We start from the raw sequence: 57,379 nt of genomic DNA on the forward strand, positions 1-57,379 counted from the left end.
GGCCGGGCCGGGCCGGGCCGGGCCGGGCCGGGCCGGGCCGGGCCGGGCCGGGCCGGGCCGGGCCGGGCCGGGCCGGGCCGGGCCGGGCCGGGCCGGGCCGGACGTACCGATCCGGACGTACCGATCCGGTCATCGCGCCCGAGACACCCCGCGCCGCGAACCGCTCAGGTCGCGATGGCCTACCAGCGCGGCACGGCCGGCGTGACCCACCCCGGCTCGGCGACCCGCATCGCCGCCACGTCGTCCCGCTCGCGCAGCGAACCGTCGTCGTCCAGCCAGCGCCGGTGGAGGAACCGAAGCCGGTCCCGGTCGAGTTCGACGCCCAGGCCGGGTGCGTCCGAAACGGTGACCTTGCCGCCGTCGAAGGTGAGGCGCTCGGTCAGGACGTCCTCCGACTGCCAGGGGTAGTGGGAGTCGCAGGCGTGGTGGAGGCCCGGGACGGTGGACGCGACGTGGGTCATCGCGGCCAGCGAGATCCCCAGGTGGGTGTTGGAGTGCATGGACACCCCGACTCCGAACGTGCGGCAGATGGCGGCGAGTTGCTGGGTGTTGCGCAGCCCGCCCCAGTAGTGGTGGTCGGAGAGCACCACCTGGACCGCATCGCGGGTGAACGCCTCCTTGATCTCGGCGAAGGTCGTCACGCACATGTTGGTGGCGAGGGGAACATCCGTCCGGGCGGCGACCTCGGCCATGGCCGGTGTACCGAGCGCCGGGTCCTCCAGGTACTCGAGGACGTCCCCGAGTTCCTTCGCCACCTTCAGCGAGGTCGCAACGCTCCACGCCCCGTTGGGGTCGAGGCGCAGCGGATGTCCGGGGAAGGCCTCGGCCAGCGCGCGTACGGCCGCGATCTCCTCGTCGGGCGGGAAGACACCGCCCTTGAGCTTGAAGGAGGTGAAGCCGTAGCGCTCGGTGAACTTGCGGGCCTGCTCCACGACCCCGGCCGGGTCGACGGCAACGCCCCAGTCGTCCTTCTCGGCCGGCACACCCTCCGGATGGTCCGCCCACTTGTAGAAGAGGTACGCGCTGTACTCCACCGCGTCCCGCAGCTTGCCGCCCAGCAGGGCGTGCACGGGCAGGCCGAGCGCCTTGCCCAGGGCGTCCAGGCAGGCCACCTCGAAGGCGGACACGACGGACAGCCGCAGCTTGTCGGCGGTCTGGACGCCGCGCAGCCCGCCGACGTCGACCTGGCCCAAGACGCGGGAGCGGTCGACGGCCAGCTCGTCGGCGAGGACGAACAGCCCGTTCAGATCGCCCACCTGGCGTCCGACCAGCCTCTGGGCGAAGGGCCGGGCCAGCTCCAGGTACTTGGTGTCGCCGTACGTCTCGCCGACGCCGGTGATCCCGTCGGCCGTGACCACCTCCACGATCAGCCGGGGCGTGTACGGCTGGTGCACGCCCTGCGTGTTCAGCAGCGGCGGGTCGGCGACCAGGATCGGCGTCAGCCGGACGTCCGTGATGGAGAGGTTCACAGGGCGGCTCCTACGAGGTCGAGTCCGGCGGTCAGCAGCAGTTCGAGGTCGGCCAGGTCTGCGGCCGAGGGGTCGGTGAGCGGGGCGCGCACGGGTCCCACCGGACGGCCGCGCAGCCGGGCCGCCGCCTTCGCGCCACGGCGTCCGTGTCGGGACTCACCGCTTCATCTCCCTATGTAGATGCCATCCACGTATGGAGATGAAGGTTAGATAGGCGAACGAGTCCCGTCAATGCCCCGGTCGCCTCCGGGCACCCCGCTTACGATCGACGCATGTCAGAGACAGGGGGCGTCCGCGAGGTGAAGTCGGCCGCGCGCACGGTCGAGCTGCTGGAGCTGCTCGCCGCGCGGGGCGACCGTCCGGCGCGGCTGCAGGAGCTCGCCGACGAGCTGGGCGTGCCGCGCAGCTCGATGTACGCGCTGCTGCAGACCCTGATCTCGCGTGGCTGGGTCCGCACGGACGTCACCGGCTCCCTGTACGGCATCGGCATCCATGCCCTGCTCACCGGCACCAGCTACCTCGACTCCGACCCGCGCGTGCGCGTCGTACGGCCGTATCTCGACGAGGCGTCCCAGGCGCTCGGCGAGACGATCCACATGGGGCGCCTGGACGGCCGGGGCGTGGCGTATCTGGCGACGCGCGAGTCACACGAGTACCTGCGGACCATCAGCCGGGTGGGGCGCCGGCTGCCGGCCCACGTCGGCGCGCTGGGCAAGGCGCTGCTGGCCGAGCGGGACGACGCCGAGCTGCCCGAGGGGCCGTACGAAGCCCTCACCCCGAACTCGCACACCAGCCGGGAGTCACTGGCTGCGGACCTCGCCGAGGTGCGGGCGCGGGGGTATTCGATCGACCGCGAGGAAGGCGTCCTCGGCATCGTCGGCTTCGGTTTCGCCCTGCGCTACGACTCCCCCGCCCAGGACGCCGTCAGCTGCTCGGTGCCGGTGGCCCGGCTGACGCCGGGTCACGAGGAGCGGATCGTCGCGGTGATGCGGGAGATCAGGGGCAAGATCGAGGCGACGGCGCCGGGCACGGGGGGCGCGCCGCACTGGCGTTAGGGCTTGGAAAAAGAGCTTCGTTTACCCGACCACACACACCCCAAACGCAACGTGCCCCACATCACACCCCCCGCGTTTCTTTCTCGAACCGCGTGCTTGATACAAATTGGCCGCGCGTTCCTGTCCGTCGACGGTCGTCGCCCATCCCCCTTTTTTGAGCCGCTTCTTTCGCATGCCCTGGGAACGCCCGTGTTCGCCCGCACCACCACGCCCTGGCCCCTCGTCGCCCTTTTCGCGGCCGGGTATCTCGCCCCGTACCTCCTCCCGACCACCGTCGGCAGGCTCGACTCGGGACTTCCGCTGTCCGCCACGCAGGCGGGAGCCATCGGCAGTGCTCTGCTGCTGAGTTCGGCGTCGGCGGGCTTCCTGTTCGCCTCCCGCGTCGAGCGGATCGGCGCCCGGACGCTGGCCCGCGCCGGACTGGCGCTGGCCGTCCTCGGCTACGGCACCGCCGCCCTCACCACCTGCGTCCCGGCCGTGGTCGCGGGCGCGCTGCTCGGCGGCTTCGGCTCCGGTACGGCCACCACGGTCGCCGCCACCGGGATCGCCGCACAGCCCGACCCGCACCGCACGACCACACTGGGCCTGCTGAGCGTCTCCGCGCTCGCGGGCACGGTCTATCTGACGGTCCCGCGCCTCGGCCCCGCCCACGGGCTGCCGCTTGCCGCGATCGTCCTGACCGCGGCGGCCGTCTGGCCTCTGACGAGCCGCCTCCCGGCACGTACGGCCGCCACCCGGCAGGCCCGCCGGAGCCATGACCCGCTGCCCCATCTGCGCGCCGGTGCCGTCCTCGCCACCGCCATGCTGTTCTGGTCGCTCGCCCAGAACTCCCTGTGGGGCGTCAGCGGCCGGATCGGCCTCGCGCAGGCCCGACTGACGGAGGCGACCGTCGGCGTCGTCTTCGCCGTGGCGCTGGGCGCCGGGCTCCTTGGGGTCGTCGGCGCGGGCGCGCTCGGGCCCCGCCTCGGCCGGGCACTGCCCGTCGGCGCGGGCACCGTCCTCATCGCCGGCTGCATCGCGCTCAGCGCGTCCGCGACCGACCTGGCGACCTTCGCGAGCGGCGAGATCGCCTGGAACACGCTCTACCCGATCGTCCTGTCGTACGTCATCGGCCTGGCCGCCTCCCTCGACCCGCGCGGCCGTTGGGCGGTGCTCGTCGGCTCGGCGTCCTCGCTCGGCACGGCGGCCGGCCCGCTCACCGGCAGTCTGCTGTCCGCCGAGGCCGGCTTCCCGGCCATGGGCGCGCTCCTGGCCCTCGGACTTCTGATCGTCACCCTCCCGATGACCGCCGTGGCCCTGCACACCGGCGGACGCCCCCTGCTCACCGGCGCGGTGCGCCACCGGAGCGGCACCCCGGCCGCCGTGGTCGCCGCCTCGACCGGCACCCCGGCCGACGCGCTCCCGCAGGCAGGCGTCCTGGAGCAGCCGGTCGTGGAGATCCAGATCGACGCCCCGGCCACGCCCGCCCAAGGGTCCTACGACACGGCGGGACCCCGGCAGGCGGCAGCCACACCGGGGTCCTGACCGACCGACGTCCTACCGTCCTACGTCCTACCGGAAGTCGTACGCCTCCACCTCGGCCAGATACCGCGCCCGCCGCTCCTCGTCGTGCTCCAGGAAGGACGCGACGAAGGAGTTGCGGGCCAGCTCGCGCAGCCGGTCCTCGCCGAGGCCCAGCGCCTGGCGTACGGCGTCGAAGTTGTCGCCCGCGTACCCGCCGAAGTAGGCCGGGTCGTCGGAGTTGACCGTGCACAGCAACCCGGCCTCCAGCATCGCGGGCAGCGGGTGCTCGGCGAGGAGGTCGACGGTACGCAGCCGGACGTTGGAGAGGGGGCAGAGGGTCAGCGGGATCCGGTCCCGGACGAGCCGCTCGACCAGTTCGGGGGACTCCATGCAGCGCAGCCCGTGGTCGATCCGCTCGACGCCGAGCACGTCCAGGGCCTCGGTGATGTACTCCGGCGGCCCCTCCTCACCGGCGTGCGCCACCCGCCGGAGGCCGAGGGCGGCGGCGCGCTCGTACACCTCGCGGAACTTCACCGGCGGGTGTCCGACCTCGGCCGAGTCGAGCCCGATGCCGACGATCCGGTCGAGGTACGGCCGCGCCGCCTCCAGGGTCTCCAGCGCCGACTCGGCGGACTCGTCACGCAGGAAGCACATGATCAGCTGCGTGGAGACGCCGTGCGCGGACTCGCTGCTCCCCAGCGCCCGCCACAGCCCCTCGACGACCGTCCCCATGCCGACGCCCCGCGCGATGTGGGCCTGCGGGTCGAAGAAGATCTCCGCGTGCCGCACGCCCTGCGCGGCGGCGCGGGCGAGATAGGCGTTCGCGAGGTCCGCGAAGTCCTGCTCGGTGCGGAGCACGGCCATGAGCTCGTAATACAGGTTCAGGAAGGACTGGAGGTCCTCGAACTGGTACGCCTTGCGCAGCTCGTCCGTGTCGGCGTACGGCATCTCGACGCCGTTGCGCGCGGCCAGCTCGAAGGCCAGCTCCGGCTCCAGGGTGCCTTCGATATGGAGGTGCAGTTCAGCTTTGGGGAGGGGCATCGAAAAATCGTACGGCGTTTCACCGACGCTTCGGAACCGGCACTCTCAGCAGATCGTGCGCCACGGTCAGCTCGCCCTCGAACCCGGCGGCCCGCGCCTGCCGCTCGAACTCTTCCGGCTCGGAGTAGCGCTGGCTGAAGTGGGTGAGTACGAGGTGCCGTACGCCGCCGTCCCGCGCGACCCGCGCGGCTTGACCGGCCGTCAGGTGTCCGTGCTCGACCGCCAGTTGCTCGTCCTCGTCGAGGAAGGTCGACTCGATGACCAGCAGGTCGCAGCCCTCGGCCAGCGCCTGCACGCCGTCGCACAGCCGGGTGTCCATCACGAACGCGAACCGCTGCCCGCGACGCGTCTCGCTGACGTCGTCGAGCCGGACGCCACCCAGGGAACCCTCGCGCTGGAGGCGGCCGACGTCCGGGCCCTTGATGCCGTGCGCGGCGAGCCGGTCGGGCAGCATGCGGCGGCCGTCGGGCTCGGTGAGGCGGTAGCCGAAGGACTCGACGGGGTGGGAGAGCTTGCGGGCGTCCAGGGTGTAGCCGGGCGTGGTGGCGAGCACACCGTCCGCGCTCACCGGTGCCTCGACGAGCTCGACGGTCTCGCGGTAGGCGGTGGCGTACCGCAGCCGGTCGAAGAAGCGTTGCCCCGAGCGCGGATAGTGGGTGGTGACCTCGTGCGGAACCCGGTCGAGGTTGATGCGCTGGATGACTCCGGCGAGGCCCAGCGAGTGGTCGCCGTGGAAGTGCGTGACGCAGATCCGGTTGAGGTCGTGCGCGGCGACCCCGGCGCGCAGCATCTGCCGTTGCGTGCCCTCGCCGGGGTCGAACAGGATGCCCTCGCCGTCCCACCGCAGCAGATAGCCGTTGTGGTTGCGGTGCCGGGTCGGGACCTGGCTGGCTGTGCCGAGGACCACCAATTCACGTACGGACACGACGAGTTACCCGGGGGGCCACTGCAGGCCGCGGCCGCCGAGGACGTGCGCGTGGGCGTGCCAGACGGTCTGCCCGGCGCCGCTGCCGGTGTTGAAGACGACCCGGTAGCTCTCCAGCTTCTCGTCGTCGGCGACGGCCTGCGTCTCCCGCAGAATGTCGGCGGCGAGCTCCGGGGCGGCGGCGGCGAGTGCGGCCGCGTCCCTGTGGTGAGCCTTCGGGATCACCAGGACATGGGTGGGCGCCTGGGGGTTGATGTCCCGGAACGCGACGGTCGTGTCGGTCTCACGGACGATCGTCGCCGGGATCGTCCCTGCGACGATCTTGCAGAACAGACAGTCGCCCTGCGGTTCCCCTGCCATGCGTGTGCCTCCTTCACGCCGGTGATCTCTTGTCGGGGCATGCTATCGAGGTACGAGGGCAACTTTTCGTCCGACCGAGTCGGGATGGGGGTCCCCCCGCTCGAGCGAAGCCGAGAGTGGGGGAGGGTGGGCATAGGCCGGGGGGTCTGGGGGCGGAGCCCCCCAGGGACGGTCACGGCATCGCGGGCGGAACCTTCGCCGGCGCCGACTCCAACGCCTCCAGCGCCACCCGGACCGCCTCGTCCAACTGCGCGTCCCGCCCCGCCGCGTAATCCTGCGGCCGCTGCACGACCTCCACGTCCGGGTCGACGCCGTGGTTCTCCACGCCCCACTCGTACCCCTCCAACCAGAACGCGTACTTCGGCTGAGTGACCAGCGTCCCGTCCACCAGCCGGTACCGGCTGTCGATCCCGATCACCCCGCCCCACGTCCGCGTACCGACCACCGGCCCGATCCCCAGCGCCTTGATCGCCGCGTTGACGATGTCCCCGTCGGACCCGGAGAACTCGTTGGCGACGGCGACGACCGGCCCGCGGGGCGCGTCGTGCGGATAGCTGTACGGCCGCATCCCGCGCGGCACGGCCCAGCCGACGATCCGCCGGGCCAGCTTCTCGACGACGAGCTGGGAGGTGTGCCCGCCCCGGTTCTCGCGGACGTCGACGACCAGCCCCTCCCGCGCGACTTCCACCCGCAGGTCGCGGTGGATCTGGGCCCAGCCGGGCGCCTGCATGTCCGGCACGTGCAGATACCCCAGCCGGCCGCCGGACTTCTCGTGGACGTACGCCCGCCGGTCCGCGACCCACGCGTGGTAGCGCAGCGGTTCCTCGTCAGCCGTCGGCACGACCACCGCGTGCCGCACCTCGCCCCCGCCGGACGGCGAGATCGTCAGCTCGATCGGCTTGCCCGCCGTACCGACGAGGAGCGGCCCGGGCCCGGTCACCGGGTCGACCGGCATCCCGGCCACCGCGACGATCGCGTCCCCGGCGTGCACCGCGACGCCGGGCGCGGCCAGCGGGGAGCGGGCGTCGGGGTCGGAGGTCTCGGTGGGCAGGATGCGGTCGATGACCCAGGTGCCGTCCGCATGACGGGAGATGTCCGCGCCGAGCAGTCCCTGCCGGGGCCCGCCGCCGTGGCCGCCGCGCGGCATGACGTACGCGTGCGAGGTGCCGAGCTCGCCCTGGACCTCCCACAGCAGGTCGACGAGGTCGTCGTGGGTGGCGATGCGATCGAGCACGGGACGGTAGCGGTCGAGGACGCCGGGCCAGTCGACCCCGTTCATGTCCGGGCGCCAGAAGTGGTCCCGCATGACGCGGCCCGTCTCCTCGTACATCTGGCGCCACTCGGCCGCCGGGTCGACGGTCTGCCGTACGCGGGTGAGGTCGACGGTGATGTTGGTGTCGCTGTCGTCGTCGTTCGAGGCGCGCCGGTCGCTGGGTACGACCTTGAGGCGGTCGTCGGTCCAGAGCAGGACCCGCTTGCCGTCGCCGCTCACGGCGAAGTGGTCGGCGTCGACGGCGAGGTGCTCGATGCGCTGCTGGGCGAGGTCGTAGCGCTCCAGCTCGGTGTGCGGGTCCGGGTCGTCCGGGGTGGCCCGGGAGGAGCCGAGGACCCCGCGCACCGGATGCCGCAGCCACAGCACGCCGTCCTTCGCCGCGCGCAGGTTGGAGTAGCGGGCCGCCTCGACGGGGAACGGCACGATCCGGTCGGCGAGACCTTCGAGGTCGATGCGGGTGGCCGGGGTGCCCTCGCTGTCGGGCGTCTCGTCCTTGTCGGGTGCCTCGAAGGGGCGGCCGTGCCGCTGCGGGCCGAACGGCGAGGGCGTGGTCGCGGCCAGCGTGATCAGGTGCGGGCGGTCGCCGACCACGAAGGCCAGGTCGAAGACGTGCTCGTCGTAGACCGGGTCGAAGGACCGGTTGGACAGGAAGGCGAGGTGCTTGCCGTCGAGGGTGAACGCCGGGGCGTAGTCCCGGAATCGCAACGGGGTCGCCTCGGTGACCGACAGGTCGGTGGTGTTGGCGAGTCGCAGCTGGCGCAGCGGGCCGGGGCCCGGGTGGGACCAGGCGAGCCAGGCGGAGTCGGGCGAGAAGACCAGCCCGGAGACGTCTCCCTCCTCGCTGCGGTCGACCTCGCGGACCTCGCCCGTCTCGCGTTCGACGAGCAGGACGCGTCCGTCGTGCGCGGCGACCGCGGCCCGGCTGCCGTCGGGTGCCATGGCGAGTCCGAGGACGCGGCCGAGCTGTCCGGCGGAGAGCCGGCGCGGGGTGGCGCCGGGCGCGTGGCCGGTGGCGGGCGCGAACTCCAGGGCGTCGTCGCCCTCGGCGTCCGTCACCCACACCACCCACTCCTCGCCGTCGGCGCGGAAGGTGCGGGGCAGCCGGGCCCGTACGCCGGGTTCGGCGGCGAGAGCACGGGCCGGTCCGGAGCGGTGGGTCACCCAGTGCACGGCACCGCGCACGGCGACCGCGCTGCCGCGCGCGGTGTGGTCGGGTGCGGCCGACCCGAACCAGCGGGCGGCGTTCACCGTGAAGGGCTGCCGGTCGGTGTGCTGCCCGCCGAGCCGCACGTCGAGCCGGCGGGGCTCGGCGCCGTCGAGGTCGTCGAGGATCCACAGTTCACCGGCGGAGGAGTACACGACCCGGCCGCCGTCACCGGCGGCGTGCCGGGCGTAGAAGCCGTCGAGCGGGGTGTGCCGCCGCAGATCGGAGCCATCGGCGAGCGAGGAGTACAGCGCGCCGACGCCCTCGTGGTCGGACAGGAAGGCGATCCGGTCCCCCGTCCACACGGGGTACTCGATGTTCCCGTCCAGCTCTTCGTGCAGCCGTACGAACTCGCCGGCACCCTCCCCGTCGCGGACGTCCCTGTCGATCCACAGCTTGCCCGCCGTACCGCCCCGGTACCGCTTCCACCAGGCCGCCTCGCGCCCCATAGGCGCGGACAGCAGGACCGTGCCCGGGCCGCCGTGGGCGACATCGCCGACGGGGCCGTACGGCAGGGTCCTGGCCGGGCCGCCGTCGAGCGGGATGGCCCGGGCCCAGCTGCGGCGCAGGCTCGCCTGGCCGTAGGTGCTGAGCGCGAGGACCTCGCCGTCCGCGGTCCAGCCGCGCACCTGGGTGCGTGAACTGCCCCAGTGCGTCAGGCGTCTGGCGGGTCCGCCGTCGACCGGGGCGATGTGCACCTCGGGGGCGCCGTCGCGGGTGGAGGTCCAGGCGACGGTGGTGCCGTCGGGCGAGATACGGGGGTGGGTGACCGGCACGTTGTCGGCGCTGACCCGCCAGGCCCGGCCGCCGTCGAGCGGGGCGAGCCACACGTCGTCCTCGGCGGTGAAGGCGACCAACTCGCCGTGCAGGTGGGGGAACCGGAAATACGCTGAGGTTGCGGCGGTCGCTGGCTGTGTCACCCGATCACCCTATGCACGCGCGGCGACCGGTGACAGAGTTTGGGCCGACTTCGGATCACTTGCCCAACCGCTCTCGGCGATCGCTCACTTGCCCTCGGGCCAGCACTCGGGCGCCTTCTGGCAGTAGACGGTCTTCGTGACGGTCACCGTGACCGTCGGCCCGGGCTGGTCGGGGTTGTTCACGGGCGGGGTGGTCCGCGCGTTGCAGTTCCCGAGCCCCTCCACGTGGAACCACTGCTTGCCGTCGATCTTGGCGGTCAGGTCCCCGCGCACACACGCGCCGCTGACCGCGCGCGTGATCTTGCCGGTGACGGTGATGTCCTTGCCGTCGTCCGTCTCGCCCTTGCAGTCGACGTCGGCGACGGCGTTCTCGGTGGCCGTGGGCGTCGAGCCGCCGTCGCCGTACGAGGCCGTGCAGTTGAGCCAGCGCACGTCGGCGTTCTGCCGCTCCAGCTCGTCCGTCACGGTCTGGTCGGTCGTGTACGCCACGGTCGCGGAGTTCAGCCCGCTCGGATCGCAGGCGACCGTGCCACCCACGGCGAGCACGCCCAGAGCCGCCACAGCCGCCGCTCGCCGCCCGCGCGGCCGACGCCGAATCCACCTCAACGCCCCCATGCGAGGCAGCCTGCCACCGTCCCGGCCGTCGCGGTAGAGCGCATACGGCCACTCGCGCGCCTCACGACCTACCGTGGACGGATGCGCAACGAACGCAGCCTGAGAAGGCTCGTCGTGGACGAGCGGACCGTCTACCTCTGGAACGTCCGCCACCGGCACGGCGACGGCGAGCCCTGCCGCGAGACCCTGACCCTGCTGTGCGACGGCATCCGCACCCGGATCGTCTTCCGGTCCGGCGAGGGACGCGACGCCGGCGGCGGCTACCCCGGCCACTCGGGCGGCGTGAGCGACGCCCACGGCCACTACGTCAACCTGCACGAACCCGGCGTCGTACGCGCCCTGGTCGACGAGGCGTCGAGGCGCGGACTGCTGTCCCGCGGCGGTGAGGCGGACGGCTGGGAGCTGCTGCCGGCCGTGGCCGTCAGCCGCGCAGCAGCAGCCACTCCTGAAGCTCCACCAGGTTGCCCTCCGGGTCCTTGAGGTGCGCGACCCGCATCCGGTCGGTCATCGGGGCCGGACCGTGCAAGAAGGTCGCGCCGCGGGCGGTGACCTGCTCGCAGTAGGTGTCCAGGTCGTCGACGCGCAGCACCACCAGGGAGCGGTGGCCGGTGGCCGCGTCGCCCAGCTCGTCGCCGAGGATCTCGGACATCATGACCCGGTCCTGGAGGGCGATGCCCGCCGAGCCGGTGGCCGGACTGAACTTCTCGTACGGCCCTTGAGCCGTCCCCGACTGCGGCTTCAGGCCCAGGACTTCGGCATAGAAGCGATAGCAGGCGGCGAAGTCGCTGACGAGCAGGCGTACCTGGGCGAGTTCCACGAACCGTTCTCCCGGGGCAGAGGGTCAGGACCAGCGGCCGGAGCGGCCGAGGAGCAGGGCGGTCGCCGCGGTCCCGGCGGTCGACGTACGCAGCACGGTCGGCCCCAGCCGGTACGCCTTCGCGCCGGCCTCCTCAAAGAGCGCCAACTCCTCAGGGGAGACGCCGCCTTCGGGGCCGATGACGAGCACGATCTCGCCCTCGGCGGGCAGTTCGGCGGTGGCCAGGGTTTCCGTGCCGCTCTCGTGCAGGACGGCGGCGAAGTCGGCTTTGGCGAGAAGTGCCGCAACCTGCTTGCTCGTTGCCGCGTCCGCGACCTCCGGGAAGCGGACCCTGCGGGACTGCTTGCCGGCCTCGCGGGCGGTGGCACGCCACTTGCCGAGCGCCTTCAGACCGCGGTCGCCCTTCCACTGCGTGATGCAGCGGGAGGCCGCCCAGGGCACGATCGCGTCGACGCCGGTCTCGGTCATCGTCTCGACGGCCAACTCGCCGCGATCACCCTTGGGGAGGGCCTGGACGACGGCGATACGGGGAGACCCCGGGGGTTCCTCGGACACCCCCGTCATGTGGACGATGAGCCGGTCCTTGCCCTCGGTGGCGACCACGTCGCACTCGGCCCAGCGCCCGGCACCGTCGGTGAGGACGACGCTCTCCCCGGGCCGCAGCCGCTTCACGGAGACGGCGTGACGCCCCTCGGGGCCGTCGAGGACGTACTGTCCGCCGGCGCCCGCGTTGAAGTGCTCGACGACGAACACCGGCGCCGTCATCGCGATCCGCCCCGCGACAACGCTGTCCAGGCGGCGCCGATTTCGGCCGCCAGCACCTCCACCAGCTGCCCTGCGGGCAGTTCGCGGGCCATCCGGTGCCCCTGCCCCGCCCACAGCGCCATGCCCTGCGCGTCGCCCGCCTTGGCGGCCGCCTTGCGCAGCGGCGCGGTCAGGTGATGGATCTCCGGGTAGGCGGCGGGCGCGTACGGGCCGTGCTCGCGCAGGAAGCGGTTGACCAGTCCGCGGGCCGGGCGGCCGGAGAAGGCGCGGGTCAACTCGGTACGCACGAAAAGGGGGTTGGTCAGCGCCTGCTTGTGCACCGCGCTCGCGCCGGACTCCGGGGTGGCGAGAAACGCCGTGCCGAGTTGGGCGGCGCTCGCGCCCGCGGCGAGCACCGCGGCGATCTGGCTGCCGCGCATGATGCCGCCGGCGGCGACGATCGGGATGGTGACGGTCTCGCGGACCTGTGCGATCAGGGAGAGGAGGCCCATGCCCGAGCCGTCGGTCTCCGGGATGTCGCGGTGGGTGCCCTGGTGGCCGCCCGCCTCCACGCCCTGCGCGATCACCGCGTCGGCACCCGCCCGCTCCACGGCGAGGGCCTCCTCGGCGGTGGTCGCGGTGACCAGGGTGAAGGTGCCGGCCCGGCGCAGCGAGTCCAGGACGTCCCGGCTCGGCACCCCGAAGTGGAACGAGACCACCGGCACCGGGTTGTCGAGCAGCACCGCGAGCTTGGCCTCGTAGCCGTCGTCACGGCCGCTTTCCGGGTCGCCGAGCTCGGTCTCGTACCAGGCGGCCTCGCCGGACAGCTGGTGGGCGTACACGTCGACGGCGGCCGGGTCCGCGTACTCCGGCTGCGGCATGAAGAGGTTCGCGCCGAAGGGGCGGGCCGTGAGGCTCCGCAGCTGCTTGATCTCCTGATACAGGCCGTCGGCCGTCTTGTACCCGGCGGCAAGGAACCCCAGCCCGCCGGCCTCGGACACGGCCGCGGCGAGCGTCGGCACGGAGACGCCGCCCGCCATGGGGGCCTGCACGATCGGATGAGGGAAGAGATCGGTCAGTGCGGAGGACATGACGGCATGTTGTCACGTCCCCCGAACAAGTCCGAATCCAGCACCGTCCAGCCCGTCCGGCATGCATCCAGCCCGTCCGGCGTTTGAGGACGAGGCCCTCCGGGCCGAAGCGGGGGTCTGGGGGCGGCAGCCCCCAGGGACGGGACGGGAAGGGGCGGCGGGGGCGCTGCATCCATCAGCGGCTCCGCCGCGGGGCAGCCCTCCACCGCCACCCCGTCAGCGCCCGTTGAACGCGTCCTTCAACCGCGAGAACAGCCCCTGCTGTCCGGGCTGGAACTGCCCCGTAGGCCGCTCCTCACCCCGCAGCTTCGCCAGCTCACGCAGCAGTCGCTCCTGCTCGGGATCGAGCTTGTTCGGAGTCTGCACCTCGACATGGACGATGAGATCGCCGCGCCCGCCGCCCCGCAGGTGCGTGACACCACGCCCGTGCAGCGGGATCGACTGCCCGGACTGGGTGCCGGGCCGGATGTCGACCTCCTCCAGCCCGTCCAGCGTCTCCAGCGGCACCTTGGTACCGAGGGAGGCCGCGGTCATCGGGAGCGTGACCGTGCAGTGCAGGTCGTCACCCCGGCGCTGGAACTGCGAGTGCGGCAGCTCGTGGATCTCGACGTACAGGTCACCGGCGGGACCACCACCGGGCCCGACCTCACCCTCACCGGCGAGCTGGATGCGGGTGCCGTTGTCGACACCGGCGGGGATCTTGACGGTGAGGGTCCGACGGGACCGTACCCGCCCGTCGCCGGCGCACTCCGGGCACGGCGTCGGGACGACCGTGCCGAAGCCCTGGCACTGCGGGCAGGGGCGCGAGGTCATGACCTGGCCCAGGAAGGACCGCGTCACCTGCGACACCTCGCCGCGACCGCGGCACATGTCACACGTCTGCGCGGAGGTCCCCGGCGCCGCGCCTTCACCACTGCAGGTGGTGCAGACGATCGCGGTGTCGACCTGGATGTCCTTCGTGGTGCCGAAGGCCGCCTCGTCGAGCTCGATCTCCAGCCGGATCATCGCGTCCTGGCCGCGCCGGGTGCGCGAGCGCGGACCCCGCTGGGACGCCGTACCGAAGAAGGCGTCCATGATGTCCGAGAAGTTCCCGAAGCCGCCCGCGCCGAAGCCGCCCGCGCCACCGGCACCGCCGGCCTGCGAGAGCGGGTCACCGCCGAGGTCGTAGACCTGCTTCTTCTGCGGGTCCGAGAGCACCTCGTAGGCGGCGTTGATCTCCTTGAACCGCTCCTGGGTCTTCGGATCCGGGTTGACGTCCGGGTGCAGCTCGCGTGCGAGCCGCCGGAAGGCCTTCTTGATCTCTTCCTGCGACGCGTCGCGGCGCACGCCGAGAACGGCGTAGTAGTCCGTGGCCACTTACGACTCCGCCAGGATCTGTCCGACGTACCGTGCCACTGCGCGTACCGCTCCCATCGTTCCCGGGTAATCCATGCGGGTCGGTCCGACCACGCCGAGCTTGGCGACTGCCTCGTTGCCCGAACCGTAGCCGACCGACACCACCGAAGTGGAGTTGAGTCCCTCGTAGGCGTTCTCGTGACCGATGCGTACGGTCATGCCCGAATCCCCCGCCTCGCCAAGGAGCTTGAGGAGGACGACCTGCTCCTCCAAGGCTTCCAGGACGGGCCGGATGGTGAGGGGAAAGTCATGTCCGAAGCGGGTGAGATTGGCGGTGCCGCCGATCATCAGCCGCTCCTCGTTCTCCTCGACGAGCGTCTCCAGCAGGGTGGAGAGCACCGTCGAGACAGTGCCGCGGTCCTCGGCGTCGAAGCCCTCGGGCAGGTCCTCCAGCAGACGCGGCACGTCGGCGAACCGGCGACCGGCGACCCTGCTGTTGAGCCGCGCCCGCAGATCGGCCAGCGAGGCCTCACCGAACGGCGCCGGGCAGTCGATCATCCGCTGCTCGACCCGTCCCGTGTCCGTGATCAGGACGAGCATCACGCGCGCGGGGGCGAGTGACAGCAGCTCGACGTGCCGCACGGTGGACCGGGTCAGCGAGGGGTACTGCACGACGGCGACCTGCCGCGTGAGCTGGGCAAGCAGCCGAACGGTCCGAGCCACCACGTCGTCCAGATCGACGGCGCCGTCGAGGAAGTTCTGGATCGCGCGCCGCTCGGGCCCGGTCATCGGCTTGACGCCGGCCAGCTTGTCGACGAACAGCCGATAGCCCTTGTCGGTCGGGATCCGCCCCGCGCTGGTGTGCGGCTGGGCGATGAACCCCTCGTCCTCCAGGGCCGCCATGTCGTTGCGCACGGTGGCCGGGGAGACACCGAGGTTGTGCCGTTCGGTGAGCGCCTTGGAGCCGACCGGCTCCTCGGTGCCGACGTAGTCCTGGACGATGGCGCGCAGCACCTGGAGCCTGCGTTCACTCAGCATCGCGCACACCTCCAAGAAGTCGACCCCTCGGCGCCCTGACTGGCACTCGTCACATCCGAGTGCCAAAGCACCCCGGCCAGTGTACGGCCGTGGGGTACGCCCGGGGCAAGGCCGGAGCTGCGAGGTCGTGCCCGAGGAGGCTTCCCCGTTAGCGTCGCGGTATGACGGTGACTTGGGAAGAGCTGGGGTGGGAGCGGCTGGCCACCGGCGTCGGCCGGTGCCGGCTTCCGGCGTGGGACTGCACGGCGGGGCTGGTCGTCGGGGCGGGCGCGGCCCTGCTGATCGACGCCGGGTCGAGCCTGGCGGAGGGGGCGCGGTTGCGGGCGCGGGCGGAGGAGCTCGCCGGTCACCGTGTGACCCATCTCGCGCTGACGCATCCGCACTTCGACCATGTCTTCGGGGCGGCGGCGTTCGCGGGGGCGGAGGTGTTCGGCGCGGTCGGCATCGACACGGTGATCACCGCCCGGCACGGCCGCGAGGAGCTGCGCGCGGACGCGGTGCGCGAGGGGCTCGACGCGCGCCTGGCCGACGAGGCGGTCGACGCCCTCGCGCTGCCCCGCCATCACGTCTGCGGCGAGTGGACCCTCGACCTGGGCGGCGGCCGCCAGGTCCTGCTGGCGAACGTGGGCCCGGCCCACACCGCCCACGATCTCGCCGTGCTGGTCCCCGGCTCGCCGGAGGTCGTCTTCTGCGGCGACCTGGTCGAGGAGTCCGGCGAACCCCAGGCGGGCCCCGACGCCGTACCGTCGCACTGGCCGGCCGCCCTGGACCGCCTGCTGGACCTGGGCGGCGAGGACGCGCTGTACGTGCCCGGTCACGGAGCGGTGGTAGACGCGGCGTTCGTACGGGGGCAGCGAGACGCCCTGGCGGACCGCTTCGGCGTGTCGCTGTAACCGCCGCCGAGCTCCTCCTATCGTCATCCGAATGCGCCAGTACTCTCCGGACCTGACCCCGCCGTGGAAGAAGCCCAAGCCCGCCCCTGAGGTCCCGGCCGAGCCCGGCCTGGTGGTCGAGGAGCCGGGGACGGGCTTCTGCGGTGCGGTGATCCGCTGCGAGGCGGGCACGGTCACCCTGGAGGACCGCTTCGGCAAACACCGCGTGTTCCCCCTGGAGCCGCGCGGCTTCCTGCTCGAGGGCCGGGTGGTGACCCTCGTACGCCCCACCGGCCGGGCTCCGGTACGCCCCACCCGTACGGCCTCCGGGTCGGTCGCCGTCCCCGGTGCACGCGCGCGCGTGGCCCGCGCCGGGCGCATCTACGTGGAGGGCCGGCACGACGCCGAACTGGTCGAGAAGGTGTGGGGCGACGACCTGCGCATCGAGGGCGTGGTCGTGGAGTACCTGGAGGGCGTCGACGACCTCCCGTCCATCGTCGCGGACTTCGCACCGGGCCCCGATGCCCGCCTGGGCATCCTGGTGGACCACCTGGTCCCCGGGACCAAGGAGTTCCGTATCGCCGAGTCGGTCACCAGCGAACACGCGCTGGTCGTCGGCCACCCGTACATCGACATCTGGGAGGCCGTGAAGCCGTCGGCCGTCGGCATCGACGCCTGGCCCCGCGTCCCGCACGGCCAGGACTGGAAGACGGGCGTCTGCCGGGCCCTCGGCTGGCCGGACAACACGGGCGCGGTCTGGCAGGCGATCCTGAAGCGCGTGGGCTCCTACCGGGACCTTGAGCCGGAGCTGCTGGGACGAGTGGAGGAACTGATCGATTTCGTCACAGCACCGGAGTGAGCTGCCCACCAGGTTCCTCGCCCCCGCCGCCCCTTCCCGTTCCCGACCTTGGGGGCTCCGCCCTCAAACCCCCGCTCCTCAAACGCCGGAGGGGCTGATTTCAGCCCGTCTGGGGGTCCCCCCTCTGGGGGAGTTTGAGGACGAGCGCGAAGCGCGACAGGGGGGTCTGGGGGCGCAGCCCCCAGGGACGGGACGGGAAGGGGCGGCGGGGGCGGAAACCCCCTCAGTCGACCAGGTCCCGAACCACCGCATCCGCCAGCAACCGCCCCCGCAGGGTCAACACCGCACGCCCCTCCTCGTACGGCGCCCGCTGGAGAAGCCCGTCGGACAGGGCGCGGTGAGACGCCTTGAGGCCGGCCTCTCGCAACAGATCCAGCGGCACCCCCTCCCGCAGCCGCAGCTCCAGCAGGATCCGCTCCACCCGCCGGTCCTCCTCCGACAGGAGTTCCCGCCCCGCCCCCGGCGACCGCCCCGCCGCCAGCGCCCCCGCATACGCCCCCGGATGCTTCACGTTCCACCAGCGCACCCCGCCCACATGGCTGTGCGCCCCCGGCCCCGCGCCCCACCAGTCGGCACCGCGCCAGTAGAGCTCGTTGTGGAGGCAGCGGCCGGCGTCCGAAGTCGCCCAGTTCGAGACCTCGTACCAGTCGAACCCGGCCGCCGAGAGCATCTCCTCGGCGATCAGATACCGGTCCGCGTGCACGTCGTCGTCCGTCATCGGGACCTCGCCGCGCCGGATCCGACGGGCCAGTTGCGTGCCTTCCTCGACGATCAGCGCGTACGCCGACACATGGTCCGGACCGGCGCCCAGCGCCGCCTCCAGCGAGGCCCGCCAGTCGTCGTCCGACTCCCCCGGCGTGCCGTAGATCAGGTCCAGGTTGACGTGCGAGAACCCCGCCGCCCGCGCCTCCGCGACGCATGCCTCGGGGCGCCCCGGCGTGTGCGTGCGGTCCAGTACGCGCAGTACGTGCTGCTTCGCGCTCTGCATGCCGAAGGAGATCCGGTTGAAGCCGCCCTGGCGCAGAGCGGCCAGATACGCCGGATCGACCGACTCCGGGTTCGCCTCCGTAGTGACCTCCGCGTCGGCGGCGAGGCCGAACTCGTCGCGGATCGCCCCCAGCATCCGTACGAGATCCCCCGCGGCCAGCAGCGTGGGCGTACCGCCGCCGACGAAGACCGTGCGGACCTCTCGCGGGTCGTCGCCGAGGACCTTGCGGGCCAGGCGGATCTCGTCGATCACGGTGTCCGCGTAGTTGTCGCGGGAGGCGAGGACGCCGCCGGTGCCGCGCAGCTCGGTGGCCGTGTAGGTGTTGAAGTCGCAGTAGCCGCAGCGGGTCGCGCAGTAGGGGACGTGCAGATAGAACCCGAGGGGGCGGTCGGCCGCCCCGGCGAGCGCGGGCGCGGGCAGTGCGCCGTCGTCGGGGACGGGCTCGCCGTCGGGGAGTGCGGAAGGCATGCCCCCATTGTCCCGTACCGACGCCGTTACTCGGCCTGCAGCACCAGCAGGGCCAGGTCGTCCTCCGGCGGCCGCGCCCCGAACTCGTGCACGAGCCGCTTGATGCGCTCCGCGATCAGTTCGGCGTCCAGTCCCGCGCAGCCCGCCAGCGCCTGAGCCAGCCCGTCCTCGTCGTCGAACTGGCGGGAGCCGCTGCGCCGCTCGGTCACCCCGTCGGTCACGCACAGCAGGCTGTCGCCGGTCCGCAGCTCGAAGGTCTCACTGGTGTACGTGGCGTCCTCGACGACCCCGAGGAGGGTCTGCGGATGCGCGGCCGTACGGACCTCGCCGCCCGCCCCGAGCAGCAGCGGCAGCGGGTGTCCGGCTGAGGCGAGGGTGCAGCGCACCCCGCCGTCGAAGGGGGCCAGTTCGCCGTAGAGGAGGGAGAGGAAGCGGGTCTGCGGGCCGTCTCCGGGGGCCATCGGCCGGCCGCCCGCGGAGGCCAGTGCGCGGGCCGCCGCGTCCGCGGCCTCCGTCGCGTCATCCAGGAGCAGCTGGTTGAGGCGGTCCAGGACGTCGGCGACGCGGTAGCCCTCGCGGGCCAGCAGCCGCAGCCAGGGCCGGGCGAGGCCGATGACGACGGCCGCCTCGGGGCCCTTGCCCTGGACGTCACCGACGGCGAAGCACCAGCGGCCGTCGCCGGCCGGGAAGAGGTCGTAGAAGTCGCCACTGGGCCCGCCCTTGTCGCACGGCTCGTACACCAGGGCGCTGCGCACCCCCGGTATCTCGGCGACCGCGCCGGGCAGCAGTCCGCGCTGCAGTACGGCGCTGATGGTGGCCTGCCGGGCGTACTGGCGGGCCGCGCCGATGGCGAGCGCCACCCGGCGGCCGAGGTCCTCGACGAGGCCGGTGATCTCGTCGGGGAAGCTGAGCACCCCGGACCGGCCGATGACCAGGGTGCCGAGCGGGCGGCCGCCGGCCGTCAGCCGGTAGGCGAGCGCGGCGCCGTGCGTGCCGTGCGGGCCCAGCGCGTCGCCGGGCCAGGGGAAGGGGGCGGGCCCGGGCCGGTCGGCCGGGCGCGGTGGCTCCTTCTCCAGGGCCTGGCGCAGGTCCTCGATCCGGTTCTCGCTGCTGTGCCACACCCGGGCGAGGCGCGGGCCGGTCCCGCCGGTGCCGTCGGCCGCCCAGCCGCCCCGGCCCGTCAGCTCGTCCTCCCGCCATACGGCACACCAGTCGGCCAGCCGCGGCACGATGAGCTGTCCGGCGAGCGCGGCCACCAGGTTCTCGTCGAGCTGCCCGGCGAGCAGGTCGGAGGCCTCGGCGAGGAAGGAGAGGGCGCCGCGATGGAGCCATTCCCGGTCCTGCTCGACGCGCCGCGGCTCCGGGGCGAGTATCTCGGCCACCCGCAGCTCGCGCTCCCCGGCGTACGCCTGCCGCGCGTCGGCGGCCGACTCCCCCTGCGCGGGCAGCCGCGCCCACACCGTCTTGGCGCCCGTGCGGTAGGTGATGCCCCAGGACTCGGAGAGCGCGGCGACCAGCCGCAGGCCGCGCCCGTACTCCGTCGGCTCGTACGACGGTTCGGCGGCGTCGCGCGGAGCACGGGAGGGATGGTGGTCCAGAACCTCGACGACCAGGGCGCCGGTCTCCGGCTCCAGCCGGCAGATCAGCTCGACGTCGGTGCCGGCGTGCACGACGGCGTTGGTGACCAGCTCACTGACCAGGACGACCGCGTCGTCGGCCAGCCGGTCGGTGAGGTTCTCGGTGCCGGGGAGAGCGCGCTCGGCCCAGTCGGCGAGAGTGGCGCGTAACAGCGCGCGGGCGGCGCCCGGCGCGAGGGAATTGCCGGGCAGGGCGGCGTGCGCCTGCGCGCGGGGGGGCGCGTCGGCGGGTGGAAGTGCCTCGGCGCCCGGGGGCGCGTCGGCGGGTGGAAGCGCCTCGGCGACGCGTGCGGGCGCCTCCTCGTGCGCAGGCGCATCAGAGGCACGGGAAACGGTCTCCCGTTGCGTCGGAATGGCCCCCATGTACAGCTCCCCGAGCGGTTCGGACGAATACGCCTCAGTCGATGCCGACAGAGTGACAGACTGGCCACGCCCATAAGCGCCGAGTTACCGAAGTGGGCCGCCATGAGTGAGAACAGTGCTACGCCTGTGCTCGAAGAAGGGCACAAAGATGGCCTGATTCGAGCATCGGATCTACGTCCTCTGCTCGCCGCGATGACCGCGGCCCGGGACGGGGACTTCTCGAAGGTGCCGGAATCAGGCCACGGCCTGGTGGCCGAACTGACCGCCGTCTTCAACCAGATCATGGACCGCAGCACGCACTTCAATTCCGAAGCCCAGCGTGTGAAGCGGGAGTTGGTGCGGTACGGCCGGCTCGACGAGCGCCTCTCGGCCAGCCCGGGACAGGGCGCCTGGACCTCCCGGGTCAACGACGTGAACCAACTCCTCGACGCGCTGGTCGCGCCGGCCGCCAACGCGACGCGCGTACTGGACGCGGTGGCCGGCGGCGATCTGACCCAGCGGGTCGATCTGCACGACGGCAGCAGGCAGTTGCGCGGTGATCTACGGCGGCTCGGCCGGGCCGTGAACAGGATGGTCGACCAACTCTCCTTGTTCACCGGCGAGGTGACCCGGGTCGCCCGTGAGGTCGGTACCGAGGGGCGGCTCGGCGGGCGGGCCAAGGTGACCGGTCTGTCCGGGAGTTGGCGGGACGTGACCGAGGCGGTCAACACCATGGCGTCCCGGCTGACCGCCCAGGTGCGTGACATCGCCCTGGTGACGACGGCGGTGGCCCGCGGCGACCTGACCCGCACCGTCACGGTCGAGGCGACCGGCGAGCTGCTCGAACTGAAGCTGACCGTGAACACGATGGTGGACCAGCTGTCCGCCTTCGCCGACGAGGTCACGCGCGTGGCCCGCGAGGTCGGCACCGAGGGGCAGTTGGGCGGGCGCGCCCAGGTGCGAGGGGTCAGCGGGGTCTGGAAGGACCTCACCGACAACGTCAACTTCATGGCCTCGAACCTGACCTCGCAGGTCCGCAACATCGCCCAGGTCACCACCGCCGTCGCCAACGGCGACCTGAGCCAGAAGATCACCGTCGACGCCCAGGGAGAGATCCTGGAGCTGAAGTCCACCATCAACACGATGGTCGACCAGCTCTCCGCCTTCGCCGACGAAGTGACCCGCGTCGCCCGCGAGGTCGGCACCGAAGGCAACCTCGGCGGTCGGGCCCAGGTGCGGGGCGTCTCCGGCGTCTGGAAGGACCTCACCGACAACGTCAACTTCATGGCGGACAACCTGACCTCGCAGGTCCGCAACATCGCGCTCGTCTCCACCGCCGTGGCCCAGGGCGACCTCGGCAAGAAGATCACGGTCGAGGCGAAGGGCGAGATCCTGGAGCTGAAGTCGACGATCAACACGATGGTCGACCAGCTGTCCGCCTTCGCCGACGAGGTCACGCGCGTGGCTCGCGAGGTCGGCACGGAAGGCAACCTGGGCGGTCAGGCCCAGGTCAGGGGGGTCAGCGGGGTCTGGAAGGACCTTACCGACAACGTCAACTTCATGGCTCTGAACCTGACTTCACAGGTCCGCAACATCGCCCAGGTCACCACCGCCGTCGCCAACGGCGACCTGTCCAAGAAGATCACGGTCGACGCCCGCGGTGAGATCCTCGAACTCAAGGACACCGTCAACACGATGGTGGAGCAGCTGCGCGCCTTCGCCGACGAGGTGACCCGGGTGGCCCGCGAGGTCGGCACCGACGGCCGGCTCGGCGGACGCGCCCAGGTACTGGGCGTCTCCGGCGTCTGGCGGGACCTGACCGACAACGTCAACTACATGGCGGACAACCTCACTTCGCAGGTCCGCAACATCGCCCAGGTGGCGACGGCGGTCGCGCAGGGCGACCTGTCGAAGAAGATCGACGTGGACGCCCGCGGCGAGATACTCGAACTGAAGACGACCATCAACACGATGGTCGACACCCTGTCCTCCTTCTCCTCCGAAGTCACGCGTGTCGCCCGCGAGGTCGGCTCCGAGGGCCAACTCGGCGGCCAGGCCCGGGTGGAGGGCGTCTACGGCACCTGGAAGCGCCTGACGACGAACGTGAACGAACTCGCGCTCAACCTCACCACCCAGGTCCGCGCGATCGCCGAGGTCGCCTCGGCCGTTGCCCAGGGCGACATGTCCCGCTCGATCACGGTGGAGACGCAGGGCGAGGTCACCGAGCTGAAGGACAACATCAACCTGATGGTGGCCAACCTCCGCGAGACGACCCGCGCGAAGGACTGGCTGGAGTCGAACCTGGCCCGCCTGGCCGCGTTGATGCAGGGCCACCGGGACCTGATGGAGGTCGCCGACCTGATCCTGCGGGAGCTGACCCCGCTGGTGAACGCCCAGTACGGCGCATTCTTCCTGGCCGACCCCGACGAGAACGGCACGTCCCTCCACACGGCCGTTCCCGCGAAGGGGCTCGCGTTCATCGCCGGGTACGGCTCGGCGCAGAGCGCGACCGTCGACACGGGAGCCATGCCTGTGCACGGCCTCGTGCGCCAGGCCGCGCGCGAGAAGAAGCGGATCCTGGTGGAGGAGGCCCCGCCGGACTACATCAAGATCAACAGCGGGCTCGGCGAGGCCGCCCCGGCGAGCGTCGTCATCATCCCGATCCTCTTCGAGGACAAACTCCTCGGCGTGATCGAGCTGGCGTCCTTCTCCCGCTTCTCCGACGTCCACCTGGCCTTCTTCGACCAGTTCGTGAACACCATCGGCGTCGCCATCAACACCATCATCGCCAACTCCCGTACGGAGTCCCTGCTCGGCGAGTCCCAGCGCCTCGCCATGCAGCTCCAGGAACGCTCGGACGAGCTCCAGAAGCAGCAGGCGGAGTTGCAGCGCTCGAACGCCGAACTGGAGGAGAAGGCGGCCCTGTTGGCCACGTCCTCGCAGTACAAGTCGGAGTTCCTGGCGAACATGTCCCACGAACTGCGCACCCCACTCAACTCCCTGCTGATCCTGGCCCGTCTGCTGTCGGACAACCCGGACGGCCATCTCACCGACCAGGAAGTCCAGTTCGCGACGACCATCCACCGCTCCGGCTCCGACCTCCTGCAACTGATCAACGACATCCTCGACCTCTCGAAGATCGAGGCGGGCCGGATGGACGTACGCCCGAAGCGGCTGCCGTTGATCAAACTCCTCGACTACGTCCACGCCACCTTCCGCCCGCTCACCCTCGACCGGGGGCTCGCCTTCGAGGTGGCGGTCGGCGAGGACGTACCGCGCGAGATGTACTCGGACGAGCAGCGCCTCCAGCAGATCCTGCGCAACCTGCTCTCCAACGCGATCAAGTTCACCGCGAACGGCCGGGTCGAGCTCCAGGTCCACCGGGTGAAGGACCCGGAGCTGCACTACCTCCACGACAGTGATGACGTGGTCGCCTTCCAGGTCTCCGACACCGGCATCGGCATCGCCCGCGAGAAGCTCCCGGTGATCTTCGAGGCGTTCCAGCAGGCCGACGGCACGACCAACCGCAAGTACGGCGGCACCGGACTGGGTCTGTCCATCAGCCGTGAGATCGCGGGCCTGCTGGGCGGCCGTATCGTCGCCGAGAGCGAGCCCGGCAAGGGCTCCACCTTCACGCTGTACGTCCCGGTCGTCAGCCCCGGCCACTCGGCGACCGGCCCGACCCCGGAGAACCGCCCTCTGCCGGTGCCGGACGAGCTGTCGGCCGAGCCCTTTACCACCGCCCACGAGGCGGACGACTCCTGGCCGGCGCCCACCAAGCTGGAGGCCTGGAAATCGGGCCGGGCGGGCCAGGTCCTGTCCGGGCGCCGGGTGTTGATCGTCGACGACGACATCCGCAACGTCTTCGCCCTCACCCATGTCCTGGGCCGCGTCGGCATGCCGGTCCTCTATGCGGAGAACGGCCGCGAGGGCATCGAGACGCTGGAGCGCAACCCTGACGTCGAACTCGTCCTGATGGACATCATGATGCCGGAGATGGACGGTTACGAGACCATCGCCGCCATCCGCCGCACCCCCCGCTGGACAGGCCTGCCCATCGTCGCGCTCACCGCGAAGGCGATGCCGGGAGACCGCGAGAAGTCCATCGCGCGGGGCGCCAACGACTACGTACCGAAGCCGGTGGACGTCGACCAGCTGCTGACCGTCATCTGCGCACTCCTGGACCCCGAGGGCGCGGCCGACGACAAGCACGCCGAGGTCGAGGAGGCTGTGGTTCCGCCGGCTGACGACTGAATGAGGCCAGTCACATGAGCACTGAGGCAACGACCGACCAGAGCGCCGGCATCCTCCTGGTGGACGACATGGAGGACAACCTGACAGCGCTGGAGGCCGTCCTGGGGTCCCTCAACGAACCACTCGTCCGTGCCCGCTCGGGCGAGGAGGCGATGAAGGCCCTGCTCCGACATCGGTTCGCCCTCGTCCTCCTCGACGTACGGATGCCGGGCATGGACGGCTTCGAGACCGCCGCCAACATCAAACGGCTCGACCAGACCAAGCACGTCCCGATCATCTTCCTGACCGGCGCGGAGGACGACTCCCGCTACGCCTTCCGCGGCTACGCCACAGGAGCGGCCGACTACCTGACCAAGCCGTTCGACCCATGGGTCCTGCGAGCCAAGGTCACCGTGTTCCTGGACCTGCACCGCAAGAACCAGCAGTTGGAACGATTGCTGGCGCAGGAGCAGGCCGCCGACGGGGAGTTGAGCGGTCGGCTGGCGGCCCTGGAGTCCCAGCTGGCCGGAAACGACTCCCTGGACGTGCAGGCACTGCGCACACAGATCCGGCAGATACGGCAACTGGTCAGCAGGGGGCGGGGGATCTGACCCAGGGGTGCGGGGAACTGCGCGAACAAGCCGCAACGGACCGTCATCCGCCGCGCAGTCCCCGCCGCCCCTGCCCTTCCGCGCTACGCCTCCCGCGACCCCGCGTACATCTCATCGATGAGGTGCTTGTACTCCCGCTCCACAACCGGCCGCTTCAGCTTCAGACTCGGCGTGATCTCACCGTGCTCGATGTCGAGATCCCTCGGCAGCAACCGGAACTTCTTGATCGTCTGCCACCGCTGAAGCCCCTCGTTGAGCTCCTTGACGTACCCCTCGACCATCGAGACCGTCGCCGGCGCGGCGACAACCTCCGCGTACGACTTCCCCTCCAGCCCGTTCTCCTTGGCCCAGTCCATGATGGACACCTCGTCCAGGGCGATCAGCGCCGTGCAGAAGTTCCGGTCGGCACCGTGGACGAGGATGTTGGACACGTACGGGCACACCGCCTTGAACTGCCCCTCGACCTCGGCGGGCGCGATGTACTTGCCGCCGGACGTCTTGATGAGGTCCTTCTTGCGGTCGGTGATCCGCAGATACCCGTCGGGCGACAGCTCGCCGATGTCACCGGTGTGGAACCAGCCGTCCGGCTCGAGGACCTCGGTGGTCTTCTCGGGCAGCCCGTGGTAGCCCTCCATGATGCCGGGCCCGCGCAGCAGGATCTCGCCGTCGTCGGCGATGCGCACCTCCGTGCCGGGGAACGGCTTGCCGACCGTACCGGTGCGGTAGGCCTCGCCGGGGTTCACGAAGGACGCGGCCGACGACTCCGTGAGGCCGTAGCCCTCGAGGATGTGGATGCCGGCGCCGGAGAAGAAGTAGCCGATCTCGGGCGCGAGGGCCGCCGAGCCGGAGACGCAGGCGCGCAGGTTGCCGCCGAACGCCTCACGGATCTTCGCGTACACCAGCGCGTCCGCGACCTTGTGCTTGGCGGAGAGCCCGAAGGGCGCCGACGCCGTGCCGGTGCGCCGGAAGTTGTCCTGGGTGACCTTGGCGTACTCGCGGGCCACCTCGGCGGCCCACTGGAAGATCTTGTACTTGGCGCCGCCGCCCGCACGGGCCTTCGCGGCGACCCCGTTGTAGACCTTCTCGAAGATGCGCGGCACGGCAGCCATGTACGTCGGCTGCACGACCGGCAGGTTCTCGATGATCTTGTCGACACGGCCGTCCACGGCGGTGACGTGCCCGACCTCGATCTGGCCGGACGTGAGCACCTTGCCGAAGACGTGCGCGAGCGGCAGCCACAGATACTGCACGTCCTCGCTGCTGATCAGCCCGGTCGCGGCGGTCGCCTTCGCCATGTACGACCAGTTGTCGTGCGGCAGGCGGACACCCTTGGGTCGGCCGGTGGTGCCGGAGGTGTAGATCAGGGTGGCGAGCTGGTCCTTGGTGATCGCGCCGACCTTCTCCTTGATCAGGTCGGGGTTCTTCTCCAGGTACGCGGCACCGCGCTGCTCCAGCTCGGCGAGCGTGAGCACCCAGTCGCCGGTCTCGACGCCGGCCGGGTCGATGACGACGACGTGGGTGAGGTCGGGCAGCTCGGCCCGCTTCTCCCGCGCCTTGGCCAGCTGCTCGGCGTTCTCCGCGAACAGGACCCGGCTGCCGGAGTCCGACAGGATGAACGCGGACTCCTCGGCGTTGGTCTGCGGATAGATCGTGGTCGTGGCGGCGCCGGCGCACAGGATGCCCAGGTCCGCGAGGATCCACTCGACCCGCGTCGAGGAGGAGAGGGCGACCCGCTGCTCCGGCTGCACACCGAGCTCGATCAGGCCGGCCGCGATGGCGTAGACCCGCTCGGCGGTCTGCCCCCAGCTCAGCGACTTCCAGTCGTCCGGGCCCTCACCGGCCGCGGGCGGCACCGGGTAGCGGTAGGCCTCGGCGTCCGGCGTGGCCGCCACGCGGTCCAGGAAGACGACCGCCACGCTCGGCGGACGGTTCTCGATCAGTGTCTGTGTGTCGCTCACGACATCCTCCGGGGCCCGCGGCTGTGCGGCTGGCTCATTGCGGCTGTTGTTTAACTCACGAGTAACTACCGAGCAGGGATCAGAGTAAAGCGCGACCGGCCGGTGCGTAAGAGGCGGCGCCCTGTCACTTCCTACAGAGAGCGACGCTACCTACGCGTAGGGGCTCACCGCGCTGACACGCGGCAAGCCCCTATTTTCACGCTGAACGGCGGCTACTTCTTGCCCTTGCCGGAACCCGCGTTCTCGTCGCTGGACAGAACGGCGATGAACGCCTCCTGCGGAACCTCCACGGAACCCACCATCTTCATCCGCTTCTTGCCTTCCTTCTGCTTCTCCAGCAGCTTCCGCTTACGGGAGATGTCACCGCCGTAGCACTTGGCGAGGACGTCCTTGCGGATGGCGCGGATGGTCTCGCGGGCGATGACCCGGGAACCGATGGCGGCCTGGATGGGGATCTCGAAGGCCTGGCGCGGGATCAGCTCGCGCAGCTTGGCGACGAGCCGTACGCCGTACGCGTACGCGGCGTCCTTGTGAGTGACGGCGGAGAAGGCGTCGACCCGGTCACCGTGGAGCAGGATGTCGACCTTCACCAGCTGCGCGTCCTGCTCGCCGGTGGGCTCGTAGTCCAGGGAGGCGTAACCGCGGGTCTTGGACTTCAGCTGATCGAAGAAGTCGAAGACGATCTCGGCGAGGGGGAGCGTGTAGCGGATCTCGACACGGTCCTCGGAGAGGTAGTCCATGCCGAGGAGGGTGCCGCGGCGGGTCTGGCAGAGCTCCATGATCGAGCCGATGAACTCGCTGGGAGCGAGGATCGTGGCCCTCACGACCGGCTCGAAGACCTTGTCGATCTTGCCTTCGGGGAACTCGCTCGGGTTGGTGACCGTGTGCTCCTTCCCGTCCTCCATGATCACGCGGTAGACCACGTTGGGCGCGGTGGCGATGAGTTCGAGGTTGAACTCGCGCTCCAGGCGCTCACGGATGACGTCGAGGTGCAGCAGGCCGAGGAAGCCGACGCGGAAGCCGAAACCGAGGGCCGCGGAGGTCTCCGGCTCGTAGACCAGGGCGGCATCGTTGAGCTGGAGCTTGTCCAGCGCCTCGCGGAGGTCCGGGTAGTCCGAGCCGTCCAGCGGATAGAGGCCGGAGAAGACCATCGGCTTGGGGTCCTTGTACCCGCCGAGGGCCTCGGTGGCGCCCTTGTCCTTGCTGGTGATGGTGTCACCGACCTTGGACTGACGGACGTCCTTCACACCGGTGATGATGTAGCCCACCTCGCCGACACCGATGCCGTCGGCCGGCGTCATCTCAGGGGAGGAGACGCCGATCTCGAGGAGCTCGTGGGTGGCGCCGGTCGACATCATCTTGATGCGCTCGCGCTTGTTGAGCTGGCCGTCGATGACGCGGACGTAGGTGACCACGCCCCGGTACGAGTCGTAGACCGAGTCGAAGATCATCGCGCGGGCGGGGGCGTCCTTGACGCCGACCGGGGCCGGGACGTCGCGGACGACCCGGTCCAGGAGCGCGTCCACACCGACGCCGGTCTTCGCCGAGACCTTGAGCACGTCCTCGGGGTCGCAGCCGATGAGGTTGGCGAGCTCCTCGGAGAACTTCTCCGGCTGGGCGGCCGGCAGGTCGATCTTGTTCAGTACGGGGATGATCTTGAGGTCGTTCTCCATCGCCAGGTAGAGGTTGGCGAGAGTCTGGGCCTCGATGCCCTGGGCGGCGTCGACGAGGAGCACGGTCCCCTCGCAGGCCGCGAGCGACCGCGAGACCTCGTACGTGAAGTCGACGTGTCCCGGGGTGTCGATCATGTTGAGGATGTGCGTGTTCTTCTTGTCATGGGTGGGAGCCCACGGCAGACGCACGGCCTGCGACTTGATCGTGATTCCGCGCTCACGCTCGATGTCCATGCGATCGAGGTACTGAGCGCGCATCTGCCGTTGCTCGACCACACCGGTCAGCTGGAGCATCCGGTCGGCGAGCGTGGACTTGCCGTGGTCGATGTGCGCGATGATGCAGAAGTTGCGGAGCAGCGTCGGGTCGGTACGGCTCGGCTCGGGCACATGGCTGGGGATCGCGGGCACGCAGGGTCCTGATTCTTGAGGCGTCCGCAGTGTCTGCGGTCTCGGGTCGGATCGATACGTAGCCTCCATGGTCCCACGGGCGGGGACCGGCGACCGGTTTGGGCCACTCGGCGGCCCGCTGGTAGTCTGGGTGGCTGTGTCTCCTGCCCTCTCAGCACGAGGCACGTCTTTTCTGGAAACATCAGCAAATCATCGGTGCGGGACCCGTGCGGCTCCGTGCCTGAACCTGTAGAGGCTCATTCGTGGCGAACATCAAGTCCCAGATCAAGCGGAACAAGACCAACGAGAAGGCCCGGCTGCGCAACAAGGCCGTCAAGTCCTCTCTGAAGACCGCGATCCGCAAGGCCCGCGAGGCCGCTGCCGCGGGTGACGCCGAGAAGGCCACCGAGTACCAGCGCGCGGCTGCGCGTCAGCTCGACAAGGCCGTCTCCAAGGGCGTCATCCACAAGAACCAGGCCGCCAACAAGAAGTCGGCGCTGGCGTCGAAGGTCGCGCCCCTCAAGGGCTGACACTTTCTCTTGATCTGACCACCGGAGGGAATCGAGCGGGCCCTCTCTCATCCGCTCCCGTCCGGCACTCGAGTCCGTACGCGGCCTGCGTTCGCCACGCGGGTACGGGCTCATCCTCTTTGATCGAAGGCCCCGGCGCCTCGCCCTTCCCCAGGGCGGGAGCCGGGGCCTTCGGCATGCCTGCGCGGCCCGCAGGCCGTCACGACCAGAACGCGTTGCCCTTCTCGATGTCCTCGACGCACTCGTCGAGGTCGGTGATCTTGTCTCCGACGATCCGGAAGACGATGCCCCCGTTCGCGTCGATGTGCTTGTCACCCCGGTCGGCGGTGAAGCGGTGCACGGAGACGGCGTGCCCGCGGCCATCGACGAATATGTTGAGCAGCGCGACGCGGAACGACCCGTCCGTCTCCGAGAAGAGCCGGCCGTAGTACCCGTCGAAGATCGAGTCGACCCCCTTGAAGTCCCCCGAGAGCGGGTGGGAGCCGGGTACATGGTGCGTGGCGTCCCCGGTCATCAGGCCGCGCAGGGTGTCCATGTCTCCGCGCTGGAAAGCTTCGTAGCCCTTGCGGACGAGTGCTGCGTGCGGGTGTTCAGCCATGGCAACCGCCACCTTTCCTTGTCGGGCGACCTGCGGCTGATACGTCCGATTCTCCTCCCCGTGGCGAGAAGGGCTACTGGATCACGCCCGTCCCCTGGACCGCGCCGCCCGCGCAATCGCGACGACCGCCTTCTCCAGGGCGTACCCGGGATCGTCCCCGCCGCCCTTCACGCCGGCGTCGGCCTCGGCCACGGCCCGCAGCGCGTAGGCCACTCCGTCCGGCGTCCAGCCGCGCATCTGCTGACGTACGCGGTCGATCTTCCAGGGCGGCATCCCGAGCTCCCGCGCGAGATCGGCGGGACGTCCTCCTCGCGCGGAGGACAGCTTGCCGATGGCCCGCACGCCCTGTGCCAGCGCACTGGTGATCAACACCGGCGCGACCCCCGTCGCCAGCGACCACCGGAGAGCCTCCAGCGCCTCGGCGGCCCGCCCCTCCACCGCCCGGTCGGCCACGGTGAAGCTGGACGCCTCGGCCCGCCCGGTGTAGTACCGCCCGACCACGGCCTCGTCGATGGTCCCCTCGACATCGGCGACCAGCTGGGACACGGCGGACGCCAGCTCCCGCAGATCACTCCCGATCGAGTCGACCAGCGCCTGACATGCCTCGGGCGTCGCGGACCGCCCGGTCGCCCGGAACTCACCCCGCACGAACGCCAGCCGGTCGGCCGGCTTCGTCATCTTCGGGCACGCCACCTCCCGCGCCCCCACCTTGCGCGCGGCATCCAGCAGCGCCTTGCCCTTGGCCCCACCCGCGTGCAGCAGCACGAGCGTGATCTCCTCGGCGGGCGCCCCGAGATACGCCTTCACGTCCTTGACCGTGTCCGCCGACAGATCCTGCGCATTGCGCACGACGACGACCTTCCGCTCCGCGAAGAGCGACGGACTGGTCAACTCCGCGAGCGTCCCGGGCTGCAACTGCTCCGGACTCAAGTCCCGCACATCGGTATCGGCATCGGCGGCCCTGGCAGCTGCCACCACCTCCCGCACGGCACGATCCAGCAACAGCTCCTCCTGCCCGACGGCAAGCGTCACAGGAGCAAGAAGGTCGTCATCAGCAGCGTTCCTGGCCATCGCGTACAGCATGGCACGGGCCACTGACAGCGGTGGCCGGGGGCGGGGAAGGGAGGGTGCCCGGACGGCACCTGCCAGCGCCGGCCCGCCGGCCCGTCAGCCCGTCAGCCCGCGGGCAGTCGTGCCGCTGGGGCGATGGGGCCCCCGCTCGAGCGAAGCCGCACGGGAGTGGGGGGGAGGATGGGCGCGGACGGCACCCCGCGGGCACCCGGGCCGTCAGCCCGCGGGCACTCGTGCCGCTGGGCGGCACGGGTGAGCGCGGACGGCACCCCGTCGGGCCGGCCGCCTCACCCCGCAGGGCTACGGCTCCTCCCGCCACCCGTCCCACTCCGCCACGAACTCGTCCAGCTCCCGCGGATCCAACCGCGCCCCCTCGTCCCGCAGCACCACCAGCCACTGCGCATCCTCCGCATCGTCCTCCCCGGCCAACGCGTCCCGAACAAGCCGCGGCTCCTCGTCGACCCCCAGCCGCTCCCGCAGCGCTTCGGCCACCTCCTCCGCCGCATCCCGGTCGGGCAGCACCAGCACATGTCTCACATCGCTCACGCCAGCCATTGTCGGGCACCGTTCCTAACGAAAGCCGATGCCCACCACGATCACTCTGGTCGTCGTGGGGCGGTGTCGTCCGTCGCCGGATCGGGTGCCCGAGGGCGCGTCGCCCGACCGCGATGCTCGCCGCATCGTGCCGGGAAATCTTGCGAGTCGGTGTGGTCAGGGGGTTCTGCCAGTGCTGGGCGCCCCAGCGGCTGGTGTAGGCCGGGTCGACCGCGACGACGGCCACGTTCTGTTCGGCGGCCATCGACACCAGCCGGGCCCTGAGTTTCGCGGTGGGGAAGCGGGAGATGAGGCGGCGGAAGCGTTTGTTGCGGCCGTGCTTCTCGCGGCTGGTGCCGTCGGTGAAGTCGAGGTCTTCGATGGCGATCGCGGCGGTCCCGCACCGGCGGGTGTGGTGCAGCAGCCGGGTCAGCGTGTGCCGGATCTGCGCGTCCCGGTGCTCCGTGGTGCCCGACAGGTCGTAGAAGAACCGTTGTGGTTCGCCGACCGGGTTGCCGTGCAGTGGTGGCGGGTGTTCGCGAGGCGCCTGCCGCCTCGCACCACGTGCACACGGCCGACCTGCCGGTCCGCCTCCACCACCGCGAGGCGGTCCTTCAAGGTGTGCAGGCGGCGGGACTTGGCATGCCACTCGCCGCGCGAGGCATACCCGCGCACCAGCCCCTTGCGCTTGTCGGCCTTGGCACCCAGCGGCCGGGCCAGCCGCGCCTCGATCGAGGCGATCTGCCCGCGCAGCCAGCCCAGATGGGCGGCCTGGCCGCGCCGGGCCAGCGCCCACTGGTCGTGGGTGGCCTTGGTGATACTGCCCGCCCACCGCGCCGACGACCTCCCCGTCAGCGCGCGCTTGCGCACCGCCCACCCGGTGGCATCATGCGCCAGCCCCTGCCGGGACCGCTCCGCGAGATCACCCGCGGCCAGCGACCCCAGGAACACCCCGACCTCGGCGAGCACCGCCGCGTCCGCCTCCGACACCCGCAGCCGGTCCCGGATCGCCACCCCGGCCGGGCCGGGCACCACGAACGACGCTACCAACTCCCGCAGCGTGCTCACCCGTTCACCCCCGCCCGGCCGAAGATCCCCGTCACCGCAGTCAACGAGCAGCCTCCGCAAAGGTCACCCATTCGACCCACGAACTCCCGTTCCCTGCCGAAACCGCAGGCCACAGCACACCCCCGCCGGCGGACCCTCCTGGCGCGCAGATGAACCACCGTATCCAGTACAAGCGCTCACTCACGCTCACCAGAAGTCACTTCTGCTCAGAACAGCTGCAGCAGTTCCCAACCCCCGCCCGGTCCCACCCGGCCTCCCCATCCGGGGCCCACGCGGTCCTGGTCCTCGCCTCGCCCCCATCACCCCCGCCGGTCGGCACTCCGCACCACCGGCACCCGGTCGAGCTCGACACCGAACTGTTCCCGGTACACCGCCAGCACCTCTTGTGCCGAGTCCAGCTCGCGTTCCTCCCGCGTCCCGTCGGCAGCCGTCGTCTTGAAGGTGCGGCCACTGAGCGTGATCCGTCCGCCGTCCTCCGTGACGCGCGAACAGACCAGCGACTGCGTGAAATGCGACTGCGGCGAACTGCTGTGCCACCAGGCCCCGGCCACGAAGTCACCGAGGACCCGGGGCCGCGGCTCCAGGCGGTACTGAGGCCTGCCGTTCACGACGATGTCCAGATCCGCCGACCGAACCCCGGCCGCGTCCGGGCCCGCCTCGACGACCCGGAACGTGCCGCCGGGATCGTCCTGCTCCTCCCGCGCCCCGAACGCCAGCGGATAGTGACTGTGCGCCCCGAACCCGACGTCGGCCAGCCACTCATCCCCGTCCACCGTCCGCACCCGCAGTGCGAGATGGTCGTACGGAATCCCGAGCCGCCCCTCCTCCCCGTACACCCGCCCCGCGAGCAGCGTGACGTCGAATCCCAGCGCGGTGAGCAACACCCCGAACGCGCCGTTGAGTTCGTAACAGAACCCTCCCCTCCGCGCGCCCACCACCTTCTCCAGCAGCCGCTCCTCCTCGAGGACGATCTCCTCCTCGAGGTGGATCGACAGGTTCTCGAAGGGCACGGTCCGCAGATGACGCAGGTGCAGATCGCGCAGCACCTCGATGGTGGCGCTCGGGGCGCCGCCGGCGTCGGTGGGCAACCCCGACGGCTCGACTCCCAGACGACGGAGATAGGCAGCAACCTGTGCGGGTCTCATGGTCTCAGTCTCGCCCCACACGAAGCTCCCCGTCGCCCGTACCGGCCACCGCGAGCGCCCCGTCCCGGTCGGTCCGCAGCACCACCGCACCCCCGGCCTGCAGCGCCGCGACGGTACTGGGAGCCGGGTGCCCGTACGGGTTGTCGGCCCCGCAGGAAATAAGCGCCAGCCGCGGCGCCACCCGGCGTATCAGTTCCGGGTCCTGGTAGGCCGAGCCGTGGTGGGCGACCTTGAGGACGTCCACCCCGCCCAGTCCTGCCCCCGCAGGTGACCTCAACAGGGCCTGCTGCGCCGGGGGTTCGAGATCCCCGAGCAGCAGGAACCGCAGCCCGGCCGACCTGACGAGCAAGGCGACACTCGCGTCGTTCGGCCCCTCCGGTTCCGGTGCCGGACGCGGCTGCGGCCACAGCACCTGCCAGGACAGCGCGCCGGTGCGCCGCTGTTCTCCAGCCACGCCCCGCGTCACGGGAATGCGCCGGGCCCGAGCCTCCCTCCGTACGAACTCGGCCTGGTCGAAGGGCTCCTCGTAGCCCGTCGTCTCGATCGCCCCGACCGACCGTCCGCGCAGCACCCCGGGCAGCCCTGCCACATGGTCGGCGTGGAAGTGGGTCAGCACGACCAGCGGGATCCTGGTGATGCCGAGCGTGCGCAGGCAGCGGTCGACGAGCGCCGGATCAGGCCCCGCGTCCACGACCACGCCCGTGCCCTCGCCTGCCGCGAGCACGGTCGCGTCGCCCTGCCCGACGTCGCACATCGCCAGCCGCCAACCCGGTGGCGGCCAGCCGGTGATCACTCTGGTCAGCGGTGGCGGTTGCACTACCGCCAGCACAGCCAGCAGCCCGCAGGCAGCGCACCACCAGGGGTGTCCCAGCAGCCGCCGACCGACGAGCAGGACGACCACGGTGACGAGCAGAAGCAGCATCGCCCCGGCCCAGCTGTCCGGCCAGTCCACGCCCCCACCGGGCAATGACGCCCCGGTACGGGCGATCTCCGCGATCCACTCCGCGGGCCAACTCGCGTACCAGGCCAGCCCCTTGGCCGCCGGCATCAGCACGGGCGCCGTCGCGAGCGCCGCGAAGCCCAGCACGGTGGCCGGCGCAACGGCGAACTCCACAAGAAGGTTGCACGGCACCGCCACCAGACTCACCCTTGCCGACAGCACGGCGACAACCGGCGCGCACAGGGCCTGCGCGGCAGCCGCGGCCGCCAGTGCCTCGGCCAGTCGTGGCGGAACCCGGCGCCGTCGCAGCGCGAGGCTCCAGCGGGGAGCCAGCGTGAGCAGGGCGCCGGTGGCCAGGACGGAGAGCAGGAAGCCGTAACTCCTCGCCAGCCACGGGTCGTACAGCACCAGCAGCAGAACGGCCGTCGCCAGCGCCGGGATCAGCGACCTTCGGCGGCCGGTCGCGAGCGCGAGCAGCGCGACGGCTCCGCAGGCCGCGGCCCGCAGCACGCTCGGGTCCGGCCGGCACACGATGACGAACCCGAGAGTGAGCACCCCGCCGAGTAGCGCGGTCGTCCGGAGCGAGATGCCCAGCCGGGGCGCGAGTCCGCGACGTTCGGCGAGCTGGGCCAGACCGGGCGGGCCGACGAGCAGGGCGAGGATGATCGTGAGGTTGCTCCCGGAGACGGCCAGGGTGTGCGCGAGGTCGGTCTCCTTGAATGCCTCGTCCAGTTCCGGGGTGATCCGTGCGGTGTCCCCGACGACCAGCCCCGGCAGCAGCGCCCGCGCGTCCGCCGACAGCCCGTCCGTGGCCTCCCGCAGTCCCGCGCGCAGCCGGCCCGCGAACCGCTGCGCCGCCGACGGCTCCCCCACCACCTCAGGCGCCGCCCGATCCCGCACCCGCAGCACGGCCGCGACCCGGTCGCCGCCCACCGCGGCGGGCGCCAGCCGCGCGGTCACCCGCAGCCGGGTGGACGGCAACAACCCGAGCCATGGCGACCGCCCCGGCCCGTCCGGGGAAGTCTGCGCGCCCTCGTCGGCGGGGCGCGACCCGGGCGGCATGCCTCCGAACGACGGCCCGGAGAGCCGCGATCCCGGCGCTCCGCCGCGAGGTCGGCCGCCCCCCGAACTCACATCGACGATCAGCAACACCGGCGTACGTGTAGCCACCGCCGCCCCGCGCGTCGCCTCCACGCGCCGTACCTCGGCGTTGATCAGCACGGAGACCGGCGCCGCGTGGTTCCCTCTGATCCGGGGCCGGGTGAGCCGGGGATCGGAGGTCACCTCGACCTCGGCGGTCACGGTGGCGAACTGCCTTGCCAGCGTCGGCACCGGCCCCCGTCGCAGATCGGCACCATGAAGCCCGGCTGACACGGCGGCCGCCCCGACACACAGCAGCACGGCGGCAGCCGAGGCCCGCGGCCAGGTGACGCGCACCGGCCGCGCTCGTGCCCGCAAAGACACGAGGAGCACACCTCCCACGGCGAGACACACGGCCGCAAGGCCGACGACCCACTTGGGTGGGGCGTCCAGCGTCAGCGCGGCCGTCGCCCAGGCCGCGAGCGCGGGCGGTACGAGGCGTAGATCCGTCGGTCCTTCCTGTCGGGGGTGAGCGTCGCCGAGCCGTTTCCCGGAGGCCGCGTGAACGGCGGGGGTCGAGCTGGGATCAGGACCGGGGCCGGCAGTGTCGTGCTCGGTCGGCACGTCGGGGACGTGCCTCATGGCCGTACGAGATTCCGCAGGTCGGCGAAGCGACGGTCGCCGATGCCGTTGACCTCACGAAGCTCGTCCACCGAGCGGAAGCCGCCGTGCTGCGTGCGGTAGTCCACGATGTGCTGCGCCAGCACCGGGCCGACGCCCGGCAGCGTGTCGAGCTGGTCCACAGTGGCCGTGTTGAGGGAGACAGGGGCGGCCTGCGCCGCTCCGGTCACCGAGCCGGCCGGGCCGCCCACGCCCGTACCGCCCGAGCCCGGCATCGGGGCGGCAGGACCGCCGACGATCACCTGTTCTCCGTCCACGAGGAACCGGGCGCGGTTGAGACCGTCGGTGTTCGCACCGGGACGCACCCCACCGGCTGCGCGCAACGCGTCGGCGACCCGCGAACCGGTCGGAAGGCGATGGATACCCGGCTCGCGAACCTTGCCGCTGACGTCCACGACGATCTCGACTCCGGCCGTCCCCCCGGCGTTCGGCACACCGGCCGAAGCAGCCGACCGCTCCGCCTGCTCGCCTCTCTGCCGCCCCTCGTCGTACGGAGCGGCCGCGCGCACCACCTCGGGCGCTCGGACGGAATCGGTGCGGCCCGCCCAGAAGTGCTGTACGGCGAACACCGCGGCGACAACGAGCAACACGGAGAGCGCGAGGACGCTCCGCCGCTCCAGACCACACCTCGTCTGCACCCACACCGGCATCCGCTCCCGCAGAGCAAGCCCGGCCCACGCCCGCCGCTGACCCACCGAGTCGAGCCCCACCTCGAGGCCGCTCACGCCGGTCCTGCTGCCTGACTCCGCAGACCCGATCAGCCCGTCCAGTGCATCCGACCCACATGACCCGAATGACCCAAGCGTCCCAGCCGCCACATCCAGTACATCCGGCCTAGCGGACCCGACCGACCCGACCGACCCAGTCGACCCGACCAGTCCAGCGGACCCAGCTGACCCAGTCGACCCGACCAGTCCAGCCGGTCCAGCCGACCCGTCAGACCCCGCCAACCCAGCCGATCGAACAGGTCCAACCGACCCCACGAGCCCAACCGATCCGCCCGATCCGTCCGATCGGCCCGATCCGTCCGATCGGCCCGACCCAACAGGCCCGGCCCTCCCAGCCGATCCACCCCCGACCAACCCAGCACTACCGCCGGGCCCAACCGGCCCGGCCGCCTCAATTGCCTCAAGCTGCTCAATTGGCCCGAGCGCCTCAACCGGCCTGAGCGGCCGAACCGGCCGAACCAGCCCCACGGTCAAGCCGACGTCCGTCACCGCACCCGCGGATTCCCGCGGGCCCATGCGGTCCGGCTCAGCCTCGACTCCCGCAGCCGTGTCGGCGTGCGGTGCCACACCGCTGCCGAGGACCGCACCGTCCGCCCGCCCAACAGCCACGCCGGCACCCGACGCTTCCGGGCTCGCACCCGCGCTCGCGTCGCCGCTGTCCCCAACCGGCGCTCCCCCGCCCGGTGGACCCTTCCCCGACTCCCGCCATTCCCCTGCCCGTTCGGCGAACAACGCCTCCGCCCGTCGCCGGAGTTCGTCCGCAGAAGCCTGCCGCGCACGGCCATGGACTGGGCGCCGGCGATGACGAGTGCGCCCGTCGGAGGCCGGGCCGCGGCCCGGGCCACTGGTTGCGTTCGCTGCGCGTGAGTGTGATCGAAGTGCCATGCGCCGAGCATCGATCACATCGGCTCTTCCGCGATGATCTTGGTCAATTCCCGGGGATCACCGCTTGGTTGTGGATAACTCCGTCACCCACACGAGCGATGGCACCCCAAGCACCACAATGCCCCCGAGCAGTCCAGGCACCCCAGGCGGCCGAAACAGCCGTCCCCACCGCACACCGCTGCTTCCCCGCCAACCTCAACGCGGCGAGACCACAACCCCCAACAACCCAGGCCCCGTATGCGCCCCGATCACCGCCCCGACCTCGCTCACATGCAGATCGGCCAGCCCCGGCACCCGCACCCGCAGGCGTTCCGCCAGGGCCGACGCCCGCTCGGGGGCAGCGAGATGGTGCACGGCGATGTCGACCTGCGCGCTGCCGGCCCGGTCCGCCGCGATCTCCTCGAGGCGGGCGATGGCCTTCGACGCCGTCCGCACCTTCTCCAAGGGCTCGATCCGTCCGCCCTGGAGCTGCAGCAACGGCTTCACCGCGAGCGCGGAACCGAACAGGGCCTGCGCGGCGCCGATCCGCCCGCCGCGGCGCAGGTAGTCGAGGGTGTCGACGTAGAAGTAGGCGGACGTGCCCGCGGCCCGCTTCTCCGCGGCCGTCACGGCCTCGTCCACCGTGCCGCCCGTCTCCGCGGCCTCGGCCGCGGCGAGCGCGCAGAACCCGAGGGCCATGGCGACCATCCCGGTGTCCACCACCCGTACCGGAACCGGAGCCTCGCGCGCCGCCACGACCGCCGCGTCGTGCGTGCCGGAGAGTTCGGCCGACAGGTGCAGAGAGACGATGCCGGTGGCGCCGGCCTCGGCGACCTTGCGGTAGGTCTCCGCAAAGACCTGGGGGCTGGGGCGCGAGGTGGTGACGGAGCGTCGCTTCTGCAACGCCTGGGCCAGGGAACGGGTCGAGATCTCGGTGCCCTCTTCCAGCGCCCGATCGCCCAGGACCACGGTCAGCGGCACCGCGGTGATGCCGTGGCGCTCCATCGTCCGCGGCGGCAGGTAGGCCGTTGAATCGGTGACGATCGCGACATGGCGGGACATGAGCTGGAGGTTACCTGGCGTAGCGCCCCGGCGGCAGCCCGGCCCCTGTCACCTGGGCGTCCGTGTCCGGATCAAGTCGTGGTCTCCGGGCGGGTCTTCTTCTGCCAGGGATATGTGGGACGCGGGCCCGGCGGGGTGATGGCGGGCGGCGTGGGCTCCTCGGCGGTGCGTGCCTGAGGTGTCGCCGACCAGGTCTGTCGGGCCGTGCCGGTGTCGGCGACGGTCGGGGCGTCCGGCCACGGCGGCGGCGGTGTGGCGGAGGCGGCGGATTCCGCTGTCGTCCAGTGCCGCAGGGCGCCGGCCTCGACGTCGATCTGCGTGCTGAGCGAGTCCAGGTCGTCGTCGGCGAAGCGGCGGGCCCGGTCGCGGGCCGCCCAGCGCAGCGAGTCCGCCGACTGGGTGATCCGCTCGGTGCGCTCGCGCAGACCGGGCAGCCGCTCGCCGAGCGTGGACCTGTCGGGCTCGGACTCCAGGCGCCGCAGCTCGGCGTCCAGTTCGTGACCGTGCGCGCTGAGCCGCTCGAAGAGGCCGAGGGACTCCCTGAGGGACTCGTCCTCGGCCACACCCGCGTGCAGCGCCTCCTGGGTGGCGCGCATCGACGTGCGCAGCTTGAGGCGCAGCTGGGCGATCTCGCCCGCCGGGCCTGGCTGGGCGAAGGACTTGGCGCGCAGGGTGTGGTCCTCGACCGTACGACGGGCCTGGGTGATGGTGCGGTCCACTCCGCGCTTCGCGGCGCCGACCACCTTCACGGTGGCGTAGGCACCGAGCACCACAAAGAGCACGAAAAGCAGGGCGATTACTGCGATCACTGCTTCCACCAGCTCCTCCTCCGACCGTCGGCACGCTCCGCGCCGCTCTTCAACGGTAAACGCTACGGGCAGGCCCGGAGTTCCAGAAAAACCCCGAACCTGCCCGTAGGGGACTACCCCGAGCCGCGGCCAGAGGCCGCCGTACCTACGCCGGAACGATGTTCACCAGCTTCGGCGCCCGCACGATCACCTTGCGGATGCCCGCGCCCTCCAGCGCCGCCACGACCTTCTCGTCGGCCAGCGCGACCTTCTCCAGTTCGTCCTCGGAGATGGACGGGGAGACCTCCAGCCGCGCCTTGACCTTGCCCTTGATCTGCACGACGCAGGTCACGCTCTCGTCCACGACGTAGGCCGGGTCGGCCACGGGGAAGTCCTGGTGGACGACCGAGTCGGTGTGGCCCAGCCTGCGCCACAGCTCCTCGGCGATGTGCGGGGCCAGCGGCGCGACCAGCAGTACCAGCGGCTCGGCGACCGACCGCGGCACCCCGCCGCCCTTCTTGGTCAGGTGGTTGTTCAGCTCGGTGACCTTGGCGATGGCGGTGTTGAACCGCAGGCCCTCCAGGTCCTGGCGCACCCCGTCGATCGCCTTGTGCAGGGCGCGCAGCGTGTCCACGTCGATGTCGGCGTCCTCGGTGTCGACCACTGCCAGGGCGCCGGTCGTCTCGTCCACGACGTTGCGCCACAGCCGCTGCAGCAGCCGGAACTGGCCCACCACCGCGCGCGTGTCCCACGGCCGGGACACGTCCAGCGGACCCATCGCCATCTCGTACAGGCGCAGGGTGTCGGCGCCGTACTCGGCGGCGATCTCGTCCGGAGTGACCGCGTTCTTCAGGGACTTGCCCATCTTGCCCAGCAGTCGGGAGACCTTCTCGCCCTGGTAGTAGTACGCGCCGTCGCGTTCCTCCACCTCGGCGGCCGGCACCGCGATGCCACGGCTGTCACGGTAGACGTAGGCCTGGATCATGCCCTGGTTGAACAGCTTGTGGAACGGCTCCACGGAGGAGACGTGCCCCAGGTCGTGCAGGACCTTGGACCAGAAGCGGGCGTACAGCAGGTGCAGTACGGCGTGCTCGGCGCCGCCGACGTACAGGTCGACGCCGCCGTGCGGCTGGCCCTCGCGCGGGCCCATCCAGTACTGCTCGATCTCCGGGTCGACCAGCTTCCGGTCGTTGTGCGGGTCCAGGTAACGCAGCTCGTACCAGCAGGAACCGGCCCAGTTGGGCATGGTGTTGGTCTCGCGGCGGTACGGGCGGGGGCCGCGTCCGTCGCCCAGGTCAAGGGTGACGTTGACCCAGTCCTCGTTGCGCGACAGCGGGGTCTCGGGCTCGGTGTCGGCGTCGTCCGGGTCGAAGGTGCGCGGCGAGTAGTCCTCGACCTCGGGCAGCTCCAGCGGCAGCATCGACTCGGGCAGGGCGTGGGCGATGCCGTCCTCGTCGTAGACGATCGGGAAGGGCTCGCCCCAGTAGCGCTGGCGGCTGAACAGCCAGTCGCGCAGCCGGAAGTTGACGGTGCCCGCGCCGACACCGGACCGCTCCAGCCACTCGGTGATACGCGCCTTGGCCTCGGCGACACCCAGGCCGTCCAGGGAGATCTCGTCGTTGGACGAGTTGATGATCTTCGCGTCGTACGACGAGAAGGCGTCCTCCCAGGTCGAGGTGTCCGTACCCCGGCCGTCGGTCGGCTCGACGATGCAGTGGATCGGCAGCTCGAAGGCGCGCGCGAACTCGAAGTCGCGCTGGTCGCCGGCCGGGACGGCCATGATCGCGCCGGTGCCGTAGCCCATCAGTACGTAGTCGGCGATGAAGACCGGGACCTGGTCGCCGTTGACGGGGTTGGTCGCGTAGGCGCCGATGAAGACGCCGGTCTTGTCCTTGGCCTCGGCCTGTCGCTCGACGTCGGACTTGGAGGCGGCCTGCGCGCGGTACGCGGCGACGGCCTCGCCGGGGGTGGCGTGGCCGCCGGTCCACACCTCGTGGGTGCCCTCGGGCCAGGCGGCCGGGGTGAACTTCTCGACCAGCGGGTGCTCGGGGGCCAGCACCATGTAGGTCGCGCCGAACAGGGTGTCCGGGCGCGTGGTGAAGACCGTGATGCGCTCGCCGTCGATCGGGAAGTCGACGCGGGCGCCCTCGGAGCGGCCGATCCAGTTGCGCTGCTGCAGCTTGATGGCCTCGGGCCAGTCCAGTGCGTCCAGATCGTTCAGCAGCCTGTCGGCGTAGGCGGTGATGCGCATGTTCCACTGGCGCAGCTTGGCCTTGAAGACGGGGAAGTTGCCGCGCTCGGAGCGGCCGTCGGCGGTGACCTCCTCGTTGGCCAGCACGGTGCCCAGCCCGGGGCACCAGTTGACCGGCGCGTCGGAGGCGTACGCCAGGCGGAAGTCGCTCAGGACGTCGGCGCGCTCGGTGGCACTCAGCTCGTGCCACGCACGCGTGTGCCCCGGTACGGCGCGCTCACCGGTCTCGAACCGGGCGATCAGCTCGGAGATCGGGCGGGCCCTGTCAGCCTCGTCGTCGTACCAGGAGTTGAAGATCTGCAGGAAGATCCACTGGGTCCACTTGTAGTAGTCCGGGTCGATCGTGGCGAACGACCGGCGCTTGTCGTGGCCCAGGCCCAGCCGGCGCAGCTGGATCTTCATGTTCTCGATGTTGGCCTCGGTGGACACGCGCGGGTGCGTGCCGGTCTGCACGGCGTACTGCTCGGCGGGCAGGCCGAAGGCGTCGAAGCCCAGCGTGTGCAGGACGTTGTGGCCGGTCATGCGCTGGAACCGGGCGAAGACGTCGGTGGCGATGTAGCCCAGGGGGTGGCCGACATGCAGGCCCGCACCGGAGGGGTACGGGAACATGTCCATGATGAACTTCTTGGGCTTGGCGGCCAGCTCCGGGTCACCGGCCAGATCGCCGCTCGGGTTCGGCGCCGCATACGTGCCTTCGGCGTCCCAGAAGTCCTGCCAGCGTGCCTCGATGTCGGCGGCCATGGCCGCCGTGTAGCGGTGCGGCGCTGCCTCCGCCGACACGGCAGCGGCGGCAGCGGGGTTCGTCTCGCTCATGATCCTCAAAGCTCCATCGATCGTCTCTGCCAGCGGCTGTGACATCCAAGAAACGAAAAATCCCCTCGCACAGGAGGGGACGCCGCGCCGATTCCGACCATCCGATTCGCCCGGTGGTGGGGACTGATCAGCGCGGCTCGCTAAGCAGAAGGCGTACGGCACGCATGGCGTTAGGGTACCGCAGCCGTTGAGCACGATGCGACGCGCTTACGTATGCCTCTTTGGCACCGGGTGCCGCCGCAACAGACCCCGTCCCGGAGACCCGTCCAGCACACTGATCACACCCCGTCGACCACTGAACCCGCGTCAAAGGTTACTTCGCGTAACAGCCACTAAGGGACATCACAACGCCCTCATTGTCGTTTGATAACAACGCAATAACTCAAACCTCGTACCCATCGGTATGGAGCCACTTAGAGTGCGGCAGCGGGACCGCTTTCCCGAAACTGCTCGGAGTTGCCCCCATGAACCCTCGTCGTAGTAACAGCTCGCTCCCCAAGCCGGGCCGGTCGGCCTATGGGATGGCGTCGGCTGCCTTCCTGCTCCTCATACCCGTATTCGTGCTGGTCGGAGGTGACAAGGTCCGTGACTTCCTGAATTTCGGCGCGGGCGTCCTGTCGCTCGTCTCGCTCAGCTGCTCGGTGATCTGGGGCCTGGTCGCCCAGGACCGGATCTTCCTGAACACGCGCCAACGGATCATCGGACAGGCAGTGCACCGGTCGACCGCGGTCGCCTCGATCGCGTTCCTGCTGTTGCACATCACCACCAAAATCGCGCTGGACCACACAAGTCTGATCTCGGCGCTGATCCCCTTCTCGCTCGGCGTGACCGGAAGCGCCGGCCTGATCGGCCTCGGCTCCCTGGCCGGCCTGCTCATGATCTTCGTGGGTATCACCGGCGCCATGCGTAGCGCCTTCGCCTCCCCCGCCCCCGTGGCGGCCCGCTGGCGTGCCATGCACATGCTGGCCTACCCGGCCTGGTGCGCGGCGCTGATCCACGGCCTGTACGCGGGCCGCACGGCGAAACCGATCTTCGTGATCCTGTACGGCCTGTCCCTGCTCGGCGTCACCGCCGCCCTCGCCCTGCGCGCAGCCCCGCGCCCGGTCAAGCGCAGGGTCGCCGACAAGATCACCGCGATCCTGGGGGCCGCCGACGAGCGGCCGGGCCGCGAGGAGCTCGACGCGAGCCGGGCCAGGATGTCCGAGGGCGCCACACTGCCGGGCTACGAGAACCGGGGCGCGCGAGGAACGCGTTCGCAGCCCGACATGACGCCCCGGTACGACGCGCCCCTGGGCGCCCCTCCGGCCCCGGAGCCCACGAACGGCTTCGCGGCCGCCTACCGAGCCGTGTCGACGCCACGCCAACAGCAGCCCTACGCGGCCGACCAGACCGCGCGCATGGACCTGCCGATGGACATGCAGCCCACAGAGGCGATCCCGCGCGTCGACAACGGCAGCACATCGGGAAGCTGGCCGATCCCGTCCCCGCCGCCGGTCGGCGAGGCCCCCCCGTCGGCCTACGACCCGCTCCAGGACACCGGATACAACATCCCGGCCTACGGCAATGCGGGCGCGGCCGGATACGGCACGAGTGATGTGTACGACACCGGTGAGTCGAACACCCTCTACGGCACGTACAACCCGAACGACACGTACAACAGCGGTCCCGCCACTGAAACACTGCCCGGTGCTTCGTACGATTTCGACGCGCCGGGTTCGGGCGAACCTTGGAACACGCCTTCCGGAGGCTTTAAGTGAACGAGGCCCTGCCCGACGTCCCAGAAGTCCGCGTAGTCGGCCTTCCCCAGCTCACGTCGGGCTTCGACCTTGTCGAAAGGCTCGATCTGCCCATGCACCTCAAGGTGCACGGGCCGCTCGAACCCATGGGTGGAGAGCAGCTCGCGAAGCTCTCGGAGAACATCAACCTGAAGGGCCGCGGCGGCGCGGGCTTCCCCTTCCACAAGAAGCTGCGCTCCGTCGCCGAGTCGGCGATCAAGCGCGGCGTACGGCCGGTCGTCGTCGTCAACGGCAGCGAGGACGAACCGGCCTGCCGCAAGGACACGGTGCTCATCAACCGTGCCCCGCACCTCATCCTGGACGGCGCGCTGCTGGTCGCCGAGGCGCTGGGTGCCCGCACGCTCGTGGTGGGGGTCACCCGTGAGTCCACGCAACGCTCCATGGAGGCCGCCCTCGCCGAACGCGGCCTCAGCAACGGCCGCCGATCGGCTCTACGCGCACGCGTGCAGCGCAATCCCGTCCGCATGGTCACCGGAGCGGCGGCGTCGCTGATCCGCTCCATCGACGGCGGCCCCGCGATCCCGCCGGGCCGCAAGGTCAGCGCTTCGCAGACCGGCGTGGGCGGAGCGCCCACCCTGCTGTCGAACGCCGAGACCTTCGCGCAGCTGGCGATCGCCGCCAGGATCGGCCCGGAGCGCTACGGCAACACGGGGCTGTACGACGAGCCGGGCACCGTGATGCTCACGGTCTCCGGCGCGGTCGCGCGCCCCATGGTCATCGAGGTCCCCACCGGCGTGCCGTTGCGCTACGTCCTGCAGCTCGCCGGCGCCCCGCCGGTCCCGCAGGGTGTGCTGACGGGGGGCTACCACGGCAAGTGGATCGACGCGGCGACGGTCAACGAGGCGATCGTCTCGCGCAACTCCCTGGACGCGGTGGGCGGTTCGCTCGGCGCCGGCGCGATCCTGCCGATCAGTCAGGAGACCTGTCCGCTGGGCGAGTCGCTGCGCGTGGCGCAGTGGCTGGCCGAGGAGAGCGCGGGACAGTGCGGTCCCTGCTATCTCGGTCTGCCGGCCGCCGCGCGCGGCATGGAGGACATCATCAACGGCGGCGGCCCGGCCGCCCTGGAGGCCCTCAAGCAGGTCGCCAAGAACGTGAAGCGGCGCGGCGCGTGCTCGCACCCCGACGGGTCCGCGATGTTCCTGGAGTCGACGATCAAGGCGTTCACGGACGACCTGGCCGCGCATGTCCTCGGCAATGGCTGTGGAAGGCCCGTGGAGGGCGTTCTGCCGCTCTTCGAGGGCGGCAAGATGCCTACGGGCATCCCGGGCGGCAGCGAGTCCGAGGAGAACGGCCCCAGCCGCCAGAAGATCTACGTCGACTGGACGCTGTGCCGGGGCCACGGCCTGTGCGCCGACATCCTCCCGGAGGTCTTCGAGCTGGGCGCCGACGGCTTCCCGACCGTCGCGCAGGCCCAGGTGCCGCGCTACGCGGAGGCCAAGGCGCTGCGCGCGGTGCGACGCTGCCCGGCACTGGCGCTGCGCATCGAGGAGGACACCCGCTCGCAGGGGGCGACCCGCAACAACCTTCCGGTCCTCTCCCAGGGCCGCGGCCGCCGCGCCCTGGGCCGCTGAAGACAACACGAACACGACGAAGGCGGGTCATCCGAGAGGATGACCCGCCTTCAGCTTCTGTGGAGCTAAGGAGAATTGAACTCCTGACCTCCTGCATGCCATGCAGGCGCTCTACCAACTGAGCTATAGCCCCTGGTGGCCACGCGGCGGAGCCGCATATTGACCGCGCCGCCCGACTTCCCCGGCGGCGACGCCAACTTTACCGGCCGACCGGGTGGAGCACCAAATCGTTTCCGTTCTGTCCGGATGCGGGAGCTTATGTCGACTCACGCCGTGACGAACGAATAGAACCGTTTGAGCGTGCAGTGCTCTTCGAGGAGCCGGCCATAGATCGGCTCGCCCTCCAGTTCCCGATAGGTCTCGATCGGGTCGCCTTTTATGATCAGCGCCCGCGCGCACTCCTCGCACCAGTACTGGTACTCGGGGTTCACCGGCTCCATGTCACGGACGATGGGCGTACCACTGCCGCACCAGTCGCACTTTCGCCTGTGTGCACCCATCGATCAGCTCCAGCTGTGGCCGCAGGCCGTGCACACGTAGGAAACCCCGCCGTTGTCACCGAGCACTTGGGCCACATGGACGGAACCGCAGGAAGGGCAGCTGAGACGGATGACCGTATCCCGTGTCGGTGCTGCTTCACGGAGGTGGCCGACCTCCGCGAGGATGCTCGCAGGCATCACTACTCCCTCCCGTCGGGCCGCGCCCCCTTCCGGCCGTTTGATTCTGCCACGACCGGACCAATACGGTCAGCGACGCCTGAGTACCAGTCCGGACACGGCACCCACCGCGGCCGTCCCGGCCAGCGCGAACATGCACGCCACCAGCGCCTCCGCAGAGGTATACGCCTGCGAGGCCCCAAGTGACTCAAGCCGGTTCAAGAACAGTGTGCCGAACACCGCGACGCCGGTCAGCTGGCCGAGCTGGGTGACCGTGGCCAGCAGACCGCTCGCGTCCGCCGCGTTCTGGGGCGGCACCGTGGCCAGCGCCCGGGTGAGCGTCGGGCTGAAGGCGAGCGCGAGCCCGACGCCCACGCCGGCGTACGCGACGTACAGCGGCGCACCACCCTCGTCGCCGCCCTTCAGGGCCAGGCCCACACCCGCGACCGCCAGCGCGGTGATCATGAACCCGGCCGGGGCCAGGGTCCGCTGCCAGGACGCCGGCCAGTTGCGCCAGGTCATGCCGACCAGACCAAAGACGACCGCGGTCGGCGCGAAGGTGAGGCCGGCCCGCAACGCGCTGTAGCCGAGGCCGCCCTGGACATGCAGGGTGAGCGCGAACAGGAAGCCACCGTTGACGGCCATCACCGCAAGGATCCGGAAGACGGCGAGGCCCATGCCGGGATGGCGCAGCACGCTGGGCGCGATCAGCGGGGCGCCGCCGCGCCGGGCCAGGCGGGACTCGTACGCCCAGAACAGGGCGAACACGACCGCGGCCGCGGCCAGCGACAGCCAGGACCACAGCGGCCAGTCCTCCTCCTGCCCGAGCACCAGCGGCACCGTGAAAAGACACACGGCCGCCCCGAGCAGCACCAGGCCGGGCAGGTCGAGGCCGCGCGCCGTCCGTGGTGCCGCGGCGGCGGCGTCCCCGGGCAGCAGTACGCGCCGGCCGAGAGCCAGCAGTACGACGCCCACGGGTACGTTGACGAGGAACACCGGCCGCCAGCCAGTGCCGAACAGGTCGGCGCTGACCAGGATTCCACCGAGGACCTGACCGGCGGCGGCGCCGACGGCGAGGACCGCCGAGTAGGCGCCGAACGCCTTCATCCTGGCCTCGCCGGTGAAATTGCGCTGTATCAGGCTGAGCACCTGCGGGATCATCACCGCCGAGCCGGCGCCCTGGACCAGCCGGAACACGATCAGTTCGGTGGCACCCTGCGCCAGACCGCAGGCGAGCGAGGCCGCCGTGAACAGGGCGAGCCCGGCGAGGTGGACGCGGCCGTGGCCGAACCGGTCGCCGAGGCGGGCACCGGTGATCAGCAGCACGGAGTAGGTGATGGCGTATCCGGCGATCACCAGTTGCACATCCGCGCCTGAGGCGTGGAGTTCGGTAGCGATGGTGGGAGCCGCGACATTCACGATGAACACGTCGAGCAGCGCCATGAACTGGGCGGCGAGGACGAGTACGAGCAGCGGGCGGGGCGGATTGTCAGTGGCGGGCGCTTTACTGATGGCAGGACTTGGAGCGGGCGCGGGACCCGGCCCTGTATGGGGAGTTGTCGTCATGCCGTCGAGCCTGGCGCCCCTGCGGTACGGGTGCCGAGTGCCCGCTGATGCTGGTACTGACAGCACCTGGCAGGGGACAGGTGCGGCATCGACGATGGGGGACGTGACGATGGGGACGACACAGCGCCGCAGGCCCGAGCTGGCCACTTTTCTGCGCACGCGACGAGCCCGGGTGACACCGGCGGACGTGGGCATGCCGCCGGGCTTCCGGCGTCGCACACCGGGCCTGCGCCGCGAGGAGGTGGCCCAGCTCTCGGGCGTCGGCGTGACCTGGTACACCTGGCTGGAGCAGGGTCGGCCGATCAACGCCTCGGCGCAGGTCCTGGACGCCGTGGCACGCACGCTGCGCCTCGACCCGCCGGAGCGGGAGCACCTGTACCACCTCGCCGAAGTGCCGTACGCACATGCCCCGGAGGTTCTCGCGCAGACCGTGGGGCCGGAGGTCCTGGGCATCATCGAGGCTCTCGAACCACGCCCCGCGGTGGTCTACAACTCGCGGTACGACATCCTCGCCGCCAACTCCGTCTACCGCGACCTGTTCCTCTCCAAGCCGCGGCCGGCCGGGCACCCGCGCAACGCCTTGTGGGGGCTGTTCACGGTGCCGGAGGAGGACTGCCCACTGGTGTTCCGGGAGACGGAGCTGCCGGTGATGGTGGCAACCCTGCGCGCCGCGTACGGACTGCATGCCGGGGAGCCGGTCTGGGAGGACTTCATACGCAGGCTGTCGGCGGCGAGCCCGCTGTTCGCGCGGCTGTGGGAGAGCGGCGACGTGGCGGAACCCGGCCGACGGGTGAAGACGTTCCGGCATGCGGAGGTGGGCGAGCTGCGGATGACGTCGCTGTCGCTGTCGATCAACGGAATGCCGGAGTGCCGGATCGTCGTCTACACGCCGGTCGACGAGGAGACGGCCCGGCGCACGGCCCTGTTGAGGAGGGCATGAAGAAATCCCGCCCCAACGGGACGGGATCTTCGACAATCAGCGATCTTTGACAACTCAAGAGTGCAACTCAAGACCGTCGATCTGTGGAGCTAAGGAGAATTGAACTCCTGACCTCCTGCATGCCATGCAGGCGCTCTACCAACTGAGCTATAGCCCCTTGCGTTCTTCCCGCTCGGCGGGGCGAACAAGAAGAACTTTAGCCTGCGACCTGCCGGAAAGTGAAATCCGGGTCACGGGCCCTGGTGCAACGCTCAGTCGTCGTCGCCGAGCACCGGCTCGGGGAGCGTGCCGGCGTTGTGCTCGAGGAGGCGCCAGCCGCGGGCCCCCTCGCCGAGGACGGACCAGCAGCAGTTGGAGAGTCCGCCGAGGCTCTCCCAGTGGTGGGCCTCCAGGCCGAGGAGGCGTCCGATGGTCGTCCGGATCGTGCCGCCGTGGCTGACGACGACGAGCGTGCCGTCGTCGGGAAGCTTCTCGGCGTGCCGCACCACCACGGGGGCGGCGCGGTCGGCGACCTCGGTCTCCAGTTCGCCGCCGCCGCGGCGCACCGGCTCGCCGCGCTTCCAGGCCGCGTACTCCTCGCCGTGCCGGGCGATGATCTCCTCGTGCGTCAGCCCCTGCCAGACGCCCGCGTAGGTCTCCCGCAGCCCCTCGTCGTGGCTCACCTCCAGGCCGGTGAGCGCGGCGAGCTCGGCGGCCGTGTCGGCGGCTCGCTGGAGGTCGGAGGCGACGATCGCGTCGGGTTCCAGGGAGGCCAGCAGCCGGGCGGCGCGCTGGGCCTGCAGGACGCCGGTCTCGGTGAGGGAGACGTCCGTGGTGCCCTGGAAGCGGCGCTCCACGTTCCACGAGGTCTGGCCGTGCCGCCAGAGGATGACACGGCGGCCACGGCCCGGCTTCCGGCCGGCTCCCGCGGGGGCGCTCACCGCGGGTCCCCGAACTCGGCGGCGCCCTCCTCGGCCCGCAGCTTGGCGTGCTCCTCGCCCTTGCCGCGGGTCGCCTTGGCGTCGGCGGGCAGCTCGAGCTCGGGGCAGTCCTTCCACAGCCGCTCGAGAGCGTAGAAGACACGCTCCTCGCTGTGCTGGACATGGACGACGATGTCCACGTAGTCGAGCAGGACCCAGCGGGCCTCGCGGTCGCCCTCGCGGCGCACCGGCTTGGCGCCGAGCTCCTTCGAGAGCCGCTCCTCGATCTCGTCGACGATCGACTTGACCTGGCGGTCGTTGGGCGCGGAGGCCAGCAGGAAGGCGTCGGTGATCGACAGGACGTCGCTGACGTCGTAGGCGATGACGTCGTGCGCCAGTTTGTCGGCGGCCGCCTGGGCGGCAGTGGTGATGAGCTCGAGAGAGCGGTCAGTCGCGGTCACTACAAGGCTTTCGGTCGGCGGACACTTGACACCAAGGGTCTCACGGACCGCCGAGGCCGCCCCACGCGATCAGTGGATCACGTGGGGCCGCCCCCGGTCGGCCCGGCCGGACGGGCCCTATGAGGAGGCCGGCTTGTAGTCCTGGCCGAGGACCACGGCGACGTTCGCGCTCCCCGAGACCTTGCCCTTGCTGACGGAGCCGGTGGGCAGGCCCAGGGTCTTGGCGACCTCGGTGGCGTTCTCCTTGTCGGCGGCGTCGGCGTAGACGACCTTGGACGTGGCCCGGGCCGCGGAGGCCGTGCCGCCTTCCAGGAAGCTGAAGCCGCCGTTGAGGAGGACGACGCGGGCCTTCTCGGTGTTGTCCTTGACGCCGGTGGCGTTCTGGACGGAGACGCTGACGGCCGCGTCCTTGTCGGGGCTCTTCGCGGTGCCGCCGAGCACGTTCTTGACGACGCTCTCGCTCGCCTCGGCGCTGAGGATGCCGTCGCTCTGCACGGGCAGCAGGGCGGTCTTGTAGTCGCCGCCCTTGGCGCGGTCGGCGAGCTTGGCGAGGAAGGTGCCGAGGTCCTTGTCGGTGAGCGGCGGCTCGAGGATCTGCGCCAGCGTCTGCACGGTGGTCGTCGCCGCCGTGGGGTCGGAGGACAGCTTGCGCAGCACACCCTGCATGACCTGGCCGAACCGCTCCAGCTGGGCGTTCTGCGCCTCGCCGGAGGCACGGTAGGTGGCGTAGGCGACGGCCGTCCTGCCGCTGAGCGTCTGGTCCTTCCCCTTTTTCACCAGGGGCGCCTCGCCCTTCTTGGCGTCCGGGTCGGGCACATCGGCATCGGTGTCGACCTCGATGTTGCCGACGAGGTCGACCAGGTTCTGCAGGTAGGGGGTGTCGAGGCGCCAGGTGCCCTCGATATCGGTGCCGAGAACACCGTCGAGGGAGTCGCGGGTGCCGGAGGAGCCGTCGTCCTCGACCGACTTGGCGAGGGTGGTCGTGGTGCCGTCGTCGTCCGTCAGGGCGAGGGAGTTGGGCAGCAGGACGGTGGTGCCCTGCTTGGTGGTGGTGTTGTCGACGAGCAGTGCCGTGGAGGTGCCGCCCTCCCCGGTGTTGTGCAGGTGGACGACGATCACGTCGCGGTTCTGGGCACCGACGGCGGTGGCCGTGCCGGTCTTCGCATCCGAGGACGAGGACAGTCCGGGCAGCTTCCCGGCGTACCAGAGGTAGCCGACGCCGCCGACCGCGACCAGCGCCAGGACGACCACGAGGGCGACGAGACGGCTGCGGGCGCGGCGCTTGGCCTCCTCACGGCGCTCGGTGCGGTTCTCGGTGAAGTTCAGCCAGTCGATGACGTCCTCGGAGTCGCCGTCGGGGTCCTCCACGAAGGCGAACTGCTCGGTGCGGTAGTCCCGGTCGCCCTCGGCCCCGTGGTGCTCCTCGGCGCGGGAGCGGTGGTCCCGCCCCGGGGCGTCCGCTTCCTCGGCCGGGCCGGCCTGCTGGGGGATGTAGGCGGTCTGTTCGGCGACGCGGGGCTGGTGCCCGCTGGTTGCGGCCCGGCCGTAGGGGTCGTACGAGGGCGCCGGCGCGCCGCCCTGCTGGGTACCGGTGCCATAGGGGCCGTAGGGCGGCACGGGTGCCTGCCGGCCGGGGTCGTACGGGTCGTACGGAGGGGCGGCCTGCTGCCCGCCCGCGGCGTACGGGTCGTATCCGTAGCCCTGCTGCTGCGCGTACGGGTCGTACGGCTGCTGGGGGGCCTGCTGCGGCTCTTGCTGCGGCGGGGCCGGCCGGTACATCGGCCGGCCGTACTCGTCGTAGCCGACGAGCTCGTACTGGTCGCCGCCGTACCCCGCGTCGTATCGGTCGTTCACCGGTGCCCCTCTCGGCTCACTCGCCGCGGTACAGCTCGCGCTTGTCGATGTAGCGCACGACTCCGTCCGGCACCAGATACCAGACGGGGTCGCCCTTGGCGACTCTCGCACGGCAGTCGGTGGAGGAGATGGCGAGGGCGGGGACCTCGACGAGCGAGACACCGCCCTCCGGGAGCCCGGGGTCGGACAGGACGTGCCCCGGCCGGGTGACCCCGATGAAGTGCGCGAGGGAGAACAGCTCTTCCGCGTCCCGCCAGGTCAGGATCTGGCCGAGGGCGTCGGCGCCGGTGATGAAGAAGAGGTCGGTGTCGGGGTTCAGCGCGCGCAGGTCCCGCAGGGTGTCCGCGGTGTAGGTGGCGCCGCCGCGGTCGATGTCGATGCGGCTGACCGAGAACTGGGGGTTCTCGGCGGTCGCGATGACCGTCATCAGGTAGCGGTCCTCGGCCGGGGAGACCTTGCGGTGGCTTTTCTGCCAGGGCTGGCCGGTCGGGACGAACACCACCTCGTCCAGGTGGAACTGCGCGGCGACCTCGCTGGCCGCCACCAGGTGCCCGTGGTGGATCGGGTCGAACGTCCCGCCCATGACGCCGAGACGGCGCTTGCCGGGGTTCGACGGTCCGTTGCCGGGGCCGCTCGTCGGACGGTTCCCGACGCCGCGACCCGGACCGTTCCCGGTGGCGCTCACCGTGCGGTCTTCCGTGCCGTTCGCCGTGTCGTTCGCCGGACCGGTAGGCATGTCCTGCTCTCCCATGCGTGCAGACCCTACCGGCCCGGCCTGAGAGGCCCGGCCGACAGATCCCCGAGACGGCCCGTGCGGGACGCCACTGCCGGACGCCTGCCCGGCTCGCCCGGACTCAGCGATCGCGGTTGAAACGGGTGGTGATCCACAGCAGGAGCAACAGGATGAGGAAGGCCCCGCCTCCGGTCACCAGCGGGTCGAGGCTCTCGTGGTTGCCACCCTTTTCCTCGGCGGCGAGGGTGACCAACTGGGCAGCGGTGCTGTGGAGGCTCATCGTCAGCAGGACCTATCCGGTGTGGGCGGGACAAAGACGTCGGCCCATCGTAAGCGGGCGGTCCGGCGACGATCACGCCGACTCCGCCGTCGGGGCTCCGGGTTGCCTTCGGGGGAACCTTCGCGCTGCCTCAGTCGTCTTTCCGTCTGTACCCGCGCAACAGGAACCACGCGGTCAGCGCACAGCCCAGCACCATCACGATCAGTACGACCCGGAGCAGATTCCCCGCCCCCTGCTGCTCGGCGGCGCGCGCGGCCTCGGCGAACCAGGCGGCCCGGGGGTTGTGCTCCATGGCGCGGAACTCCTTCGCTGCAGTGCCCGTCCACGGTAACTCCGCCTAGGCTGGGCTCTGCTTCGGGGGCGCAAAGGGCCGCACAAAGGTCCGCAAAGGCCACACACACGCACATGGGGGAAGACATGTCCGACGGCCACCAGCAGAACGGGCACGAGAACGTGCCGAGCAGGCAGCGCAGGCGCTTCCCGGGGATCTCCTCGCGTGCGTACGAGCACCCGGCCGACCGCTCCGCCCTGGTGGCGCTGCGCAAGCTGAGCGGCTTCGACACGGTCTTCAAGGCGCTGAGCGGTCTGCTGCCCGAGCGCAGCCTCAGGCTGCTGTTCCTGTCCGACTCGGTGCGCGTCTCCGACCAGCAGTTCGCCCATCTCAACGACATGCTGCGGGACGCCTGTTACATCCTGGACCTGGAGAAGGTCCCGCCGATGTACGTCAACCAGGACCCGCAGCCCAACGCGATGTGCATCGGCCTGGACGAGCCGATCATCGTCGTCACCACGGGTCTCGTCGAGCTGCTCGACGAGGAGGAGATGCGGGCGGTCGTCGGGCACGAGGTGGGGCACGCGCTGTCCGGCCACTCGGTCTACCGGACCATCCTGCTGTTCTTGACCAGCCTCGCCCTCAAGGTGGCCTGGATCCCGCTCGGCAACCTCGCGATCATGGCGATCGTGACCGCGCTGCGCGAGTGGTTCCGCAAGTCGGAGCTGTCCGCGGACCGCGCGGGCCTCCTGGTCGGCCAGGACCTCACGGCCTCGATGCGCGGCCTGATGAAGCTCGCCGGCGGCAACCACCTGCACGAGATGAACGTGGACTCGTTCCTGAAGCAGGCCGAGGAGTACGAGGCCGGCGGCGACCTGCGCGACTCCGTGCTGAAGATCCTGAACGTGCTGCCGCGCTCCCACCCCTTCACCACCATCCGGGCGGCCGAGCTGAAGAAGTGGTCCGCGTCCCGGGACTACCAGCGGATCATGGACGGCCACTATCCGCGGCGCACCGAGGACAAGGACACGTCGGTCTCGGACTCCTTCCGGGAGTCGGCGTCGCACTACGCCACGCACGTCAAGACCTCCAAGGACCCGCTGATGAAGCTGGTCAGCGACATCGCCGGCGGGGCCGGGGACCTGGGCGGTCGGGTGCGGCGCGGCTTCGGCGGCTTCGCGAGCTCGGCACCGACGGACCAGCCGCCGACGGACCCGTCGGACCCGACCGACAAGCCGGGCCCGGCGAACGGCACGGACACGCCCCCGCGGGACGGCGACTGACCGAGGTCACTGCAGCCGACGGGACGGAGGCTGCCCACACCCTCAGCCTTGCGACCGGCCCCGCGCGATCAGCCGTGCACGATCACGATCAGCCCTGCTCGGCTCACACCCTCGGCTTGCTCACACCTTCGGCTGCGCGCTCGTCGCCAGCGACCCGCACAGCGCCGTCGCGCCGCCCGTCGCGTACGGGTCGGTGCCGGCCGGGCCGCCTGCCTTGGCGGTCTCGTCGGCGAGCAGCGGGCGCAGGTGGTCGGTGGAGTCCTCGGCGCAGGAGAGCGGGCCCGCCTGCACGTAGGAGACGACGAGCTGGGCGGTGTGCAGGCGCAGGTCGTCGCGGTCGAAGCGGAAGTGCAGCTCGCGGCGGACGGTGAACAAGGACGCCTCGGCCTTGTCGCCGGCCCCGGTGGGCCGTAGCGCGTACACGAAGGTGTGGTCCGCGGTGACCTCGAGCGTGGACGAGTCGGTCTCGGCGGCCTGGAGGGTGCCCTGGACCCGGACCTTGCCGTCGGCGAGCTCGGCGCCGGACGGGTCGAAGCGAACCAGCCATCCCGTGGGAGCGTGCCGTCCGTCGGCGGCCGGACGGTCGAAACTCTCGTCGAACTGGTCGAGTTGGTCCCCGTCGAGGAGCACGCGCACCGGACGGGCCTGCTCGCCGGTGAGGACCTCCGGGTAGAGCGATGACCGGACGATGTAGTCCTTGGCGGTGGTCAGGGCGGCGACCACCTGACTGTCGGAGAAGTGCGCGGTGCGCCGGGAGGCGGGCAGCGGGATGCCCTCGGCGCCGATGCGGTATTGGGCGGCGGGGCTGTGCGCGTACAGGTACTCGGGGTCGGTGTGCCCGGGCACCTTGCCCTGCGGGGCGAGTGGGATGACGGTCATCCGCAGGGGCTCGACGGGCTGCTGCGCGGCGGGGGTCTGGTAGGGGTGCCGTACACCCATGTAGATCGCGGTACCGAAGGCGATGGCGATCAGCAGGACCAGGATCAGCGCCTGCCGGGACAGGCCGCGGCGCAGCGGCGGGCGACGGCGTACGGCGGGCGCGTGGTCGGCGATGCGCTCCTGCGCGGAGAACTCCTGGAGGCGGGCAGCACGGACGAACGACTCGTCGAACACGACGGATCGGTACTCGTCCTCTCCACCTCCGGGGCCGCCCTCGGGTGTCCCCTCAGGTGGGTTTCCAGGCCCTCCCATAACTTCAGAGTAGGTCGCGGGGCCCTCAGGTAAACGCCCTGCTGTGCGACAACTTCTGACAGGTTCTCACCAGGACCGGCCACGGCCTCCCGGCCTGCGTTCAAGGCGTACGCGGGACCGCGGAGACGGCTGGCTGGGAGTAGTCGGCGGACGCGGAGGGCGCTGCCGCGGTGCCCTGTTCCAGGCCGGTCGAGGCGGGCGGCGGCACCTGGTCCCCGCCGCCGGAGGAGGCGCTGCGGTAGACCGCCGCGAAAGCCAGCGCGACCATGCCGATGCCCATCACGAGGGCGAGCACCCAGGCGACGGG

The 57,379-nt window shown here is 71.0% G+C and carries 46 protein-coding genes, 2 tRNA genes and 3 pseudogenes (1 of these 51 running past the window's edge); 12 read left to right on the forward strand and 39 right to left on the reverse strand.

Annotated elements, in window-relative coordinates; genetic code table 11:
- Window positions 1-179: 179 nt before the first annotated feature.
- Complete coding sequence (locus ACFYO2_RS27620; RefSeq protein ID WP_388354396.1) at window positions 180-1,469, reverse strand: glucarate dehydratase family protein; 1,290 nt, start codon at window positions 1,467-1,469, stop codon at window positions 180-182.
- Window positions 1,466-1,600: pseudogene (locus ACFYO2_RS27625) on the reverse strand (5-dehydro-4-deoxyglucarate dehydratase); the annotation flags it as partial. The pseudogene ACFYO2_RS27625 and the gene ACFYO2_RS27620, both read right to left, overlap by 4 nt.
- Window positions 1,601-1,741: 141 nt before the next feature.
- Here ACFYO2_RS27625 and ACFYO2_RS27630 point away from each other — a divergent pair.
- Window positions 1,742-2,524 (forward strand): IclR family transcriptional regulator, encoded by a 783-nt coding sequence (locus ACFYO2_RS27630; RefSeq protein WP_388354399.1) that lies wholly within the window; start codon window positions 1,742-1,744, stop codon window positions 2,522-2,524.
- A 189-nt stretch (window positions 2,525-2,713) separates the two neighbouring features.
- Window positions 2,714-4,048 (forward strand): MFS transporter, encoded by a 1,335-nt coding sequence (locus tag ACFYO2_RS27635; protein WP_388354402.1) that lies wholly within the window; start codon window positions 2,714-2,716, stop codon window positions 4,046-4,048.
- Window positions 4,049-4,075: 27 nt separating this feature from the next.
- Here the strand turns inward: ACFYO2_RS27635 and ACFYO2_RS27640 are convergent, their stop codons facing one another.
- The 5 genes from ACFYO2_RS27640 to ACFYO2_RS27660 all read right to left on the reverse strand — a co-directional run bounded on the left by ACFYO2_RS27640 (window position 4,076) and on the right by ACFYO2_RS27660 (window position 10,365).
- Window positions 4,076-5,068, reverse strand: a complete 993-nt coding sequence (locus ACFYO2_RS27640) for an adenosine deaminase (RefSeq protein ID WP_388354405.1) — start codon at window positions 5,066-5,068, stop codon at window positions 4,076-4,078.
- A 19-nt stretch (window positions 5,069-5,087) separates the two neighbouring features.
- Window positions 5,088-5,993, reverse strand: a complete 906-nt coding sequence (locus ACFYO2_RS27645; RefSeq protein ID WP_388354408.1) for a ribonuclease Z — start codon at window positions 5,991-5,993, stop codon at window positions 5,088-5,090.
- 6 nt (window positions 5,994-5,999) lie between these two features.
- Window positions 6,000-6,353: a histidine triad nucleotide-binding protein gene (locus ACFYO2_RS27650; protein ID WP_388354411.1), complete on the reverse strand. Its 354-nt coding sequence runs from the start codon at window positions 6,351-6,353 to the stop codon at window positions 6,000-6,002.
- 172 nt (window positions 6,354-6,525) lie between these two features.
- The gene (locus ACFYO2_RS27655; RefSeq protein WP_388354414.1) at window positions 6,526-9,750 is read right to left on the reverse strand and encodes a S41 family peptidase; all 3,225 of its coding nucleotides are present in this window, start codon (window positions 9,748-9,750) and stop codon (window positions 6,526-6,528) included.
- 84 nt (window positions 9,751-9,834) lie between these two features.
- Window positions 9,835-10,365: a hypothetical protein gene (locus tag ACFYO2_RS27660; protein WP_388354416.1), complete on the reverse strand. Its 531-nt coding sequence runs from the start codon at window positions 10,363-10,365 to the stop codon at window positions 9,835-9,837.
- 81 nt (window positions 10,366-10,446) lie between these two features.
- Here ACFYO2_RS27660 and ACFYO2_RS27665 point away from each other — a divergent pair, with 81 nt between their 5' ends.
- Complete coding sequence (locus ACFYO2_RS27665) at window positions 10,447-10,845, forward strand: hypothetical protein (RefSeq protein ID WP_388354419.1); 399 nt, start codon at window positions 10,447-10,449, stop codon at window positions 10,843-10,845.
- Here ACFYO2_RS27665 and ACFYO2_RS27670 read toward each other — a convergent pair.
- The 6 genes and pseudogenes from ACFYO2_RS27670 to hrcA form a co-directional block, all read right to left on the reverse strand.
- Window positions 10,787-11,182 (reverse strand): VOC family protein, encoded by a 396-nt coding sequence (locus ACFYO2_RS27670; protein WP_388354422.1) that lies wholly within the window; start codon window positions 11,180-11,182, stop codon window positions 10,787-10,789. The genes ACFYO2_RS27665 and ACFYO2_RS27670 overlap by 59 nt on opposite strands.
- Before the next feature lie 24 nt (window positions 11,183-11,206).
- Window positions 11,207-11,947 (reverse strand): 16S rRNA (uracil(1498)-N(3))-methyltransferase, encoded by a 741-nt coding sequence (locus tag ACFYO2_RS27675; RefSeq protein ID WP_388354425.1) that lies wholly within the window; start codon window positions 11,945-11,947, stop codon window positions 11,207-11,209.
- The gene (locus ACFYO2_RS27680; RefSeq protein WP_388354428.1) at window positions 11,944-13,017 is read right to left on the reverse strand and encodes a nitronate monooxygenase; all 1,074 of its coding nucleotides are present in this window, start codon (window positions 13,015-13,017) and stop codon (window positions 11,944-11,946) included. The genes ACFYO2_RS27675 and ACFYO2_RS27680 overlap by 4 nt, the downstream gene beginning before the upstream one ends.
- Before the next feature lie 68 nt (window positions 13,018-13,085).
- Window positions 13,086-13,250: pseudogene (locus ACFYO2_RS27685) on the reverse strand (cobyrinic acid a,c-diamide synthase); the annotation flags it as partial.
- Window positions 13,234-14,373, reverse strand: a complete 1,140-nt coding sequence (gene dnaJ / locus ACFYO2_RS27690) for a molecular chaperone DnaJ (RefSeq protein ID WP_388354431.1) — start codon at window positions 14,371-14,373, stop codon at window positions 13,234-13,236. The pseudogene ACFYO2_RS27685 and the gene dnaJ, both read right to left, overlap by 17 nt.
- The gene (hrcA, locus tag ACFYO2_RS27695; protein WP_388354434.1) at window positions 14,374-15,390 is read right to left on the reverse strand and encodes a heat-inducible transcriptional repressor HrcA; all 1,017 of its coding nucleotides are present in this window, start codon (window positions 15,388-15,390) and stop codon (window positions 14,374-14,376) included.
- Window positions 15,391-15,551: 161 nt separating this feature from the next.
- Between hrcA and ACFYO2_RS27700 the strand changes: the two genes are divergently transcribed.
- On the forward strand, window positions 15,552-16,283 hold the full coding sequence (locus tag ACFYO2_RS27700; protein ID WP_388354437.1) for an MBL fold metallo-hydrolase: 732 nt from the start codon (window positions 15,552-15,554) through the stop codon (window positions 16,281-16,283).
- 31 nt (window positions 16,284-16,314) lie between these two features.
- Window positions 16,315-17,121 carry a DUF3097 domain-containing protein gene (locus ACFYO2_RS27705; protein WP_388354438.1) on the forward strand — a complete coding sequence of 269 codons (807 nt, stop codon included), beginning with the start codon at window positions 16,315-16,317 and terminating at the stop codon, window positions 17,119-17,121.
- A 223-nt stretch (window positions 17,122-17,344) separates the two neighbouring features.
- Here ACFYO2_RS27705 and hemW read toward each other — a convergent pair whose 3' ends face one another.
- Together hemW and ACFYO2_RS27715 are read right to left on the reverse strand one after the other, a co-directional pair.
- On the reverse strand, window positions 17,345-18,577 hold the full coding sequence (gene hemW, locus ACFYO2_RS27710) for a radical SAM family heme chaperone HemW (RefSeq protein WP_388354441.1): 1,233 nt from the start codon (window positions 18,575-18,577) through the stop codon (window positions 17,345-17,347).
- 26 nt (window positions 18,578-18,603) lie between these two features.
- Complete coding sequence (locus ACFYO2_RS27715) at window positions 18,604-20,577, reverse strand: SpoIIE family protein phosphatase (RefSeq protein ID WP_388354444.1); 1,974 nt, start codon at window positions 20,575-20,577, stop codon at window positions 18,604-18,606.
- 102 nt (window positions 20,578-20,679) lie between these two features.
- Here ACFYO2_RS27715 and ACFYO2_RS27720 point away from each other — a divergent pair, with 102 nt between their 5' ends.
- Entirely contained in the window at window positions 20,680-24,810 is a 4,131-nt protein-coding gene (locus ACFYO2_RS27720; RefSeq protein WP_388354447.1) for a HAMP domain-containing protein, read from the forward strand.
- 14 nt (window positions 24,811-24,824) lie between these two features.
- Entirely contained in the window at window positions 24,825-25,400 is a 576-nt protein-coding gene (locus ACFYO2_RS27725) for a two-component system response regulator (RefSeq protein ID WP_388354450.1), read from the forward strand.
- A gap of 83 nt (window positions 25,401-25,483) precedes the next feature.
- Here ACFYO2_RS27725 and ACFYO2_RS27730 read toward each other — a convergent pair whose 3' ends face one another.
- Both ACFYO2_RS27730 and lepA read right to left on the reverse strand, forming a co-directional pair.
- Window positions 25,484-27,358, reverse strand: coding sequence for an AMP-dependent synthetase/ligase (locus ACFYO2_RS27730; RefSeq protein WP_388354452.1), 1,875 nt, complete (start codon window positions 27,356-27,358; stop codon window positions 25,484-25,486).
- Between the two features lie 212 nt (window positions 27,359-27,570).
- The gene (gene lepA, locus ACFYO2_RS27735) at window positions 27,571-29,439 is read right to left on the reverse strand and encodes a translation elongation factor 4 (RefSeq protein WP_388354454.1); all 1,869 of its coding nucleotides are present in this window, start codon (window positions 29,437-29,439) and stop codon (window positions 27,571-27,573) included.
- A gap of 242 nt (window positions 29,440-29,681) precedes the next feature.
- Between lepA and rpsT the strand changes: the two genes are divergently transcribed.
- The gene (rpsT, locus tag ACFYO2_RS27740; RefSeq protein WP_354772341.1) at window positions 29,682-29,948 is read left to right on the forward strand and encodes a 30S ribosomal protein S20; all 267 of its coding nucleotides are present in this window, start codon (window positions 29,682-29,684) and stop codon (window positions 29,946-29,948) included.
- A 199-nt stretch (window positions 29,949-30,147) separates the two neighbouring features.
- Here the strand turns inward: rpsT and ACFYO2_RS27745 are convergent, their stop codons facing one another.
- From ACFYO2_RS27745 to leuS, 10 genes and pseudogenes are all read right to left on the reverse strand, one after another.
- Entirely contained in the window at window positions 30,148-30,546 is a 399-nt protein-coding gene (locus ACFYO2_RS27745; RefSeq protein WP_388354457.1) for a nuclear transport factor 2 family protein, read from the reverse strand.
- An 81-nt stretch (window positions 30,547-30,627) separates the two neighbouring features.
- Window positions 30,628-31,617: a DNA polymerase III subunit delta gene (gene holA / locus ACFYO2_RS27750; protein WP_388354459.1), complete on the reverse strand. Its 990-nt coding sequence runs from the start codon at window positions 31,615-31,617 to the stop codon at window positions 30,628-30,630.
- A gap of 300 nt (window positions 31,618-31,917) precedes the next feature.
- On the reverse strand, window positions 31,918-32,163 hold the full coding sequence (locus ACFYO2_RS27755; protein WP_388354462.1) for a hypothetical protein: 246 nt from the start codon (window positions 32,161-32,163) through the stop codon (window positions 31,918-31,920).
- Window positions 32,159-33,219, reverse strand: a pseudogene (locus ACFYO2_RS27760) (IS200/IS605 family accessory protein TnpB-related protein); the annotation flags it as partial. The pseudogene ACFYO2_RS27760 and the gene ACFYO2_RS27755, both read right to left, overlap by 5 nt.
- 299 nt (window positions 33,220-33,518) lie before the next feature.
- A complete protein-coding gene (locus ACFYO2_RS27765) occupies window positions 33,519-34,364 on the reverse strand; it encodes an arylamine N-acetyltransferase (protein ID WP_388354465.1) in 846 nt (281 codons plus the stop codon).
- A 4-nt stretch (window positions 34,365-34,368) separates the two neighbouring features.
- Window positions 34,369-37,026 carry a ComEC/Rec2 family competence protein gene (locus tag ACFYO2_RS27770; RefSeq protein WP_388354468.1) on the reverse strand — a complete coding sequence of 886 codons (2,658 nt, stop codon included), beginning with the start codon at window positions 37,024-37,026 and terminating at the stop codon, window positions 34,369-34,371.
- Window positions 37,023-38,147, reverse strand: a complete 1,125-nt coding sequence (locus ACFYO2_RS27775) for a helix-hairpin-helix domain-containing protein (protein ID WP_388354788.1) — start codon at window positions 38,145-38,147, stop codon at window positions 37,023-37,025. Before ACFYO2_RS27775 ends, ACFYO2_RS27770 begins: the two co-directional genes overlap by 4 nt.
- 726 nt (window positions 38,148-38,873) lie before the next feature.
- The gene (locus ACFYO2_RS27780) at window positions 38,874-39,719 is read right to left on the reverse strand and encodes a DegV family protein (protein WP_388354471.1); all 846 of its coding nucleotides are present in this window, start codon (window positions 39,717-39,719) and stop codon (window positions 38,874-38,876) included.
- A 71-nt stretch (window positions 39,720-39,790) separates the two neighbouring features.
- Window positions 39,791-40,537 carry a hypothetical protein gene (locus tag ACFYO2_RS27785; protein ID WP_388354473.1) on the reverse strand — a complete coding sequence of 249 codons (747 nt, stop codon included), beginning with the start codon at window positions 40,535-40,537 and terminating at the stop codon, window positions 39,791-39,793.
- Between the two features lie 136 nt (window positions 40,538-40,673).
- Window positions 40,674-43,571 carry a leucine--tRNA ligase gene (gene leuS / locus ACFYO2_RS27790; RefSeq protein WP_388354476.1) on the reverse strand — a complete coding sequence of 966 codons (2,898 nt, stop codon included), beginning with the start codon at window positions 43,569-43,571 and terminating at the stop codon, window positions 40,674-40,676.
- 464 nt (window positions 43,572-44,035) lie between these two features.
- Between leuS and ACFYO2_RS27795 the strand changes: the two genes are divergently transcribed.
- Window positions 44,036-45,328 carry a cytochrome b/b6 domain-containing protein gene (locus ACFYO2_RS27795; protein WP_388354479.1) on the forward strand — a complete coding sequence of 431 codons (1,293 nt, stop codon included), beginning with the start codon at window positions 44,036-44,038 and terminating at the stop codon, window positions 45,326-45,328.
- Window positions 45,325-46,938 (forward strand): NADH-ubiquinone oxidoreductase-F iron-sulfur binding region domain-containing protein, encoded by a 1,614-nt coding sequence (locus tag ACFYO2_RS27800; RefSeq protein WP_388354481.1) that lies wholly within the window; start codon window positions 45,325-45,327, stop codon window positions 46,936-46,938. The genes ACFYO2_RS27795 and ACFYO2_RS27800 overlap by 4 nt, the downstream gene beginning before the upstream one ends.
- A gap of 60 nt (window positions 46,939-46,998) precedes the next feature.
- Here ACFYO2_RS27800 and ACFYO2_RS27805 read toward each other — a convergent pair.
- From ACFYO2_RS27805 to ACFYO2_RS27815, 3 genes are all read right to left on the reverse strand, one after another.
- Window positions 46,999-47,071: transfer RNA gene (locus ACFYO2_RS27805), tRNA-Ala, on the reverse strand.
- Window positions 47,072-47,204: 133 nt separating this feature from the next.
- A complete protein-coding gene (locus tag ACFYO2_RS27810) occupies window positions 47,205-47,438 on the reverse strand; it encodes a hypothetical protein (protein WP_053750770.1) in 234 nt (77 codons plus the stop codon).
- Between the two features lie 246 nt (window positions 47,439-47,684).
- Window positions 47,685-49,160 (reverse strand): MFS transporter, encoded by a 1,476-nt coding sequence (locus tag ACFYO2_RS27815; protein WP_388354484.1) that lies wholly within the window; start codon window positions 49,158-49,160, stop codon window positions 47,685-47,687.
- A 94-nt stretch (window positions 49,161-49,254) separates the two neighbouring features.
- On the opposite strand from ACFYO2_RS27815, the gene ACFYO2_RS27820 reads away from it, so the two are divergent.
- Entirely contained in the window at window positions 49,255-50,100 is an 846-nt protein-coding gene (locus ACFYO2_RS27820) for a helix-turn-helix transcriptional regulator (RefSeq protein ID WP_388354486.1), read from the forward strand.
- An 84-nt stretch (window positions 50,101-50,184) separates the two neighbouring features.
- On the opposite strand, the gene ACFYO2_RS27825 is transcribed toward ACFYO2_RS27820, so the two are convergent.
- From ACFYO2_RS27825 to ACFYO2_RS27855, 7 genes are all read right to left on the reverse strand, one after another.
- Window positions 50,185-50,257: transfer RNA gene (locus tag ACFYO2_RS27825), tRNA-Ala, on the reverse strand.
- Window positions 50,258-50,351: 94 nt separating this feature from the next.
- A complete protein-coding gene (locus ACFYO2_RS27830; protein WP_388354489.1) occupies window positions 50,352-51,020 on the reverse strand; it encodes a histidine phosphatase family protein in 669 nt (222 codons plus the stop codon).
- Window positions 51,017-51,460: a ribosome silencing factor gene (rsfS, locus tag ACFYO2_RS27835; RefSeq protein ID WP_388354492.1), complete on the reverse strand. Its 444-nt coding sequence runs from the start codon at window positions 51,458-51,460 to the stop codon at window positions 51,017-51,019. Before rsfS ends, ACFYO2_RS27830 begins: the two co-directional genes overlap by 4 nt.
- A 117-nt stretch (window positions 51,461-51,577) precedes the next feature.
- On the reverse strand, window positions 51,578-53,314 hold the full coding sequence (locus ACFYO2_RS27840) for a LytR C-terminal domain-containing protein (RefSeq protein WP_388354494.1): 1,737 nt from the start codon (window positions 53,312-53,314) through the stop codon (window positions 51,578-51,580).
- A gap of 16 nt (window positions 53,315-53,330) precedes the next feature.
- Window positions 53,331-53,897: a nicotinate-nucleotide adenylyltransferase gene (nadD, locus tag ACFYO2_RS27845; RefSeq protein ID WP_388354790.1), complete on the reverse strand. Its 567-nt coding sequence runs from the start codon at window positions 53,895-53,897 to the stop codon at window positions 53,331-53,333.
- A 271-nt stretch (window positions 53,898-54,168) separates the two neighbouring features.
- A complete protein-coding gene (locus ACFYO2_RS27850; protein WP_388354497.1) occupies window positions 54,169-54,327 on the reverse strand; it encodes a hypothetical protein in 159 nt (52 codons plus the stop codon).
- Window positions 54,328-54,457: 130 nt separating this feature from the next.
- The gene (locus tag ACFYO2_RS27855; protein WP_388354500.1) at window positions 54,458-54,619 is read right to left on the reverse strand and encodes a hypothetical protein; all 162 of its coding nucleotides are present in this window, start codon (window positions 54,617-54,619) and stop codon (window positions 54,458-54,460) included.
- Window positions 54,620-54,732: 113 nt separating this feature from the next.
- Between ACFYO2_RS27855 and ACFYO2_RS27860 the strand changes: the two genes are divergently transcribed.
- Window positions 54,733-55,881, forward strand: coding sequence for a M48 family metallopeptidase (locus ACFYO2_RS27860; protein ID WP_388354503.1), 1,149 nt, complete (start codon window positions 54,733-54,735; stop codon window positions 55,879-55,881).
- 120 nt (window positions 55,882-56,001) lie between these two features.
- On the opposite strand, the gene ACFYO2_RS27865 is transcribed toward ACFYO2_RS27860, so the two are convergent.
- The gene (locus ACFYO2_RS27865) at window positions 56,002-57,072 is read right to left on the reverse strand and encodes a hypothetical protein (protein ID WP_388354506.1); all 1,071 of its coding nucleotides are present in this window, start codon (window positions 57,070-57,072) and stop codon (window positions 56,002-56,004) included.
- 100 nt (window positions 57,073-57,172) lie between these two features.
- Window positions 57,173-57,379: the final stretch of a hypothetical protein gene (locus ACFYO2_RS27870; RefSeq protein ID WP_388354508.1), read on the reverse strand. Its footprint extends 363 nt past the window's final position; only the last 207 of its 570 coding nucleotides appear in the window; the start codon falls outside the window, past its right edge; the stop codon is at window positions 57,173-57,175.

Origin of the sequence: Streptomyces sp. NPDC006602, from assembly GCF_042870385.1 — a bacterium.
Classification (GTDB): Bacteria; Actinomycetota; Actinomycetes; order Streptomycetales; family Streptomycetaceae; genus Streptomyces.

Bases quoted from the DNA above. Each gene is read 5' to 3' on its own strand.
- ACFYO2_RS27715 (WP_388354444.1), bottom strand. From the start codon at position 20,577: ATGGGGGCCATTCCGACGCAACGGGAGACCGTTTCCCGTGCCTCTGAT.
- ACFYO2_RS27680 (WP_388354428.1), bottom strand. From the start codon at position 13,017: ATGTCCTCCGCACTGACCGATCTCTTCCCTCATCCGATCGTGCAGGCC.
- ACFYO2_RS27705 (WP_388354438.1), top strand. From the start codon at position 16,315: ATGCGCCAGTACTCTCCGGACCTGACCCCGCCGTGGAAGAAGCCCAAG.
- ACFYO2_RS27650 (WP_388354411.1), bottom strand. From the start codon at position 6,353: ATGGCAGGGGAACCGCAGGGCGACTGTCTGTTCTGCAAGATCGTCGCA.
- ACFYO2_RS27815 (WP_388354484.1), bottom strand. From the start codon at position 49,160: ATGACGACAACTCCCCATACAGGGCCGGGTCCCGCGCCCGCTCCAAGT.
- ACFYO2_RS27725 (WP_388354450.1), top strand. From the start codon at position 24,825: ATGAGCACTGAGGCAACGACCGACCAGAGCGCCGGCATCCTCCTGGTG.
- ACFYO2_RS27640 (WP_388354405.1), bottom strand. From the start codon at position 5,068: ATGCCCCTCCCCAAAGCTGAACTGCACCTCCATATCGAAGGCACCCTG.
- ACFYO2_RS27675 (WP_388354425.1), bottom strand. From the start codon at position 11,947: ATGACGGCGCCGGTGTTCGTCGTCGAGCACTTCAACGCGGGCGCCGGC.
- leuS (WP_388354476.1), bottom strand. From the start codon at position 43,571: ATGAGCGAGACGAACCCCGCTGCCGCCGCTGCCGTGTCGGCGGAGGCA.
- ACFYO2_RS27860 (WP_388354503.1), top strand. From the start codon at position 54,733: ATGGGGGAAGACATGTCCGACGGCCACCAGCAGAACGGGCACGAGAAC.
- ACFYO2_RS27630 (WP_388354399.1), top strand. From the start codon at position 1,742: ATGTCAGAGACAGGGGGCGTCCGCGAGGTGAAGTCGGCCGCGCGCACG.
- ACFYO2_RS27855 (WP_388354500.1), bottom strand. From the start codon at position 54,619: ATGGAGCACAACCCCCGGGCCGCCTGGTTCGCCGAGGCCGCGCGCGCC.
- ACFYO2_RS27770 (WP_388354468.1), bottom strand. From the start codon at position 37,026: ATGAGGCACGTCCCCGACGTGCCGACCGAGCACGACACTGCCGGCCCC.
- ACFYO2_RS27850 (WP_388354497.1), bottom strand. From the start codon at position 54,327: ATGAGCCTCCACAGCACCGCTGCCCAGTTGGTCACCCTCGCCGCCGAG.
- nadD (WP_388354790.1), bottom strand. From the start codon at position 53,897: ATGGGCGGGACGTTCGACCCGATCCACCACGGGCACCTGGTGGCGGCC.
- ACFYO2_RS27745 (WP_388354457.1), bottom strand. From the start codon at position 30,546: ATGGCTGAACACCCGCACGCAGCACTCGTCCGCAAGGGCTACGAAGCT.
- ACFYO2_RS27700 (WP_388354437.1), top strand. From the start codon at position 15,552: ATGACGGTGACTTGGGAAGAGCTGGGGTGGGAGCGGCTGGCCACCGGC.
- ACFYO2_RS27820 (WP_388354486.1), top strand. From the start codon at position 49,255: ATGGGGGACGTGACGATGGGGACGACACAGCGCCGCAGGCCCGAGCTG.
- holA (WP_388354459.1), bottom strand. From the start codon at position 31,617: ATGGCCAGGAACGCTGCTGATGACGACCTTCTTGCTCCTGTGACGCTT.
- ACFYO2_RS27665 (WP_388354419.1), top strand. From the start codon at position 10,447: ATGCGCAACGAACGCAGCCTGAGAAGGCTCGTCGTGGACGAGCGGACC.
- ACFYO2_RS27660 (WP_388354416.1), bottom strand. From the start codon at position 10,365: ATGGGGGCGTTGAGGTGGATTCGGCGTCGGCCGCGCGGGCGGCGAGCG.
- hrcA (WP_388354434.1), bottom strand. From the start codon at position 15,390: ATGCTGAGTGAACGCAGGCTCCAGGTGCTGCGCGCCATCGTCCAGGAC.
- ACFYO2_RS27795 (WP_388354479.1), top strand. From the start codon at position 44,036: ATGAACCCTCGTCGTAGTAACAGCTCGCTCCCCAAGCCGGGCCGGTCG.
- ACFYO2_RS27865 (WP_388354506.1), bottom strand. From the start codon at position 57,072: ATGGGAGGGCCTGGAAACCCACCTGAGGGGACACCCGAGGGCGGCCCC.
- hemW (WP_388354441.1), bottom strand. From the start codon at position 18,577: ATGCCTTCCGCACTCCCCGACGGCGAGCCCGTCCCCGACGACGGCGCA.
- ACFYO2_RS27810 (WP_053750770.1), bottom strand. From the start codon at position 47,438: ATGGGTGCACACAGGCGAAAGTGCGACTGGTGCGGCAGTGGTACGCCC.
- ACFYO2_RS27765 (WP_388354465.1), bottom strand. From the start codon at position 34,364: ATGAGACCCGCACAGGTTGCTGCCTATCTCCGTCGTCTGGGAGTCGAG.
- ACFYO2_RS27780 (WP_388354471.1), bottom strand. From the start codon at position 39,719: ATGTCCCGCCATGTCGCGATCGTCACCGATTCAACGGCCTACCTGCCG.
- ACFYO2_RS27720 (WP_388354447.1), top strand. From the start codon at position 20,680: ATGAGTGAGAACAGTGCTACGCCTGTGCTCGAAGAAGGGCACAAAGAT.